We start from the raw sequence: 44,814 nt of genomic DNA, 5'->3' as shown, positions 1-44,814 counted from the left end.
CTCATCGCCATCGACGGCAACTACGACGACGTCAACCGCCTGGCCACCGAGCTCGCCGGCGAGCACCCGACGCGAACCGAGCCACCCCACCGTCGAGCGGCGGTTCAGACGCGCGTGCGAGCCATCCCGGCCAGGCCGAGCAGCGGGAGCACGCCGGCGAACACGACGACCGCCGTCCAGCCGCCGAGGTGGTAGGCGACCGAGCCCGCCTGCGAGCCGATCGCGCCACCGATGAAGAACGTGCCCAGGTAGACGCTGTTGATCCGGGCGCGGGCCGACGGGTCGAGCTGGTAGATCGTGTGCTGCCCGACCACCAGCGTGGTCTGCACGGCCGTGTCGACGGCGATCGCGGCGATCGCCAGCAGGACGACGCTGTGCGCGCCGAACCCGGCGAGGGCGAAGGCGGCGGCGCAGAGCACGAAGGCGCCCGCGGTGAGCGGCCGGCCGTGGCCGTGGTCCGACCACCGCCCGGCCAGCGGCGCCACCGCGGCACCGGCGGCTCCGGCCAGCGCGAAGAGCCCCACGCCCAGCTGGGAGTAGTTGAAGGGCGGCGCGGTCAGGACGAAGGCGATGGTCGTCCAGAACGCGCTGAACGCGCCGAACATCGCCGACTGGTAGAGGGCGCGGTGGCGCAGCGGCGGGTGTTTCCGCGCCATGGCGAAGGTGGAGCGGATCAACCGGCCGTAGCGGACGTCGGTCTTCGGTGCGCGACGGGGCAGGATGAACCGCAGCACGACGGCGAGCCCCGCCATCGCCCCCGCCGAGATCAGGAACACGACGCGCCAGCTGGTCACTTCGGCGAGCAGGCTGGCGACGACGCGGGAGAGCAGGATGCCGAAGAGCAACCCGCTCACGACCCGGCCGACGATCCGCCCGCGGATGTCGTCGGGCGAGATGTCGGCGGCGAACGGGATGAGGATCTGCACGACGACCGACGCCGCGCCGACGGCGAGGGAGGCGATCAGCAGCACGGCGAACCCGGGCGCGACCCCGGTGACGACCAGGCCGGCGCAGGCGACCGCGAGCAGCGTCGCGACGAGGCCGCGGTTCTCGAGCCGGTCGCCGAGCGGCACGAGCAGCAGCATCCCGGCGGCGTACCCGATCTGGGTGGCGGTGACGACCCCGCCGGCGGCGGCCTCCCCGACGCCGAAGGTCTGCCGCAGCTCGGCGAGCAGCGGCTGGGCGTAGTAGAGGTTGGCGACGGTCAGTCCACAAGAGACGGCCAGCAGCAGCACGAGCCACCCCGGCGGCGCCTCTTGCTTGGTCTCGGTCATCGCGCCCCCAGGATCGTGGAACCGGTTTGATCGGTTCCCGACGGTACCAGTCAAACCGGTTCCGGCGTACGGTGACCCGTATGACGGACAGATTCCGCGCGGGCGCGGGTCGGCTGTGCCTCGACTTCATCCGGACGCTGCGGTACCGGGGCACGCCGGCGGAGTCGGAGGAACTCCCGGACGCGGCGGCGTGGGGGGCGTGGATCGACCAGCTGGGACCGTTCTCGTCCCCGGTGCGGCCCGCTTCGGTCCGTGACGCGCAGGCGTTGCGCGAGGCGATCCACGAGCTGCTCACCGGTTCGCTGCGCCCCTTGTCGCGGCAGCGGCTGAACCGCTTCGCGGCGCTGCCGGTGCCTGCGCCTTCGCTGACGCCGTCGGGAGAACTGCGCTGGCAGGCGCCGGATCCGGCGTCGGCGATGCTGGCCCTGCTGGCCCGGGACGCGCTGGAGCTGGTGACGTCGCCGGAGTTCGCGAGGGTCCGGCGGTGTGCGGGGGCTCATTGCGGGGCGTTGTTCCTGGACACGTCCCGGCCGGGGACGCGGCGGTGGTGCTCGATGGAGATCTGCGGCAACCAGGCGAAGAAGTCGACTTATCGAGCCAAGGATGGGGCCCGCGGCTAGCGCCCCAAGGTGGCCTTGGTTGCGTCGGGCGCAACCAAGGCCACCTTGGCGTTCGTGGGTGGGCTCAGGCGAGGGCCGCGTCCATGGTGATCGTCGTCCCGGCCAGCGCCTTCGACACCGGGCACGTCTTCTCCGCCGTCTCCGCGTACTCCGCGAACTGCTCCGCCGACACGCCCGGGATCGAAGCCCGCAGGGTGATCGCGATGCCGCTGATCTCGAAGCCGCCGCCCTTGGCCGGGCCGAGCGTGACTTCGGCGCTCACGTCGATCGAGTCCGCCGTGAGGTTCTGGGACTCCAGCACGCCCGACAGGTTCATCGCCAGGCAGGACGAGTGCGCCGCCGCGATGAGCTCCTCGGGGCTCGTCTGGCCGTCCGGGTTGCCCGCGCGGGTCGGGAACGAGACGGAGAACGTGCCGGCGTTGGACGAGTCGAGCGTGACCTCGCCCTTCCCGTTCTGCAGTCCGCCGGTCCAGTGGGTGGTCGCGTCACGGCTGGGCATCGAAGCCTCCAGATGAGTACGCGGCGGCCGACGCCGTCAGCCGTCGCAGGGTGTCGATCAGTTGCCGCCGCTCGGTTTCGTCGAGGCCCAGTGCGCAGCCGATCGCCGACGGGACGCCCGCGGCGCGCGTGCGCGCCGCCCGGCCCTCGTCGGTCAGGCTGATCACCACCGTGCGTTCGTCCGCGGGCAAGCGCGTCCGCGTCACCAGCCCGTTGGCCTCGAGTCGCTTGAGCAGTGGGGAAAGCGTGCCGTAGTCCAGGTGCAGCGCCTCGCCGATCTCCTTGACCGGCCGGGCGTCGGACTCCCACAGCACCAGCAGCACCAGGTACTGCGGGTAGGTGAGGCCCAGCTCGCCCAGCAGGGGACGGTACGTGTCCGTCACCGCGCGCGACGCCGCGTAGAGCGCGAAGCAGGCTTGCTCGTCCAAGAGGAACTCATCCGGCACGCTCCTGAACCTAGCCCGCAATTACATCGCGCGCAAGGTATTTGTCGGAAATTGTCGGACCCTGCTGGCAGAGTTCCGGCCATGACCCCACGACCGCAGCGCCCGAAGGTCCCGCTCACCGGCGACGAGCGGGAGATCAGCACCAGCCTCCTCGACTACCACCGCGCGACGGTCGCCTGGAAGTGCGGCGGGCTGACCGACGAGCAGGCCCGGCGCGTCCACCTGCCCAGCGAGCTGACCACCGTCGCCGGCCTGGTCGCCCACCTCACGCTCAACGAATGGTTCTGGTTCGGCGTGGTGGTCGACGGTGAGGAGGACACCTGGGAGGAGAAGCTCGAGCAGGACCCGGACGCGGAGTTCCGCGTTCCGCCCGGCACGTCGGTCGAGCAGCTCCTCGCCGGCTACGAAAAGCAGTGCGCCCGCAGCCGCGAAATCACTGCCGCTCACGACCTGTCGGACGAGGTGACGCACAAGGACGAGACCTTCAACGTCCGCTGGGTCCTCACGCACATGATCGAGGAGACCGCGCGGCACGTCGGCCACCTCGACGTGCTGCGCGAGCTGACCGACGGCCTCACCGGAGAGTGACCTTCTTGGGCGGCAACGGGAAGAACCCGCTGGTCCGCTCGACGTAGTGCGCGTACGCCGGGCGCGTTCGTGCCATGCCCTTTTCCAGCATCGGTTTTCCGGTCCCGCGGACGAGGGTGAAAGTCATCGCCACGGGGGAGAGGATGGTCGCCGCGCCCGGCCACATCGAGCAGGCCAGCAGGTAGAGGCCCCACCACACGCACGCGTCGCCGAAGTAGTTCGGGTGCCGCGTGTACCGCCACAGCCCGGTGTCCAGCACGCGACCGCGATGGCCCGGATCGGCCTTGAACCGGCGCAGCTGCTCGTCGCCGACCGTCTCGAACCCGAACCCGATCGCCCAGACGGCGACGCCGAGCCAACCCAGGACGCCGAACCCGGTGCCGTCCACCGCGAACTGCACCGGCAGCGAAACGAAGTACAGCACCACGGCCTGGAACAGGTACACGCGGACGAACATCCGCAGCGGCCCCGAACCCATCCGCGCGTACCTCGGGTCCTCCGGCAGCTTGTGGTTGCGCAGGTGCAGGTGCACGGAGAGCCGCACGCCCCAGACCACCGCCAAGACGACGACCACGAGCCGCAGCGACAGCGGGCCGTCCCCGAGCGGGAACGCCACGAGTGCGACGATCGCGAAGCCGAGCCCCCAGAACGTGTCGATCGTGTCGTACCGCTTGCGCGCCCGCGCGATCGCGAAGGTCACGACCACCGCCACGAGCGTGGCGGCGGCCGTGACGAGCAACTGCGGCATCAGGACCAGTCCCGCGTCGCGGGCATGCCGCTCGAGCCGTCGGCGCGCGGCCGCACGGCCAGGATCTGGTCCACGCCCATCCGGTTCTCCTCGAACGCCAGCGCCCCGCCCACCAGGTACAGCCGCCAGACCCGCGCGCCCGTCTCGCCGATGAGCGCGACGACGTCGGCCCAGTTCTCCTCCAGGGTGTCGGCCCAGGCCCGGACCGTCCACACGTAGTGCTCGCGCAGCGCGTGCACGTCCCGCACCTCGAGCCCGGCCGCCTCCAGGTGCCCGACGGTCCGGCCCACCGGGCGCATGGTCATGTCCGGGGCGATGTAGCGCTCGATGAACGCGCCGCCGCCCGGAGCGACGTTCCCCCGGGCCATCTGCTGGAGCAGCACGCGCCCGCCCGGCTTCACCATGCGGTGCAGCGTCGCCGCGTACGCCGGGTAGTTGAGCTCGCCGACGTGCTCGCCCATCTCGATCGACGCGACCGCGTCGAACGGCGGGTCCGGCAGCTCCCGGTAGTCCTGGCGGCGCACCTCGACGCGGTTGCCCAGGTCGTGCTGCGCGAGCCGGCCGCGGACGTGCTGCAGCTGCTCGGCCGACAGCGTGATGCCGACGGCCTCGACGCCGTGGTGCTTCGCCGCGTGGACGAGCAGGGCGCCCCAGCCGCAGCCGATGTCCAGCAGCCGCATGCCCGGCCGCAGTCCGAGCTTGCGGCAGATGAGCTCCAGCTTGTCGTGCTGGGCCTGCGCGAGGCTCGACGAGCCGGACGTGAAGTACGCGCTGGAGTAGGCCATCGACTCGTCCAGCAGCAGCTGGTAGAAGGCGTTGCCGAGGTCGTAGTGGTGGGCGATGGCGGACCGGTCGCGCCGGAGGCTGTGCAGCTTCCCGGACAACCGGGCCTCTTCGGCCGGCGGCTTCGGCGGGAGCCCGGCGACGCCGAGCCGGGCGGCCAGCTTGACGGCCTCCGCCCACTCGCGCGGCCCCAGTCCGACCCGGTCGGGCGCGCCTGTGCGGGTGAGGGCCCGGATCCGGCGGAAGCCGTCCGCCAGGTCTCCTTCGACGTCGAGGTCCCCGGTGACGTAGGCCCGGGCGAGCCCCAGTTCGCCCGGGGCGTAGAGCAGGCGGCGCAGGGCGCGGCGGTTGCGCAGCACGACGGTGGGCGCGTCCACCGGGCCGGCGCGGGTTCCGTCCCAGGTCCGCAGGCCGACCGGGAGCGGCCCGCCGAGGAGCTTCCCGGCGAACGAGGCGAGACGGTGCGCGGTGCTGTACGGCATGTCCGGGATTCGCGCCGCGCGACGCCGCGGATTGGTCGGCCGCCGCGGCAATCCGGCCGGACCGCGGTCCCGAAGCACCGGTGTGGAGATCACCGGAGAACGCATCGGCGTCATCGGCAGCGGGGTGGCCGGGCTGACCGCGGCTTACCTGCTGCAACGCAAGTACGAAGTGCTGCTGTTCGAGGCCGACGATCGCCTGGGCGGGCACGCGCACACGCACGACGTGCCGAGCTCGCGGGGTGGCACCACCGGTGTGGATTCCGGCTTCATCGTCCACAACGAGCGGACCTATCCGACGCTGCTGAAGCTGTTCGCCGAGCTGGGGGTGCGGACCCGCGACACCGAGATGTCGATGAGCGTCCGCTGTGACGGCTGCGGCCTGCAGTACGCCGGCGCCAAGGGCGTGGCCGGGCTGTTCGCCCAGCGTGGCAACGCCTTCCGTGGCCGGTACCTGCGGATGCTGACCGAGGTGAAGCGGTTCCACCGGCACGCGAAGCGGCTGCTGGCGGCGAAGGACGCCGGGGGCCTCACGCTCGGCGCGTTCCTCGCCGTCGGCGGCTACACCCGCTACTTCGTCGACCACTTCATGCTGCCGCTGGTGTCCACGGTCTGGTCGGCCGACCGCACCGACACCCTGCGGTACCCGGCGCGGTACCTGTTCGAGTTCCTCCGCAACCACGGCATGCTCTCGGTGCGGAACTCGCCGTCCTGGCGGACCGTCGCCGGCGGTTCCCGCGAGTACGTCGAACGCGCCGCGAAGCAGCTCACCGCCGTCCACCTGTCGACGCCGGTGCGGTCGGTGCTGCGGACCGCGGGCGGCGCCGAGATCCGCGACGACGCCGACACGCCGCACCGGGTCGGCAAGGTCGTCCTCGCCACCCACGCCGACCAGGCCCTGTCGCTGCTGGCCGAGCCGACCGCCGCCGAGCGCGAGGTGCTCGGCGCGTTCCGGTATTCGGCCAACGAAGCCTGGCTGCACACCGACACCCGGGTGCTGCCCTCGCTGACCCGCGCCAGGGCCGGGTGGAACTACCGCGCTCCCGCCTGCGGCGCGCCCACCGGCGCGGTGCAGGTCAGCTACGACATGAACCGCCTGATGCGGCTCGACGAGCCGACCGGCTACGTCGTCACGCTCAACCCCGGCGACGGTCCCGGCCCGGAGCACCTGATCGCGCGGATGCGGTACGAGCACCCGGTCTACACGCCGGAATCCGTTGCCGCGCAACGACGGCTGCCCGAACTCAACGACGGCGTGCTCGCCTACGCGGGCGCCTACCACGGCTGGGGCTTCCACGAAGACGGCTGTTCCTCGGGCGCCCGCGCCGCCGGGAGCCTGGGGGTGACGTGGTGACGAACGCGCTCTACGACGCCACGGTCGCGCACGTGCGCCGGATCGATCCGCCGCACGCGTTCGTCCACCGCGTGTACCTGTGGCGGGTCGACCTGGCCGATCTCCCGCGGCTGCCGTGGTGGCTGCGGCCGCTCGCGCGGTTCGACCGGCGCGACCACTTCGCGGCCGGTGACCCGCGCGGCATCCGGCAGAAGCTGGACGCGTGGCTCGCCGAGCGCGGCGTCGACCTGCGCGGCGGCCGGGTCGTGATGCTGGCCGCCGCGCGCGTGCTCGGGTACGCGTTCAACCCCATCAGCGTCTACTGGTGCCACGACCCGGACGGCCGCCTCGCCTGTGTCGTCGCCGAGGTGCACAACACCTACGGCGGCCGCCACGCCTACCTGCTGCACCCGGACGAGGCCGGCCGCGCCCGCGCGGCCAAGGCGTTCTACGTCTCGCCGTTCCAGGAGATGGACGGCGAGTACCGGATGTGCCTGCCGCACCCGGGGGCGCTGCTCGACCTCACGGTGGCGTTGCGCCGGGGGACGGCCACGCCGCTGGTCGCTACGCTGCGGGGAGTTCGCCGCCCGGTGAACCCGCGGTGGCTGGCCCGGCTCGTCCTGGCCCGGCCGCTGCTCCCGCAGCGGGTGTCCGCGCTGATCCGCCGCCACGGCGTCACGCTGTGGCTGCGGAAGGCCGCGGTCGTGCCACGCACCCCGCAGAACGCCGGAGGACAGCTGCATGGATGAGCCGGCCCGCCCGCGCCACATCGCTCCGGTGCCCTCCGAAGACGGACCCGCCGGGCCGTCGTCGGAAGAACTCATGGTGCGCGTCGCCAAGGGGGACGAGCGGGCCTTCGAGCTGCTCTACGACCAGCTCGCCGGGCCGATCTTCGGGCTCGTCCGGCGGATCGTGCGCGACGCGGCCCAGTCCGAAGAGGTCGCCCAAGAGGTGCTCGTCGAGCTGTGGCGGACCGCGACGCGGTACGCGCCGGACAAGGGCTCGGCGCTGAACTGGGCGATGACGCTGGCGCACCGCCGCGCGGTCGACCGCGTCCGCTCGGCGCGCGCCAGCACCGAGCGGGAGCAGAAGGCGACCTTCGAAGCCGCCCGCGGCCGCCCGTTCGACGAGGTCGCCGAGTCCGTCGCGGCGCGGCTCGAACGTTCCCAGGTGCGCCGGTGCCTGTCCTTCCTGACCGATCTGCAGCGCGAGTCCGTGCTGCTCGCCTACTACCAGGGCTATACGTATCGCGAGGTGGCCGAAGTGCTGTCGACGCCGCAAGGCACCATCAAGACGCGGCTGCGGGACGGGCTGATCCGCCTGCGGGACTGCCTGGGGGTGACCGCTTGAGCACGCCGGAGATGCACACCCTGGCCGGCGCCTTCGCCCTCGACGCGGTGTCCGACGTCGAGCGGGCGGAGTTCGCCCGCCACCTCGAGCAGTGCGACTCGTGCGCGCAGGAGGTCGCCGAGCTGCGCGCGACCGCGGCCCGGCTGGGCGCGGCGATGGCCGAGGAGCCGCCGCCGGAGTTCAAGGACCGCGTCATGACCGCCATGCACGCCACCCGCCAGCTGCCGCCGCGGACCCGGCCCGGCGCGCCCGACCGGCACCGCCGCTCGGCGCGGGCCCCGCGCTGGGCGGTCGTCGTGTCGGCCGCGGCCGCCGTCGCCGGGCTCGCCGCGGGCGGGGTGTTCGGCGGGATCGCGCTGAACCAGCAGCAGGAGCTGCGGACCGCGCAGAGCCGGCTCGACCAGGCCAGGCAGCAGTACGCCCCGGTGACGGCGCTGCTCGCCGCCCCGGACGCGAAGACCGTGCACGGCGAGGCGCCGATCGGCGGCGGGGTGACGGTCGTCCTGTCGCGGTCGCAGGACCGCGTGATGGTGATGGACGCCGGGCTGCCGTCGCAGCCGGGCAAGGTGTACGAGGCCTGGCTGATCACCGGCTCGGACGCGCCGCGCCCCGCCGGGGTGATCGCCGCGGCCGGCGGCGGTGGCCTGGTCGTGGCGGACGGCGTGGGCCGCGCCGACAAGCTCGCGGTGAGCGTCGAACCGCCCGGCGGCTCGCCCACCGGGACGCCCACGGAGGTCCTGATGAGCATGCCCGTGCCGGCCTGATCCCGCCCCATAGCAGACCGGTCCGGGGCGGTGTTCCGGGCTCCCTGCTCTTGCGCGCTCGAACGTGTTGTGGCAAAACACCTTTGCGACACACGGCGTGCCTACTGGATTAGAGCGTGCCTGGTGCCTACCGTCCTGCCTAACGTCGGCAGTTGACATAACTCTCAATCTGGGGTTGAGGTTGAGAGTGATCACGGCCGGCGGGCTGTACGGGCACAACGATCAGGAAGGCGGACTTCGATGACGCCCCCGCACAACTACCTTGCGGTGATCAAGGTGGTCGGCATCGGCGGTGGCGGCGTGAACGCCGTGAACCGCATGATCGAGGTCGGCCTCAAGGGCGTCGAGTTCATCGCGGTGAACACCGACGCCCAAGCACTGCTCATGTCCGACGCCGACGTCAAGCTGGACATCGGCCGCGAGCTGACCCGTGGCCTCGGCGCGGGCGCCGCCCCGGAGGTCGGCCAGCGGGCCGCCGAAGACCACCGCGAAGAGATCGAAGAGGTCATCAAGGGCGCCGACATGGTGTTCGTGACCGCGGGCGAGGGTGGCGGTACCGGCACCGGTGGCGCGCCCGTCGTGGCGCAGATCGCCCGCAAGCTGGGCGCGCTGACCATCGGCGTCGTGACCCGCCCGTTCACCTTCGAGGGCAAGCGCCGCGGCAAGCAGGCCGAAGACGGCATCCAAGCGCTGCGCAACGAGTGCGACACGCTGATCGTGATCCCGAACGACCGGCTGCTGCAGCTCGGCGACATCGGCGTGTCGCTGATGGACGCGTTCCGCTCCGCGGACGAGGTGCTGCTGTCCGGTGTCCAGGGCATCACCGACCTGATCACCACCCCGGGCCTGATCAACCTCGACTTCGCCGACGTCAAGAGCGTCATGTCCGGCGCGGGCTCCGCGCTGATGGGCATCGGCTCGGCGCGCGGCGAGGGCCGGGCCATCCAGGCCGCGGAGAAGGCGATCAACTCGCCGCTGCTGGAGGCGTCGATGGACGGCGCCCACGGCGCGCTGCTGTCCATCGCGGGCGGCTCCGACCTGGGCCTGTTCGAGATCAACGAGGCCGCGTCGCTGGTGCAGGAGTCCGCGCACCCGGACGCCAACATCATCTTCGGCACGATCATCGACGACTCGCTCGGCGACGAGGTCCGCGTCACGGTGATCGCCGCCGGGTTCGACGCCGGCGCGCCGACGCACAAGAAGCTGGACCCGTCGATGTTCGGCTCCGGCGCCCGCGCGTCCTCGACCACGGCGTCGGCCTCGGCCGGGCAGGTCTCGAACCAGCAGACGCCGCCGTCGGGTGCCACCCCGGTCCCGTCGGCGGGCAGCTCCGGCTACCCGGTGGCGCCGCCGCGGTCGCACTCGCCGCTGCCGTCGGCCACGGGCAACCAGCCGTCCGGCGGGCTCCCGCAGCCCGGCGGCGGTTCGCGCGGCTACTCGCCGCTCGGCTCCAACGCGACCCAGGGCAGCCTGCCCGGGCGCGCGATGCCGGTGCACGACGACCCGTCGGACGACGAGGTCGACGTTCCGCCGTTCATGCGGCGCTAGCGACTCCCGCGGCTCAAGTCCGTGAATGCCACCTTGAGGGACGTCACGTCCCTCAAGGTGGCATTCACGGCTTTGGAAGGATGGGGCACATGCGGGTTCGGCGAGTGGTCACGACCAGGGCGGGCGGCGCGTCACGGCCGCCCTACGACACCTTCAACCTGGGTGACCACGTCGGCGACGACGAGGGGAACGTCTACGCCAACCGCAAGCGCCTGGCCGCCGAGCTGGGCCTGACCGAGGACAAGCTGGCTTGGATGGAGCAGGTCCACGGCCGCACGGCGACGATCGTCGACGGCTCGGAGATCCGCGCGGCGGAGGCGACCGACGCCCTGGTGACCGCGACCCCGGGGGTCGCGCTCGTGGTGCTCGTCGCCGACTGCGTGCCGATCATGCTGGCCGACGCCGAGGCCGGGGTGGTCTCGGCGGTGCACGCCGGGCGGGTCGGCACGCGGGTCGGCGTCGTCCCGGCCGCCGTCGCCGCCATGCGCGAGGTGGGTGCCGAGCCGCACCGGATCGAAGCCCTGCTCGGCCCGGCCATCTGCGGCGACTGCTACGAGGTCCCGGCCGCGATGGCCGCCGACGTCGAGAAGCACGTCCCGGGCAGCGCCTGCAAGACCCGCTCGGGCACCCCCGGCCTCGACCTGCGCGCCGGGCTCTGGCGGCAGCTCGCCGACCTCGGCGTCGGCAAGATCGGCGTCGACCCGCGGTGCACGAACGAGGACAAAACGCTCTTCAGCTACCGCCGCGACGGGACCACCGGGCGGATCGCGGGCATCACCTGGGTCGAAGCATGAGCGCCGCCGACCGCAAGGCCGAGCTGGCCGAGAACCTGGCCGAGGTCGAGGAGCGGATCGCCGACGCCTGCCGGGCCGCCGGGCGCGCCCGCGAGGAGGTCAAGCTGATCGCGATCACGAAGACCTTCCCCGCGTCCGACGCCGCGCTGCTGGCCGAGCTCGGCGTCACGGATGCCGGCGAGAACCGCGACCAGGAGGCCGGCCCGAAAGCTGCCGAAGTCACCGGGCTGCGGTGGCACATGGTCGGCCGGCTGCAGCGGAACAAGGCGCGGTCCGTGGTCGGGTGGGCACACCAAGTGCAGTCCCTCGACTCCGCGCGGCTGGCCGACGCGCTCGCGAAGGCGGTCGTATCCGCGCGGGACGCCGGCAAACGTGACGAACCCCTCGACGTGCTGATCCAGGTCAGCCTCGACGACGCCCCCGGGCGCGGCGGCTGTCCGCTCGCCGAGCTGGCCGCCCTCGCCGACCGCGTCGCGCACGCGGAAGAGCTGCGGCTTCGCGGCCTGATGGCCGTCGCCCCGCTGGGCGCCGATCCCGCCGCCGCCTTCGAGCGGCTCGCCCGGGCAGCGGAGGGACTCCGAAAAGATCACCCGAATGCCACGGAAGTCTCCGCCGGGATGAGCCATGATCTCGAGCAGGCGATCACGCACGGCTCGACGTGTGTGCGTGTCGGAACCGCGCTGCTCGGTGGACGCGGTTTAGCCTCGCCGTAGGGAGCTCGCGCGGTCGTCACGTTTCGTATCCGCCCGCGCGGGGCACTGACGGCGTGGACATGCGTTGGTGCGGGAGCGGCTAGGGCTAGGGAGAGGCATGAGCGCGCTGCAGAAGCTGAAGGCCTACTTCGGGATGGTGCCCGCTGACGATGACGGCTACGACGTCGAGGACGACTACCGGCGCGGCTACGACGACGACTACGACTCCTACGAGGAGCCGGCTCCTCGGCCGCCGCGCTCACGGTACCGCGACGTCGACGACACGTACGACGAGCCCGTCACCCGCAGCCGGTCACGCTCCGTGGCCGGCTCGGAGCCTGCAGTCCACGGCGCGCTCGCGATGGACCGGCAGCCGGAGCCCGTGGCGCGCCTGCGACCGGTCACCGAGCCGGTCGTGCGCCAGCCGGTGCGTGACCCGTTGAGCCGGATCACCACTCTGCACCCGACCAGTTACGCGGAGGCGCGCGCGATCGGGGAGCACTACCGCGAGGGCATCCCGGTGATCATGAACCTCACCGAGATGGAGAACGCGGACGCGAAGCGGCTCGTCGACTTCGCCGCCGGGCTGGCGTTCGCGCTCCGCGGGTCGATGGACAAGGTCACCAACAAGGTGTTCCTTCTCTCACCGCCCGATGTGGACGTCACGGCGGAAGACCGCCGGCGGATTGCCGAGGGCGGATTGTTTTTGCGGGGCTGAAGTCGCTCGGACCGCTGAGCGCAAGCAGACGTGACTTTGTCGACCCGATCAGGGGTCGACCCCCTCAACTGCGTCTTCCGAGAGGACGCCCGGTTAGAGTAGGCATGTGGAAGCTGTGTGGCTGGTCGTCTGGTACGTGCTGTTCGCCTTCTGGCTGCTGCTCACGGCGCGGATCGTGGTCGAACTCGTCCGGACCTTCGCCCGTGAGTGGCATCCGGCCGGAGGGGTTGCGGTCACGCTCGAGACCATCTACACAGTGACGGACCCGCCGGTTCGGTTGTTCAGACGGATCATTCCGATGGTTCGAATCGGCGGCGTCGGACTGGACTTGTCGATTATGGTGCTGCTGTTGGTTGTGTTCTTCGCGATGCAACTGGCGACTCCAAGTTGATCGGGGAAACTTGGGTGGACCCTGCAGGCCATGGAGTGCGTGAGGTGATCTGATGTCGTTGACCCCCGCTGACGTGCATAACGTTGCGTTCAGCAAGCCGCCCATCGGCAAGAGGGGCTACAACGAGGACGAGGTGGACGCGTTCCTCGACCTGGTGGAGACCGAGCTTGCCCGGTTGATCGAGGACAACAACGAGCTGCGCCAGCAGATGGAGCAGCTCGACGCCGAGCTCGAGTCGACTCGTAGCGAGCTCGAAAACGCCAAGGCGAACGTCGGTGCGCCCCCGATGCGTGAAGAGCCGTCCCGGCGCTTGGCGCCGGTGCCGCCGCCGCAGTCCGCCATGGAGCAGACCCAGGCGCACTCGATGGTCGCCGACAGCACCGAGCCGAACGTGCAGGCCGCCAAGGTCCTGGGCCTGGCCCAGGAGATGGCGGACCGGCTGACCGCCGAGGCGAAGACCGAGTCCGACGGGATGCTGGCCGAGGCCCGCACCAAGTCCGAGCAGCTGCTCTCGGACGCCCGGGCGAAGTCCGACTCGATGGTCAACGAGGCCCGCACCCGGGTCGACACGATGCTGAACGACGCGCGGACCCGGGCGGAGACGCTGGAGCGCCAGGCGCGCGACAAGGCGACGACGCTGGAGCGCGAGTCGCAGCGGAAGTACACCGAGACGATGAACAGCCTCAACTCCGAGAAGAGCGGGCTGGGCAAGAAGATCGAAGAGCTGCGCACGATCGAGCGGGAGTACCGCACGAGGCTGCGCGGGTTCCTCGAATCCCAGCTGCGCGAGCTCGACGACCGCGGTTCCGCGGCCCCCGCGTCGGCCTCTTCGAACTCCGGGCAGTCGTCCGGTTCGACGAGCGGCGGCCAGGGCTACTCGTTCGGCCCGCGGGCCGAAGCAGGCTGAGTTTCCGCTCCGGGTTCACCCCACCGACGTCCGCCGGTGGGGTGAACCACGGTTCGGAGTCGATCCGGTACCACCCGTGGGCGGGTCGTGGTCCGCTCCCGGGTGGTTCGTGTTGTAATTCAGCGTGCTCTACATCGTGCTGGTCCTGGTACTGGCGGCTCTGGGGTTGCTCGTCACGGCGCTGATCACCGCTTCTTCGCTGTGGGCGTGGGTTTCCATCGGCCTTTCGGTGCTGGCCGGGTTGATCCTGGTCGCGGACTGGCTGCGCCGCCGTCGCCGGCCCACCGATCGGGTGAATCCCGAGGCTTCTGTCGCTCCTGTCACATCTGATGCTCCCGTTGCGCCGGACGGCTCCGCCCCGGAGCCGGAAAAACCGGCCGAAGAAGAACAGACCACCCTGATCCCGGCCTCCGGTGACCTGGGTGACCCGGCCGACACCCCCGAGCCCGCCCCCGCCGATGCTCCGGCCGACGCTTCAGCCGAGGCCGAAACGACGGACGACGCCGACCCGGGGGAGGAAGAGACCCCGGAGGCCGACGCCGCCGTCCTGGCCGACCTCGAGGACGAGGTCGTGGTGGTCGACGAGCACCCGCGCTACCACCTGCGGACGTGCGGCTGGGTCGGCACCCGCGACACGATCCCGATCGGCGTGGGCGAGGCCCGCCAGCTCGGCTTCACCCCCTGCGACCGCTGCCGCCCCAACGCGACCCTGGTGGCCGCCCACCGCTGACACGGCGTCAAGGGGCGAGATCGGCCCGGCCGAGGTGGGTGTCCAGGGTGCCCCTCGTGACAACCCGGTTGCGCGGGCCGGTTAACCTGGTGGGCAACACGGCGTCGATCCGGCCATCACCGGGGAGCCTCCGGAAGAACCGAGCGTGAGCTCGCAGTAGAACCGGACGGGTGCGGCCCGTGACAGCCGTCGAACGAGCGGCCCGGAGAGCACGACGCCGGGCAAGCGGGGTGGTACCGCGGTGCGCCGCCAGGCGTTTCGTCCCCGTGTGGGTGACCGGTGCGGGAGCCGGTCGTCCGTACGTGAGCGACGAACCGAGGAGCACCCGGATGTACCCCCAGGCCCAGCTCGACGACGGCGCAGGAGTTCCGTCCCAGCCGTCGTTCCCCGCACTGGAGAAGCAGGTCCTCGCCTACTGGGAGACGGACCGGACGTTCCAGGCGAGCATCGACGCGCGCCCCACGGGCGAACACGGCGACAACGAGTACGTCTTCTACGACGGCCCGCCGTTCGCCAACGGCCTGCCGCACTACGGCCACCTGCTCACCGGGTACGTCAAGGACCTGGTGCCGCGCTACCAGACGATGAAGGGCCGCAAGGTCGAGCGCCGGTTCGGCTGGGACACCCACGGCCTGCCCGCCGAGCTCGAGGCCATGCGCCAGCTCGGCATCACCGAGACGTCCGAGATCGAAGAGATGGGCATCGCGAAGTTCAACGCGGCTTCGCAGGAGTCCGTCCTCCGCTACACCGACGAGTGGCGCGAGTACGTCACCCGCCAGGCTCGCTGGGTCGACTTCGACAACGACTACAAGACCCTCGACGTCACCTACATGGAGTCGGTGCTCTGGGCGTTCAAACGCCTGTGGGACAAGGGACTCGTCTACGAGGGCTACCGCGTCCTGCCGTACTGCTGGCGCGACGCGACGCCGCTGTCCAACCACGAGCTGGGCATGGACTCCGACGTCTACCGCAACCGCCAGGACCCGGCCGTCACGGTCGGTTTCCGCTTGCAGGGCAACGGGAACGAGCTCGACGGCACCTACCTGCTGATCTGGACGACGACGCCGTGGACGCTGCCGTCCAACCTCGCCACCGCCGTGCACCCCGAAGTGCAGTACGTCGTCGTGGAGAGCGAAGGCAAGCGGTTCTTGCTCGCCGAAGCGCGGGTGGCCGCGTACGCACGTGAACTCGGCGAAGAGCCGGCGATCGTCGCGCACTACACCGGCGCGCAGCTGCTCGGAACCCGTTACGCGCCCCCGTTCCCGTACTTCACCGGCACCGAGAACGCGCACCAGGTGCTGGCCGCCGACTACGTCACCACCGACGACGGCACCGGGATCGTCCACATCGCACCCGCGTACGGCGCCGACGACAAGCTCGTCACCGACGCCGCCGGCATCCCGCCGGTGACGCCGGTCGACGCGCACGGCAAGTTCGACGCGACCGTGCCGGACTACGAGGGTCAGCAGGTCTTCGACGCCAACCCGAACATCGTGCGGGACCTCAAGAACGGCACGGGTTCCGCGGCGCAGCAGGGTGCTTTGCTGCTGCGGCACGAAACCTACGACCACTCGTACCCGCACTGCTGGCGCTGCCGCAACCCGCTGATCTACCGCGCGGTGTCGTCGTGGTTCGTCGCGGTGACGCAGTTCAAGGACCGGATGGTCGAGCTGAACCAGCAGATCACCTGGTACCCGGAGAACGTCAAGGACGGCCAGTTCGGGAAGTGGCTGGAGAACGCCATCGACTGGTCGATCTCCCGCAACCGGTACTTCGGCACGCCGATCCCGGTGTGGCAGTCCGACGACCCGGCCTACCCGCGCACCGACGTCTACGGCTCGCTCGACGAGCTGGAGGCCGACTTCGGCGTGCGGCTGGACAACCTGCACCGGCCCTACATCGACGAGCTGACCCGGCCGAACCCGGACGACCCGTCGGGTGAGTCCACGATGCGCCGCGTCCCGGACGTCCTCGACGTCTGGTTCGACTCGGGTTCGATGCCGTACGCCCAGGTGCACTACCCGTTCGAGAACGCCGAGTGGTTCGAGCACCACTACCCGAGCGACTTCATCGTCGAGTACATCGGGCAGACCCGCGGCTGGTTCTACCTGCTGCACGTGCTCGCGACGGCGCTGTTCGACCGGCCGGCGTTCCGCACCTGCGTCTCGCACGGCATCGTGCTGGGCTCGGACGGCGCGAAGATGTCCAAGTCGCTGCGCAACTACCCGGACGTCAACGAGGTCTTCGAGCGCGACGGCTCCGACGCCATGCGCTGGTACCTGATGGCGAGCCCGATCCTGCGCGGCGGCAACCTCGTCGTCACCGACAAGGGCATCCGCGACGCCGTCCGCCAGGCCGTGCTGCCGCTGTGGAACTCGTACTACTTCCTCGCGCTGTACGCGAACGCCGAGGGCGTGGACGGCCGGTGGCGCACGGACTCGCCGAACGTGCTCGACCGGTACGTCCTGGCGAAGACGCACGAACTGGTCACCGACGTCGAGTACGCGATGGACAGCTACGACGTCGCCGGCGCGTGCCAGACCGTGCGGGACTTCCTCGAGGTCCTGACGAACTGGTACGTGCGCCGCTCGCGGGACCGCTTCTGGGCGGGCGACAAGGACGCGATCGACACGCTGCACACCGTGCTCGAGGTGACGTCGCGGGTGGCCGCGCCGCTGCTGCCGCTGACCACCGAGGTGGTCTGGCGCGGCCTCACCGGCGGCCGCTCGGTGCACCTGACCGACTGGCCGAACGCGAACGACCTGCCCGCGGACGCGGCGCTGGTCACCGCGATGGACCGGGTGCGGCAGGTGGCGTCGTCGGCGCTGTCGCTGCGGAAGTCGAACAAGCTGCGCGTGCGGCTGCCGCTGTCTTCGCTGGTCGTGGCGGCCGCCGACGCCGACTCGATGGCGCCGTTCGCCGACATCCTGCGGGACGAGGTGAACGTCAAGGAGGTCGAGCTGACCACCGACGTCGCCGCGCACGGCGGGTTCGAGGTCGCGGTGAACGCCCGCGCCGCCGGCCCGCGCCTGGGCAAGGACGTCCAGACGGTGATCAAGGCGGTCAAGGCGGGCGACTGGTCGTTCCGGGGCGGCGCCGTCGTCGCGGCCGGCATCGCGCTGCACGAGGGCGAATTCGAGCGGCGGCTGGTCGCCAAGGGCGGTGGCGCGGCGGCGGAGCTGCCCGGCGGGTCCGGGCTGGTCCTGATCGACACCGAGGTGACGCCGGAGCTGGCGGCCGAGGGCCTGGTCCGCGACCTGGTCCGCGTCGTGCAGCAGGCCCGCCGGGACGCCGGGCTCGACGTCGCCGACCGGATCGCGCTGACGGTCGACGCGCCTGCCGATGTCGTGGCGGCGGCGCAGCGGCACGAGGAGTTCCTCGCGTCGGAGACGCTGGCGACGTCGGTGACCTACGGCCCGGCGGGCGACGGCTTCGCGGGCACGGTCGGCGACGGTACGAAGGTGACCGCGGCGGTGGTGAAGGCCTGATTGCCGGGGGTGGCCGGTAGGGTGCAGACTCGACCGGCCACCCCCGTTCCGGGGGCGGCACCTTGGGGGAGGGGTACGCGGAATGAGTCCGGCCAAAAGACGGGGCATCCTGATCGGCGGCGCCCTGCTGGTCGTCGTGGTGCTGGTGGCCGCGTTCTTCCTGCTGAACGGCGGGAGTTCGGCACCCGAAGCGGCCACCGGGGCGACCGCGGTGGAGAGCCCCGGCGCACACGACCCGAACTCGGCGATCACCGAGTACCTGCAGGACCTGTCCGAGAACAACCCCGACGCGGCCGCCCGGCTGACCGACGACAACGCGGCTGCCGCGGTGGCCCTGCGGAGCACGCGGAACACGCTGAGCCCGGCGTCGGTGGCCGCCAAGCTCGCCGTCCTGCAGCCGACCGCGGCCGGGGCGAAGCAGACGAGCGGCACGTTCAGCCTGTCGTGGACGCTGAAGCCGGGCCAGGTCTGGACCTACGACGTGCCGTTCGAGCTCGCCCAGGCCGGCGGCAAGTGGCTCGTGCACTGGGCGCCGTCGCTGCTGCACCCGAAGCTGGAGGCGGGCCAGCGGCTGGTGATCAGCACCGCCGCGCAGGACACCACCGCGGTCGCCGACCGCGACGGCAAGCCGCTGCTCATCAGCGGCGCCGGCGGCGTGCGGCCGGTGGACGGCAACCCGGCCCCGCTGCTGCGCTCGGCGCTCACCGGGCAGGTCACGGCCGCGGCCGGCGGGGGCTTCGCCGTCGAGCGCGTCGACACCGGCGGGAAGAGCGTCGAGACGCTGTTCGGGAAGACGTCGGCCGAAGGGGCGAAGCCGCTCGTGTCGAGCCTGAGCCTGGCTGCGCAGAGCGCGGCCCAGGCCGCGGTGGACGGCTACCAGGGGTCGGCGATGCTCGTCGCCCTCGACACGGGTTCGGGCGACATCCTCGCCGTCGCGCAGAACGCCGCCGCCGGGAACGCCCCGAAGGCGCTCAACGGCCTGTACGAGCCGGGTTCGTCGTTCAAGATCGCCACGGCGGTGGCGGCGGTCCAGCAGAGCGGCCTCACCGCGGCTTCGCCGGTCGACTGCCCCGGCGTCGCGACGATCGGCACGCGGACGGTCAAGAACGAGGGCTTCGAGCTGGGCGCGACGAACCTGCAGACGGCGTTCGCGCGCTCCTGCAACACGACGTTCGGGCAGCTCGCGCTCGGGCTGCCCGCGGACGGGCTGAAGAAGGCGGCTGACGAACTCGGCCTCAACGCCGACTACGAGATCCCCGGGCTGAAGACCGAACTGGGGAAGGTCGAACCCGCCGCGAGCAAGGACGAGCAGGTCGAGGACGGGTTCGGCCAGGGGCGGATCCAGGCCAGCGCCCTCGGCGGCGCGCTGATGGCCGCCACGGTCGCCACCGGCAAGGCGATCACGCCGAGGCTGTGGCACGACCTCGAGACCACGGTGGTCAAGGGCTACTCGCCGCCGCCGGCGTCGGCGCTCGGCGAGGTGCGGAAGCTGATGCGCGCGGTGGTGACCAGCGGCACCGGCCACGCGGCCGCCTCCGCCGGGAACGTCTTCGGCAAGACCGGCACCGCCCAGTTCGGCGACGGCAAGCAGGCCACCGGCTGGTTCGTCGGCTACCGCGGGAACGTGGCCTTCGCGGTGGTCCTGGAGGACTCGAACGACTCGGGCCCGGCCGTCCAGCTGGCGGCCAAGTTCCTCAAGGCCCGCTGACGCCCCGAACCGGACGACACGCGCACTCACCCGGACGACACGCGTACGCAGCCGGACGACACACCGACGCCCGCAGCGCGGTCATCGTGTCGTCCGCCTGGGTACGCGTGTCGTCCGTCCAGGTACGCGTGTCGTCCGGCTGGGTGCGAAGGTTCGGCCGCGGGCGAAGGGTGCGGGCCGTAGCGTGGGGGCATGGAGACGATCGCGCTGGCCGAGGTGGCCGCGGTGCTCGCCGACCCGAGCCGGGCCACCATGTGCCTCGTGCTGCTGGACGGGCGGGCTTGGACGGTCGGTGAGCTCGCGAAGGCAGCCGGGATCGCGCTCTCGACGGCCAGCGAGCACGTCACCCGGCTGGCCGGTGCCGGTTTCGTCGCCCGCGTCAAGCAGGGCCGCGCCAGCTACGTCCGGATCGCCGACCCGCGCGTGGCCGAGCTGATCGAGCACCTGGCCCAGCACGCCGTGACATTCGGGGCTCCGCCCCGGGCCGGGGACTCCGCCACCCGGAGCCCCCGAAAAACTTCCGGGCACCGGCCGGTGACGGGGCTGAAGTCGTCGCTGCGGGCGCGGCGGCTCGGGTTCGCGCGGACCTGCTACGACCACCTCGCCGGCGAACTCGGGGTCGCCCTCCGCGACGGCATGCTCGCCGCCGGCCTGCTCGACGTGGCCGGTGGGCTGGCGCTGACCCCGCGTGGCCGCGAGGTGCTGGCGGATCTCGGTGTGCCGGTCGCCGCCGGGCGGCGGGCGCTGCTGCGCGACTGTCTGGATTGGACGGAGCGCCGCGACCACCTCGCCGGGGCCCTGCCCGCGGCGCTGCTCGATCGGGCGGTCGACGCCGGCTGGGTGGCCCGCGACGGGCACCGCGCGGTCAAGGTGCTGCCGGCGGCGGGGGAGCCGTTCGCCGCCCTCGGTGTCGATCTGGACGCGCTCGGTGGCGTTGCGGGGCCTTAACACACCGGCTGTCCGGCGCCGGGCAGCGGGACACGAACGAGTTAACCTCGTCGCCTCACTATTCTGAGGGCCCCACGGCACTCGGGAGGGAGGCGGCATGGACCAGCTTCCCGTGCTGCTCGGCGTCGGCGGCGTCGTGCTCCTCGCCTCCGTGCTGGCCGTGCGCGTGTCGATCCGGCTCGGCCTGCCCTCGCTGCTGCTGTACCTGGGGATCGGCGTGCTGCTGGGCGAAGCCGGCTTCGGCGTCCGGTTCGACAACCCCGAGCTGACCCAGTCGCTCGGCCTCGCCGCGCTCGTCATGATCCTCGCCGAAGGCGGCCTGACCACCCGGTGGTCGGCCGTGAAACCCGCGCTGGGCAGCGGAATCGCACTGTCCACAGTGGCCGTCGTGGTGAGCGTGGCAGTCACCGGCGCGGCCCTGCACTGGCTGTTGGGCCTCGACTGGCGGCTGGCGCTGCTGTGGGGCGCGGTGCTCGCCTCCACCGACGCGGCCGCGGTGTTTTCGGTGCTGCGCACGGCGGGGATCGGCCAACGGCTCACCGGAACGCTCGAGCTCGAGTCGGGCATCAACGACGCGCCGGCCTACATCGCCGTCGTGGTGCTGGCCGAAGGCACCACTGTGGACTGGACGTTGCCCCTGCTGGTGGTCTACGAGCTGACGGCGGGCCTGGTCATCGGGCTGGCCTTCGGCTGGCTCGGCGGGTTCGCGCTGCGCCGGGCCGCGCTGCCGGCGACCGGGCTCTACCCGCTCGCCACGGTCGCGGTGTGCGTCGTGGCGTACTCGTCCGGGCAGCTGCTGCACGCGTCCGGGCTGCTCGCCACCTACGTCGCCGCGCTGGTGCTCGGCAATTCGCGGCTGCCGCACCGGTCGGACACGCTTTCGTTCGCCGAAGGACTGGGCTGGCTGGCGCAGATCGGGCTGTTCGTGCTGCTCGGCCTGTTCGCTTCGCCGGGCCGCCTGCTCGACGCGATCGTGCCGGGCCTGGTCGCGGGCGCGGTCGTGCTGCTGCTGGCGCGGCCGGTGTCGGTCGTGCTGTCGATGCTGCCGTTCCGGCTGCCGTGGCGGGAACAGGCGTTCCTGTCGTGGGCCGGGCTGCGCGGCGCCGTGCCGATCGTGCTCGCCATGATCCCGCTGTCGCAGGGCCTGCCGGGCGCGCAGCGGCTGGTCGACGCGGTGTTCGTGCTGGTCGTCGTGCTGACGTTGGTGCAGGGGGCGACGCTCGGCCCGCTCGCGCGCCGGCTCGGGCTGGCCAAGAAGTCCGAGGCGTACGAGATCGACGTCGACTCCGCACCGCTGGACGAGCTGGGGGCCGAACTGCTGCAGGTCCGCATCCAGCCCGGCTCGAAGCTGCACGGCGTCTACCTCTCCGAGCTGCGGCTGCCCGTCGGGGCGACGATCAGCCTGGTCGTGCGCGAAGGCACGGGCTTCACCCCGGAGAAGACCAGCCGGCTGCAGGAGCACGACCAGTTGCTGGTCGTCACGACGAGCGCCGTCCGCGACGCCGCCGAACGCCGGCTCCGCGCCGTCGACCGGGCCGGGCGCCTGGCTCGCTGGAGGGGCGAGTCCGGCCGGTAGCGGATCTTCGTGCCGCGAAGCCGGGCACTGTCGGCGGCTCCCTTCGGCGGCCACTGCCTGTGAGCGGCGTCTCAGAATGTGGGGCGGGGTTGGCCGCCGGGCGCACTCTCGGTTACCTTCTGGACCAGGTCATGAGTGCCAGCGCGAAGCCCCGGCTTGCTGGCCGGCAACCCTCCTACCGCGGTGGGGTGCCCCGGGTGAAGACCAGGCCGGTCGCGTCGTGCGACGGGCAAGCGCGGGCCCCTCGCCGGGGGTCCCCCGGACTGCCGAGGAGGCACCGATGACTCTCGCCATCGACCGCACCCAGCTCGAAACCGTGGTCTCGTCCAGCATCCCCGCCGTCGCCGGCGCGTCGCTGCGGGTGCCGCTGGTGACCGGCGGGGACATCGGCTACGCCAACCTCGACCACGCCGCCAGCGCCCCGTGTCTCGACGCGGTCCGCAGCGCCGTCGACGAGTTCCTGCCCTGGTACGCCAGCGTCCACCGCGGCGCGGGCTTCGCCTCGCAGGTCTCCACGCGGCTCTACGAGCGCACCCGCGACGTCCTGCGCCGGTTCGCCGGCGCCCGGCGGACCGACACCGTCGTCTTCACCCGCAACACCACCGACTCCTTCAACCTCCTCGCCCGCAGCCTGCCGCGGCACACCACGGTGATCGTGTTCGACACCGAGCACCACGCCGCGCTGCTGCCGTGGACGGGCCCGAACGTCCGGCGGCTGCCGACCCCGCGCACCCGGCTGGCCGCGGTGTCCGCTGTGGACGAAGCGCTCGCGGATGCCCCGCAGGGACCGCGTCTGGTCGTCGTCACCGGAGCGTCCAATGTGACCGGTGAGCTGCTCCCGGTGGCGGAGATCGCGGCCGTGGCGCGCAAGCACGGCGCGCGCATCGCGCTCGACGCCGCCCAGCTGGCCCCCCACCGCCGGATCTCGATCAAGGAACTGGACGTCGACTACGTCGCGCTGTCCGGCCACAAGCTATATGCGCCCTTCGGCGCGGGCGCGCTGATCGGCCGCGCCGACTGGCTGCGCGCGGCCCGGCCGTACCTGGCCGGAGGGGGCGCGACCAAGCTCGTCACCGAAGACGCCGTCGTCTGGAACACCGGCCCGGAGCGCCACGAAGCCGGCTCGCCCAACACCGTCGGCGTGTACGCGCTCGGCGTCGCGTGCGAAACCCTCAGCCGGAACTGGGACGCCGTCGAGGCGCACGAACAGGCCCTGCTCGCGCGGCTCCGCAAGGGCCTCGAGGGCATCCCGGGCTGCGCCGAATTGAGGCTGTTCGACTCGCCGGTCGACCGGGTCGGCACGGTCAGCTTCGTCGTCGACGGCTTCGACCCGGGCTGGCTCGCGGCGGTGCTGTCGGCCGAGTACGGCATCGGCGTGCGCGACGGCGCCTTCTGCGCGCACATCGCGGCCAAGCGGCTGATCGGCGTCACCGGCGGCGACGGGCAGCAGGCGGTCCGCGTCAGCCTCGGCCTCGGCAGCACGGAGGAACACGTCGACCGCGTGGTGCTGGCGCTGCGGCAGATCGTCGCGCGCGGAGCCCGCTGGGAGTACGCGAAGGTGGACGGCCGCTGGGCCCCGGTGGGCGACCCGCGGGAGCTGCCGCCCTTCTGCTGAGCGCTAGCCTGGGCCGATGGGGAGAGGGCCACGTTTCTGGTTTCCGCTGGCACTGCTGGGCTTCGCCGAGATCGGCCTGGCCGCGGCGCAGCTGCTGGCGCGCCGGAGCCGGGCCGAAGCCGGGGCCGCGAACTTCCTCCTCGGACCGGCGCACTCCGCGGGGCCGACCTATGGCCGCCTCCAGTGGATGGCCCTGGACGATTTCCACGCCCTGGGCGGCAGCCTGCCGGGCGGACCCGCCTGGCTGGTCGCGCTCGGCGTGGTGGTCGCCGGCACGGCCGTCTGGTACGCGGTAACCCTGCGGCCCGTCCGCACCGGGCGGTTCGTCCTCGGCACGGTCGGCGCGGTGCTCGCCGTCCCGCTGCTCGACCTGGTCGGGTCCTGGCAGTTCGGGCTCGGCGACGGCCTGCGTGGCCCGCTGCTGGCCACGCTCGGCCTGCTGCTGCTCGCCGCGTACGAGCGCAGCCGGTTCGTCCTGCTCACCGCGGTCGCGTTCGCCCTGGTCGTTTTGGTGCTTTCGGCGGACATGGCAGGCGTGCTGGTCTCGGCCCTGATCCTGCTCGCCGCCGCCTTCGTCGCCCTGCTGCGGGGAAACCCGCGCCCGCTACCCTGAGGCGATGGGGAGTTCGCGGCGGTACTGGTTCCCGTTGGCCGCGCTGGGATTCGCGCAGCTCGTGATGGTGGCCGTCGACCTGGTGCCGGACGAGCCCGCGCCGCTCGCGCCGTTCGCGACGGGCTACCAGGTGTCCCAGGATCTCCACGGCCTCGGCACCGGCGGGACCACCGTCGGCGAGCGGGTTTCGATCACCGCCGTCGCGGCGGACGTGGTGCCGTCGGCGACGCTCGGCTGGCTCGCCGCCCTCGCCTGTGTGGTGCTCGCGGTGGCCGTCTGGTATTGGCGGGAGCTGCGGCCGCCACGCCCCGGCCGGTTCCTGCTCGGCACGCTCGGGGCGCTGGCCGCCGTCCCGCTGCTCGACCTGGTCGGCGCCCTCCAGTTCCGGCTGGGCGGCGACCTGCGCGGCGCGCTGCTGGCGACGTTGGGCCTCCTGCTGCTGGCCGGCTACGAGCGCAGCCGGTTCCTGCTGGCCGTCACCGGGGTGTTCGCGCTGGTCACGGTGGTGTTCCAGCCGTCGTCGGCGGGGGCGCTCGCCGCGGCGGGCCTGCTGTTCGCGGCCGCGTTCGCCGTGCTCCTGCGCCCGCGGCCGGACGGGCCCGCCGCGGCCTGACCAGCGCCGTGGACAATGGACCGGTGAGCACCGAGCCCAGCCACTCCGAACCCGACACCGCCACCCCCGCCGACGCGGTGCCCGATCCGGCCGCCGACGCGCCCGAGAACCCGGAGGTCCCGGCGAAGCCGCTGCTGCCGAAGCGGCGGGTCGGCTGGGTGTTCGCCGTCGCCGTCGTCTTCTGGGCGATCGACCTGGTGACGAAGAACCTGGTCACCGCCAACCTGGAGGGCAAGGAGCCGCTCCGGATCCTCGGCGGGCTGATCTACCTGCAGGTGATCCGCAACCCCGGTGCCGCCTTCTCGATGGCCACCGGCATGACGTGGGTGCTCGCCCTGGTCGCGCTGGCCGTGGTCATCGCGATCATCTGGCTGTCGCGGCGGCTGCGTTCGATCGGCTGGGCGATCGGCCTCGGTCTCGTGCTCGCCGGCGCCACCGGCAACCTGACCGACCGCATCTTCCGCGCGCCCGGCGGGCTGCAGGGCCACGTCGTCGACTTCATCTCGGCGTTCGCCCCCAACGGCAAGGGCTTCGCGATCTTCAACATCGCCGACTCGGCGATCTGCGTCGGCGGCGCCCTGATCGTGCTGCTGTCGCTGCTGGGCAAGGACTACGACGGCACGTCGACCAAGGACAAGAAGAAGCAGGAGGACCAGGCGTGACGTCGCGGATGCTCCCGGTGCCCGACGGGCTCGACGGGATGCGGGTCGACGCCGGCCTCGCCAAGCTGCTCGGGCTGTCCCGCACGGTCGTCGCCGAGCTCGCCGAGTCCGGGGACGTGCTGCTCGACGGCCGCCCGGCGGGCAAGTCCGACCGGCTTTCCGGCGGCGGCCTCCTGGAGATCACGCTGCCGGAACCGGCGAACCCGGTCGAGGTCGTCGCCGAGCCGGTCGAGGGCATGCGCATCCTCCACGACGACGACGACATCATCGTGATCTCGAAGCCGGTCGGCGTCGCGGTCCACCCGAGCCCGGGCTGGACCGGCCCGACCGTCGTCGGCGGCCTCGCCGCGGCCGGCCTGCGCATCTCGACGTCGGGCGCGGCCGAGCGCCAGGGCGTGGTCCACCGGCTCGACGCGGGCACCACGGGCGTGATGGTGGTGGCCAAGAGCGAGCACGCCTACACCGTGCTGAAGCGCGCGTTCAAGGAACGCACGGTCGACAAGGGCTACCACGCGATCGTCCAGGGCCACCCGGACCCGATGCGCGGCACGATCGACGCCCCCATCGATCGCCACCCGCGCCACGACTACAAGTTCGCGGTGGTCCAGGGCGGCCGCCCGAGCGTGACGCACTACGAAGTGGTCGAGGCGTTCCGCGCGGCCTCGCTCGCGCACATCAAGCTCGAAACCGGGCGGACGCACCAGATCCGCGTCCACTTCTCGGCCCTGCGGCACCCCTGCGTCGGCGACCTGACCTACGGCGCCGACCCGGTGCTGGCCCGCCACCTCGGGCTCAACCGGCAGTGGCTGCACGCGAAGACCCTGGGTTTCGCGCACCCCGCGGACGGCCGGTGGGTCGAGTTCGAGTCGGAGTACCCGGACGACCTGGCGAAGGCCCTGGAAATCCTGCGCGACGAGAGCTACTAGTCCTCGATCGACCAGATCAGTGTTCGCTCGTCCGGCTCGGGGCGCGGGCTCCAGCGGACCGAGACCACGCGCGTGGCGTCCGGGAGGACGTACACCGTGTGCCCACCCAGTGTCTCGCCCGGTTTGACGCCGATCTTGTGCGGCGGCCGGGACGTCAGCGACACCGGTGCTTTGCCGATCGCCGTGCCGTCGGCGGCGATCAGCTCGAGGTAGTTGTCCGGCAGCGAGGCGAACGGGATCGATCCGCGGTTGGTGATCTCGGTGTGCACCACCACCGCGCGTTCGCCGTCCTCCAGGCGGTACCCGGCCGCGCTGAACAGGTAGTCGGCCGGGTCCTGCACCTCCAGCAGCTGCACCGACAGCTGCTCGCCCTCCAGGCCGTGGGTCGCCATGACCTCGCCGAGCCTGCCTCGCCTGCCGGCCGCGGCGGTGGGCTTGGCCGGCTCGTCGCCACGAGCCCACTTCGCCGTCTGCGGCAGGCCCCACGTGCTCACGACGGGATCGAGCGGTACCTGCGGCGGCGGGAACTGCTGAGGCGGGCGCGGGGGCTGCGGTGGCCGGGGCGGCGGACCCGGGTACCGCCCGGACGGCGTGCCCTGGACGTTGTACGGCCCCGAAGGTGCGCCCTGCACGGTGTACGGCCCCGAGGGTGCGCCCTGCACGGTGTACGGGCCGGAGGGGGCGCCTTGGACGGTGTACGGCCCCGAAGGCGCTCCCTGGACGTTGTACGGGCCTGACGGCGTGCCCTGGACCGGCGGCGGCATCGGCGGCGCGGGCTGGGAGGGCACCGGCTGTGAGGGCGGCGGGAACTGCTGCGGCGGCCGGTTCGCCCACGACGGCGGCGCGCCGGCGATCGCCGCGCGCAGGCCGTTCGGGTCGCTCTCGACGCCGACGAGCAGGGGGAGCCCGCTGCCGGAAAGGGCGACCAGCCGGTAGGCGACCTCGCGGGGATCCATGCCGACCTTCGCCGCGAGCTCGTGCACGGCTGCCTTGCCGAGGTCGGCGAGCGCGGCGAGCAGGCGGATGTCCACGGGATCGGTCACGGCCACTCCGGCAACGCTACCGCCTCGCCGATCCGCGGCACCGAAGGCCGTCCGCCCCCGGCGAACGACCCGCCGTTCCTGTCGGTGATCTCCGTTAGGGTCGGCCGGGAGCACATCAGCCGAAGCTGGGGGTCCTGCCATGACCGCGGTCACCGAACTCGCCGACGAGTTCGTCGAAGCGCTGTTCGCCGCCGATCCGCTGACGGCCGCGCTGCTCGGCGTGCGCCCGGCGGAGCCCGGCCTGCCGGATCTGTCCGCCGAGGCCGAGCAGGCGTTCCGGGCCCGGCTCGCGGGGTTCCTCGAGCGGGCCCGTGCGCTGGACGCCGGGGGCCTCGCGGCCGAGGAGCGGGTCACGCGCGAAGTCCTGATCACCACGGCCGAAAACCGCATCGCGGCGATCGACAGCCGGCTGGCCGAGTTCACGGTCACCGACCTGTCCATCGGGCCCGCGGCCGGTCTGCTGATCGCGCTGCCGATGACGACGGTGACGGCGGGCGAGGCCGCCGAGGCCCAGCTCGGCCGGCTGGCCGCGATCCCGGCGTACCTGCGCCAGGCCGCGCGGCGGCACGCCGAGGGCATCGCCGCGGGGCTCGTCCCGGTGGCCCACCTGGTCGACGCCGCGGTCGCGCACCTCGACCGCTACCTCGCCGAACCCGCCGCCGACCCGCTGCGCCGCCAGCCGGCGCCGGACGGGGAGTTCGAGCGGCGGCGTGACGAGCTCCTCGCCGACGTCGTCCGCCCGGCTTTCGCCGAGTACCGGGAATTCCTCGTCACCGAGGTGAAGCCGCACGGGCGGCCCGCGGACCGGCCCGGTGTGTCGTGGCTGCCCGGCGGCGGCGAGGCGTACGCGCGGCTCGCGCGGATGCACACGACCACCGAGCTCACCCCGAAGGAGCTGCACCGGATCGGCCTCGACGTCATCGACTCGCTCGCCGTCGAGTACCGCGAGCTGGGGCTGAAGGTGTTCGGCACCGACGACCTCGCCGAGATCTTCGAGCGGCTGCGCACCGACCCCGCCCTGCGCTGGACCAGCGGTGAGGAGATCCTGGAGACCGCCCGCACCGCCGTCGGCCGGGCGGCTGCCGAGGCCCCGAAGTGGTTCGGCCGGGTCCCGGAGCAGCAGTGCACGGTCGAGGCGGTGCCGCCCGAGGCCGCGCCGGGCGCGCCCGCGGCGTACTACCTGCGGCCGGCCGCCGACGGTTCCCGGCCCGGCATCTACTTCGCGAACACCCACGAGGCCGGCGAGCGGTTCCGGCACATGGCCGAGACGACCGCGTTCCACGAAGCCGTGCCGGGGCACCACTTCCAGCTCACCATCGCGCAAGGCCTCACCGGGCTGCCGCTGCTGCGGCGGATCGGCATGTTCACCGCGTACACCGAGGGCTGGGGGCTCTACAGCGAGCGCCTCGCCGACGAGATGGGCCTGTACTCCGACGACGTCGCGCGGCTCGGCATGCTGACCGGCGACTCGCTGCGGGCGGGCCGGCTGGTCGTCGACACCGGGCTGCACGCGCTCGGCTGGAGCCGTCAGCAGGCCGTGGACTACCTGCTCGAGCACACGCCGGAGGCGCGCGCCGAGGTCGAGTCCGAAGTCGACCGGTACATCGCGTGGCCGGGCCAGGCGCTGGCGTACATGGTGGGGCGGCTGGAGATCCAGCGGATCCGCGCCCGCGCCGAGCAGCGGCTCGGCTCCCGGTTCGACCTCCGCGCGTTCCACGACCTCGTGCTGGCCGGCGGCGCGCTGCCGCTCTCGGTGCTGGCCACCGTCGTCGACGAATGGGTGGCCGGCCACGGCGACACCGTCGACGGCTTGGCGAGCGAGCTGGTCGAGCTGTCGTTCGAGCAGGAGCCGCTGCACCCGTCGGTCCTCGGCCTGCCCGGCGGCCACGACCGGCTCGCCGACCAGACCCGGGAAGCCCAGGAGCGCTACCGCGCCGCGTACACGGCCATCGCCCCCCGCGCCCGGGCGCTGGCCACCGGAGACCTGACGCCGGAAGAAGCCGTCACGCGCGAGGTCGTGATCGCCGCCGCCGAAGTCGAGGCCGACCGGCTCGGCGCGCGGGCAGCCGATTTCGCGGTCAGCGACGGGCTCACCTCGCCCGCGCTCGGGCTGCTGATGTACCTGCCGTACTACCGGCTGGACGACGAGAAGAAGGCGCGCGGGTACCTGGCCCGGCTCGGCGCGATCGAGCCGTTCCTCGCCGACCTGGCCGAGCGGCAGCGCGAGAGCCTGGCCGAAGGCCTGGTGCCGCCGGCGTACCTTGCCCGCGCCGGCATCGAGTACATCGACCGCTACCTCGCCGCCCCGGACACCGACCCGCTGAAGGTCGGCACGACGGCGGCCGTCGAGGGCTTCGAGGCCGAGCGCGACCGGCTGCTCGCGGAGGTGGTCCACCCGGCGTACGCGCGGTACCGGGACTTCCTCCGCACGGAGGTCGAGCCGGCCGGGCGGCCCGACACCGCCCCGGGGATCTCCCACGTGCCCGGCGGGGCGGAGCGGTACGCCGCGTTGATCCGCGCGGAGACGACCACCGAGCGCACGGCGCAGGAGCTGCACGAGACCGGGCTGGCGCTGATCGGGAAACTCGGTGAGGAGTACCGCGAGCTGGGCGCGAAGGTGTTCGGCACCACCGAGCTCGCCGAGATCTTCGAGCGCCTGCGCACCGACCCGGCGCTGCGCTGGCGGGACGGCGAGGAACTGCTGGCCGCGGCCCGGGACGCCATCGCCCGCGCCGAATCCGTGGCGCCGCAGTGGTTCTCGCGCATTCCGGCGGAGAAGTGCGAGGTCGCGCCGGTGCCCGAGGCCGACGCGGCGAGCGGCACGATCGCGTACTACCTGCAGCCGTCGCTCGACGGCACGCGCCCGGGCGTCTACTACGCGAACACCCACGAAGCGGACCAGCGCCCGCGGTTCACCAGCGAGGCGATCGCGTTCCACGAAGCCGTGCCGGGCCACCACTTCCAGCTCAGCCTGACCCAGGAGCTGCGGGACCTGCCGCTGCTGCGGCGGATCGGCATGTTCAACGCCTACGGCGAAGGCTGGGGGCTCTACGCCGAGCGGCTCGCGGACGAGATGGGCCTGTACTCCGACGACGTGTCGCGGCTGGGCATGCTCACGCAGGATTCGATGCGGGCGGGCCGGCTGGTCGTCGACACCGGGCTGCACGCGCTGGGCTGGAGCCGGCAGCAGGCGGTCGACTTCCTGGTGGAGCACACGCCGATGGCGCGGCTGGAGATCGAGGCGGAGATCGACCGGTACGTCGGCTGGCCGGGGCAGGCGCTCGGCTACATGGTGGGACGGCTGGAGATCCAGCGGCTGCGCGCCGAGGCCGAGCAAGCGCTGGGCGAGCGGTTCGACATCCGCGGGTTCCACGACGTCGTGCTCGGCCACGGCATGCTGCCGCTGTCCGCGCTGGCCAAGGTGGTCACCGACTGGGTGGCGGACCAAGCGGACACGCCCGATCGGCTGGCCGACGAGCTGGTCGCGCTCAACTTCGAGCGGCAGCCGCTGTACCCGTCGGTGTTCGGCCTGCCCGGCGACCACGACCGATTGCCCGAGCCGAGCGCGGAAGCCGAAGCCCGGTTCCGCGCCCGTTACGCGGCGATCGCCGTGCGCGCCGAAGCGCTCGACCCCGCCGGGTTGCCGGCCGCCGAGCGGGTCACCCGGGAAGTCGTGCTCTCCCAGGCGAAGGCGGCGATCGACGAGATCGACTCGCGCCGCGCCGACATCTCGGTCAGCGACGGGCTCGGCGCGCCCGCGCTGCAGCTGCTGCTCTACCTGCCGCAGACAGTGCTGGACGACGAGCCGAAGGTCCGCGGCTACCTCAGCCGGCTCGCGGGCGTCGGCGACTACCTCGACGCGCTGATCGGCCGCCAGCGCGCGGCCGTGGCCGAAGGGCTGGTGCCGCCGGGCTTCCTGGTGCGCATCGGCGTCGATTACGTCGACCGCTACCTCGGCGCGCCCGAGAGCGACCCGCTGCGGGTGACACCGTCGTACGCACTCGAAGGCTTCGAAGCCGAACGCGACCGCTTGCTCGCGGAGGTCGTCCGGCCCGCGTACGCGCGTTATCGCGCCTTCCTGGCCGACGAGGTCGCGCCGGTGGCCCGGCCCGAGACGTCACCGGGGATCGGGGCACTTCCGGGCGGGCCGGAGCGGTACGCCGCGCTGATCCGCGTCGAAACGACCACCGAGCGCACGGCGCAGGAGCTGCACGAAACCGGACTGGCGCTGATCGGAAACCTCGCCGAGGAGTACCGCGAGCTGGGCGGAAAGCTGTTCGGCACCACGGACCTCGGGGAGATCTTCGACCGGATCCGGACCGACCCGGCGCTGCGCTGGCGAGACGGCGAGGAACTGCTGGCCGGAGCCCGGGCCGCCATCACCCGTGCGGAAGCCGTTGCCGCCCAGTGGTTCTCGCGGGTGCCGGAGCAGAAGTGCGAGGTCAGGCCGGTGCCCGCGGCCGAGGCTTCCAGCGGCACGATCGCGTACTACCTGCAGCCGTCACTCGACGGCACGCGTCCGGGCGTCTACTACGCGAACACCCACGAAGCGGACCAGCGGCCGCGGTTCACCAGCGAGGCCGTCGCGTTCCACGAAGCCGTGCCGGGGCACCACTTCCAGCTGTGCCTCGCCCAAGACCTCACCGGTCTGCCGCTGCTGCGCCGGATCGCGCACGTCAACGCCTACGCCGAAGGCTGGGGGCTCTACGCCGAGCGGCTGGCCGACGAGATGGGCCTGTACTCCGACGACGTGTCGCGGCTGGGCATGCTGACCCAGGATTCGATGCGAGCCGGCCGGCTGGTCGTCGACACCGGGCTGCACGCGCTCGGGTGGAGCCGGCAGCAGGCGGTCGACTACCTCGCCGAGCACACGCCGATGGCGCGGCTGGAGATCGAGGCGGAGATCGACCGGTACGCGGCCGATCCGGGCCAGGCGCTCGGCTACATGGTGGGACGGCTGGAGATCCAGCGGCTGCGCGCCGAGGCCGAGCAAGCACTGGGCGAGGCGTTCGACATCCGCGAGTTCCACGACGTCGTGCTCGGCAGCGGGACCCTGCCGTTGCCGGTGCTGTCCGGCGTCGTCGCCGACTGGGTGGCGCAGCGCCGTGATACGCCCGACCGGCTCGCCGACGAGTGCCTGGAGCTGATGTTCGAGGCACAGCCGCTGCTCCCGTCGCTGTACGGCCTGCCGGGCACGCACGACAAGCTCGCCGACCAGACCGCCGAAGCCGCCGCCCGGCACCGCGCCGGGCTGGCCGGGATCATCACGCGAGCGGAGGCGATCGACGCGGCGGCGCTGGAGCCGGCCGACCGCGTCACCCGGGACGTCGTCATCTGGCAGGCGCGCACCCAGATCGACGTGCTCGACTCCGGCCGGACCGACATCGCGGTGAGCGACGGGCTGGCCGCGCCGGCCCTCGAGCTGCTGATGGAACTGCCGCAGACGATCCTCGACGACGAGGCCAAGGCCCGCGGCTACCTGAGCAGGCTGGCCGCGGTCGGCCCGTACCTGGACCAGCTGATCGAGCGGCAGCGGGCCGCGCTCGCGGCCGGCCTGACGCCACCGGAGTTCCTGGCGCGCATCGGCGTCGGCTACGTCGAGCGGTACCTCGCCGCCCCGGAGAACGACCCGCTGAAGGTGCCGGTCCACGGCCTCGAAGCCGAGCGTGACCGGTTGCTCGCGGAGGTGGTCCACCCGGCGTACGCGCGGTACCGGGACTTCCTGGCCGACGAAGTCGTCCCGGTGGGCCGGCCCGAAACGTCGCCGGGGCTCGGCGACCTGCCGCGTGGTCCGGAGCGGTACGCGGCGCTCATCCGGGCCGAGACGACGACCGAGCGCACGGCGCAGGACCTGCACGACACCGGCTTGGCGATCATCGAGCGGCTGGCGGAGGAGTACCGCGAGCTGGGCGCCGAGCTGTTCGGCACGACCGACCTCGCGGAGATCTTCGACCGGATCCGCACGGACCCGGCGCTGCGCTGGCGCGACGGCGACGAGCTGCTCGAAGCCGCCCGCGCGACGATCAGCCGGGCGGAAGCCGTGGCGCCCCAATGGTTCTCGCGCGTGCCGGAGCAGCGGTGCCAGGTCGCCCCGGTGCCCGACGCGGAGGCCGAAAGCGGCTCGATCGCCTACTACATCGAGCCGTCGCTCGACGGTTCGCGGCCGGGCACGTACTACGCCAACACGCGCGAGGCGAACCAGCGGCAGCGGACCCTGGGCGAGGCGGTCGCGTTCCACGAAGCCGTGCCGGGGCACCACTTCCAGCTGGCGCTGGCCCAGCAGCTGACCGGGGTGCCGCTGCTGCGCCGGATCGCCATGTTCAACGCCTACGCCGAGGGCTGGGGCCTGTACGCCGAGCGCCTCGCCGACGAGATGGGGTTGTACTCGGACAACACCGCGCGGCTCGGCCTGCTGACGCAGGATTCGATGCGGGCGGCGCGGCTGGTGGTCGACACGGGGCTGCACGCGCTGGGCTGGAGCCGCCAACGGGCCGTCGACTACCTGCAGGACCACACGCCGATGGCCCCGATCGAGATCGAGGCGGAGATCGACCGCTACGCGGGCCACCCGGGCCAGGCGCTCAGCTACATGGTGGGCCGCCTGGAGATCGAACGGCTGCGCGCCGAGGCGGAGCGCGCATTGGGCGAGCGGTTCGACATCCGCGAGTTCCACGACACGGTGCTGGGCAGCGGCACCCTGCCACTGCCGGTCCTGGCGGGCGTGGTGGCCGACTGGGTGGCAGCGCGGGCTGTGGTGGCCGGGGAGTGACGGTGGCTTGGTCGGGTGGCGGCGCGGGCTGCGGTGGCCGGGGAGTGACGGTGGCCGGGCGGGGTTTCGCCGGCGGCGCCGGGGTGGCGTGGGCGGCTCGAGGTGGGGAGTGACGGTGGCTCGGCGGGATTTCGCCGGCGCCGCGGTGGCCGGTTGGGTGGCGGCGCGGGCCGCCCGGGACGAGGAGTGCATGTGACCTGGCTGGAGCTTGCCGACGACACGCCGTTCGGCTTGGACAACCTGCCCTACGGGGTCTTCTCGGTCGGCGGGGCGCCCGAGCGGCGGATCGGGGTGCCGGTCGGCGATCGGGTGCTCGACCTGACCGCCGCGGCCGCGGAAACCGCCGCTTCCTTCGCCCCGCTGCTCACCGCCGGAGTCCTCAACCCGCTGCTGGCCGCCGGGCCCGCCACCTGGCGGGAGGTCCGCGAAAGCGTCACGGAGTGGCTGACCGAGCCCCGCTACGCCGATCAGCTCCGGCCGCACCTCGTGCCGGCCACCGAGGTCACGACGCACCTGGCGATCGAGGTCGCCGACTACGTCGACTTCTACTCCAGCGAGCACCACGCCCTCAACGCCGGCAAGATCTTCCGGCCGGACGCGACCGAGCTCCCGCCCAACTGGAAGCACCTCCCGATCGGTTACCACGGCCGGGCCGGCACCGTCGTGGCGTCCGGCACGCCGATCGTCCGGCCGCACGGGCAGCGCAAGCCCCGCAATGCCGATGCGCCCTCGTTCGGCCCGTCGCAGCGGCTGGACATCGAGGCCGAAGTCGGGTTCGTCGTCGGCACCCCGTCCGCTTTGGGCACCCGGGTGTCCACAGCGGACTTCGCGGACCACGTGTTCGGCGTCTGCCTGGTCAACGACTGGTCGGCGCGGGACATCCAGGCCTGGGAGTACCAGCCGCTGGGGCCGTTCCTCGGCAAGTCGTTCGCGACGTCGGTGTCGCCGTGGATCGTCCCGCTGGCCGCGCTGGAGCACGCGCGCGTCGACGGCCCGCCGCAGGACCCGGAGCCGTTCGAGTACCTCCGGACCGGCGAGAAGCAGGGGCTGGACCTCGCCCTGGAGATCCGGCTGAACGGCCACCTCGTGTCGAGCCCGCCGTTCGCGACCCAGTACTGGACGGCCCCACAGCAGCTGGCGCACATGACGGTCAACGGCGCGAGCCTGCGCACGGGCGACCTGTTCGCCTCCGGCACGGTGACCGGCCCGGAGCGCGACCAGCGCGGCTCGTTCCTGGAGCTGTCCTGGGGCGGCCGGGAGCCGCTGGAGCTGCCGGGTGGCGGCACGCGGACGTTCCTGGAGGACGGCGACGAGGTGGTGATCAGCGCGACCGCGCCCGGCCCGGGCGGGACGCGGATCGGCTTCGGCGACGTGCGGGGGACGGTGGTTCCCGGCTGAACCGGGTGGAAGTGGCGGTGCGCACACCGATCGGCGCCGGATGTCCTCCATAATGACGGACGACTAAGCGCTTGCTCAGCACGGGAGGACGTCCATGAGGATCGGGACCGCGATCAGCTACGCCGGAGGCTTCGCCGAAAGCGTCGCCGACATCGTCGAACTGGAGAAGGCGGGCCTCGACGTCGTCTTCGTGCCGGAGGCGTACTCGTTCGACGCGGTCAGCCAGCTCGGCTACCTCGCGGCGAAGACCGAGCGCGTCCAGCTGGCCTCCGGGATCTTCCAGATCTACACCCGCACGCCGACGCTGACCGCGATGACCGCGGCCGGCCTCGACTTCGTCTCCGACGGGCGGTTCATCCTCGGGCTCGGCGCGTCCGGCCCGCAGGTCATCGAGGGGTTCCACGGCGTGAAGTACGACGCGCCGCTGGGCCGGACCCGCGAGATCGTCGAGGTGTGCCGCCAGGTGTGGCGCCGTGAGCGCGTGGTGCACGAGGGCAAGCACTACACGATCCCGCTGCCGCCCGAGCAGGGCACCGGCCTGGGCAAGCCGCTCAAGCTGATCAACCACCCGGTGCGGGAGCGGATCCCGGTGCTGCTGGCCTCGATCGGGCCGAAGAACGTCGCGCTGACGGCCGAGATCGCCGAGGGCTGGCAGCCGATCTTCTTCCACCCGGAGAAGGTCGCCGACGTCTGGGGCGCGTCCCTGGCCGAGGGCCAGGCCAAGCGCGACGCGGCGCTGGGTGAGCTGGACACGTTCGTCACCGTGGCCCTGGCCATCGGCGACGACGTCGAGCCGCTGCTCGACCACCTGCGGCCGGTCCTGGCCCTGTACATCGGCGGGATGGGCGCGCGGGGCAAGAACTTCTACAACGACCTGGCCCGCCGCTACGGCTATGAGGCCGAGGCGAAACTGATCCAGGACCTGTACCTCGACGGCAAGAAGGAAGAAGCGGCGGCGGCGGTCCCGCTCGAGCTGCTGCGCGCGATCTCCCTGGTCGGCCCGGCGGGGTACGTGAAGGAGCGGCTGGCGGCCTTCGCCGAGGCGGGCGCGACGACGCTGGTGGTGAACCCGCTGCAGCCGGGCCGCGAAGCCCGCGTCGCGGCGGTGTCGCACCTGCGCGAGCTGATCGGCTGACGGCCGGCACGCCTGGGTCGCCCACCGCAGTGCCGCGAGTGGCTCATTCGGAACGTCGGAAGCCGCGAATGAGTCACTCGCGTCAGGCCGGGGTGGCGTAGACCGCGACCCGCGTGTCACTCAGCCCGGCGCTGTCGTAGGTCCCGTCGCTGGTGATCAGCCGCAGCTGAGGGCCCGGGCCCTCCGGGGCCACCAGCGTGCTGTCCGGTTCGTTCGCCGGGAACACCGCCGTCTTGCGGACCGTGAACCGGGATTCCCGGCCCTGAGCGTCCCGGACCGTGATGGTCGCGCCCGGCTTCAGCTTGTCCAGGCGGGCGAACGCGCCGGCGGAATAGCCGAAGCCCGAGTGCGCCGACAGCACCGCGACGCCGGGGGCACCCGGAACCGGGCCGTCGGCGAACCAGCCGACGCCGCGGGCCGTGCCGGGCTGCTCGCGGCGGCCGCCGATGTGGCCGAGGCCGACCAGGTGGTCCTGGGTCAGGCCGAGGTCGGGAACCAGCAGCGTCAGCGGCGGGGCACCGGCCGTCACGGGCCGGTCCGCGGCCGGGGCGATCGCCGGGGCCGGCGCGAGCACCGAGGTGACGCCGAGCAGGACGCAGCCGAGCCCGGCCACGACCGCGAGCACGACGGCGGCCGGCCGCACGAGCTCGGATCGCTGCATCTCTTTCCCCTGCTCCACGCCGGTTCCGATGTCCGATTAATCGGACATCGAGCCGCGGGCGTTACCGAATTGTGTCCGGTGGCACCATGGTTCACTCAATCGGGTTATCTCACTGTGACCCTTCGCGGCAGATCGGCACGTCCGGAGGGTCGCAAAACCGGAAATGCCCGGCAGCCCGCGGTGAGATCGGACATCATTGCTGGTTTCGAGCCGTCGAACCGAGGATATTCAGCAAGCGGAGGTGCGCCGAGCTGTGCGAAAACGGAAAGAGCCCGCGGTGGGCGTGCTGGACGTCGGTTCGTTCAGCGCCCGGCTCGTGGTGGTGCCGGTGGACGGCTCACCGCGGGAGCCGGTGGTCAACCACCAGACGCGGCTGCGCCTGGACCGCGAGCTCGACGTCCGCGGCCGGCTCAGCACCCGCGGCATCGACGCCGTCACGGCCGCCGTCGCGGCGGGCATGACCATGGCTTACCGCCACGGCGTCAGCGACGTCTACCCGCTTGCGACGTCCTCGATCCGCGACGCGGCCAACGCGGCGGACGTCGTCCGGCACGTCGCCGGGGAAACCGGCGTCGAGCTGCGGTTCCTCTCCGGCCGCTGCGAGGCCGAGCTGACCTACCTGGCCGCCCGCCGCTGGTACGACGCGGAGCCCGGGCCGATGCTGGTGCTCGACATCGGCGGCGGGACGCTCGAACTGGCCGCCGGCCACGGTGAAAAAGCCACCTTCGCGCGCTCGCTGCCGCTGGGTGCCCGATCGATGACCCGGGACTGGCTGCCCTCCGAGCGCGTGTCGAACAAGCAGGTCAAGGCCCTGCGGACGCACGCGCTCGACGTCGTGACCACCACGCTGGGTGCCGCCGACGTCGACGATCCGCAGGTCGTCGGCTGCTCCAAGGTGCTGCAGCAGCTCGCGCGGCTGGCCGGCGCCCGCCCGGGGAAGTGCAAGGAACTGCGGCTCGAGGACCTGCGGGCCTGGATCCCGCGGCTCGCCGCGCTGCCGCCGTCGAAGCGGGCGGAGCTGCCGGGCATCTCCCGCAGCCGCGCCCACCAGGCCCTCGCGGGCGCGATCGTGGCGGAAGCCCTGCTGACGGTCGCCGGTGGCAAGGTGACGATCTGCCCCTGGTCGACCCGCGACGGCCTGCTGCTCACCCTGCAGGACAAGGCGAGAGCCGCAGCGGCGAAGCGGGCGGCCTGATCCGCTGGCCCTGACCGGGAAAAGCGGGTATCCCGGAAAGCATGAGCGAGCAGCAGCGCATCCACCCCCACCCCCACGACGACGACGAAGAGCTCCCGAAGCTCCCGACCCCCAGCGGGCTGACCCACGACGTGCCCACCGCCCCGGACCCGGACGTCAACCCGGGTGGGACCGAGGAAGTCCCGGCCCCACCCGGACGCGACGCCGTCAGCGACCTTCCTCGGTGATGGGGTTGGCCGGCTCCGCGTACTGACGCACCACTTCCGAGTCACGCCGCATCGGGGCGCGGCCGGCCGGCTGCTTCGGCGGGGTGCCCGCGTCGATCTTCGGGATCGCGAACCGCTGCGGTTCCGCGGTGACCGTGATGCGCTCCCCGTGGTGCAGCACTTCCAGGGGCGCCCCGGCGACCACGTGGTAGGTGGCCTGGTCGGGATCGATCTCGACCTGGAACCGGGTGCCGCGGAACATCAGGCGGAAGGTGATCCGTTCCAGCTGCGGCGGCAGCCGCGGCGCGAACGCCAACGTCCCGCCGTGGTCGCGCAGGCCGCCGAACCCGGCCACGGCGCCCTGCCACGCTCCGGCCAGCGACGCCATGTGCAGGCCGTTGCGCACGTTGTTGTGCACGTCGTGCAGGTCCGTCAACGCCGCTTCGGCGAGGTAGTCGTAGGCCAGCTTCAGGTGGCCCACCTCGGCGGCGACGACCGCCTGCGTCCCCGCCGACAGCGAGGAGTCGCGCACGGTCCTCGCCTCGTAGTACGCGAAGTCGCGGGCCTTCTCCTCCGGGCTGAACGAGTCGCCGCACAGGTGCAGCGCCAGCACCAGGTCGGCCTGCTTCACGACCTGCTTGCGGTAGAGGTCGAAGTACGGGAAGTGCAGCAGCAGCGGGTACTGGGCCGGATCGGTGCCCGCGTAGTCCCACTCGTCGTGGTCGAGGAACCCCTCCGACTGGGGATGCACCCCCAATTCTTCGTCGTAGGGCAGGTACATCGCCGCGGCGGCCGCGCGCCAGGAGTCCAGCTCGACGGTGTCGACGCCGAACCGCGCCGCCACGTCCGGGTGCCGCTCGCACGATTCCGCCGCGGCCTGGAGGTTCCGCCGCGCCATCAGGTTCGTGTAGACGTTGTTGTCCGCCACCGCCGAGTACTCGTCCGGGCCGGTGACGCCGTCGATGCGGAACGCGCCGTGCCGGTCGTGGTGGCCCAGCGACGCCCACAACCGCGCGGTTTCCAGGAGCAGTTCGGTGCCGTAGGCGCGTTCGAACTGCTCGTCGCCGGTCGCGTTGAGGTAGCGCAGGACGGCGTCGGCGATGTCCGCGCTGACGTGGAACGCCGCCGTGCCCGCCGGCCAGTACGCCGAGCACTCGGCGCCGTTGATCGACCGCCACGGGAACGCCGCGCCGCGCAACCCCAGCTGGTGGGCGCGTTCCCGGGCTTTGTCCATTGTGGAGTGCCGCCAGCGGAGGGCGTCGCGCGCCGCGTCCGGGATGGTGTAGGTCAGCACCGGCAGGACGAAGGATTCGGTGTCCCAGAAGGCGTGCCCGTCGTAGCCGGGCCCGGTCAGCCCCTTGCCGGCGATCGCGCGGCTCTCGCCGCGGGCCCCGGCCTGCAGGATGTGGAACAGGGCGAAGCGGACGGCCTGCTGCAGTTCGGGATCGCCCTCGATCTCGATGTCGGAAGTGGCCCAGTAGTCGTCGAGGAACTCGCGCTGCTCGGCGAGCAGGCCCTTCCAGCCCGTCTGGCGGGCCCCGGCCAGCGCCGCCTCGACCTGCGACCGCAGCGCGGGCACCGAGCGCTGCGCGGACCAGCCGTAGGCGAGGAACTTGGTGATCCGCAGCCGGCCGCCCTTGGGCACGTCGACCGCGACGGTCAGCCGCGCGAGGTCTTCCTCGGAGTGGATGCGGGCGCGGATCCCGTCGTCCACCTCGATCTTGTGGTCCATCGCCGCGGCCATCCGCAGCCCGGACCGGTGGGTCCGGTGCACCAGCACGGCGTTGTACTCCGACGCGCGGTGGAACTCGCCGACCAGCGGGGACTCCAGCGCGGCGGCCACCCGCGGATCATTGGTGTCGGACTCGATCGGTTCGTTGGCCAGCAGGTCGGACTGGACGACCAGCTGCAGGTCCTCGTCGAGCGGCTCGACCTCGTACCGGATCGCGGCGATCGCGCGCTGGGTGAACGACACGAGCCGTTCGGTGCGCACGCGAACCCGCCGCCCGGTCGGCGACGACCACTCCGTGGTCCGGCACAGCGTGCCCGTGCGGAAGTCGAGCACCCGGTCGTGCGCGGTGGCCGCGCCGTAGCGCATGTCGAGCGGTTCGTCCTCGACGAGCAGGCGGATGATCTTGCCGTCGGTCACGTTGACGACGGTCTGGCCCTCTTCGGGGTAGCCGTAGCCCGCTTCGGCGTAGGGGAGTTCGTGCTGCTCGTAGAACCCGTTGAGGTACGTGCCGGGCAGCCCGCGCGGCTCGGCCTCCTCGAGGGTGCCGCGCAGCCCGATGTGGCCGTTGGACACCGCGAACGCCGATTCGGTGCGCTGCAGGGCGTCGACGTCCATGCCGCGCCAGCGCAGTTCCCACGGCGCGCATTCGTAGCCGTGCCGTTCGGTCATCGGTCCTCCAGGAGGTCGGCGAGGTCGTCGACGACGATGTCGGCCCCGTGGGCCCGCAGTTCTTCGGCCTGGTCGGCCCGGTTCACGCCCACGACGTACCCGAAGCCGCCGGCCTTCCCGGCCTGGACGCCGGACTGGGCGTCCTCGAAGACGGCCGCGTGCGCGGGCTCGACCCCGAGCGCCGCGGCGCCGGCCAGGAAGGAGTCGGGCGCCGGCTTGCCCTTCAGGTGCTGTTCGCGGATCACGATGCCGTCGATGCGCGCCTCGACGTACTTGCTCAGATCGGCGCCGTCGAGCACCTTGGCGCCGTTGGCCGACGACGTCACGACCGCGATCCGCAGGCCGGCCGCCTTCGCCGCTTCGAGGTAGCGCACCGAACCCGGGTAGGGGTTGACGCCGCGTTCGTCGATGATCTTGAGGACCAGTTCGTTCTTGCGGTTGCCCACGCCGTTGACGGTCGGGGCGTCCACCGGGTCGTCCGGCTCGCCCTCGGGGAGCACGATCCCCCGTGACCGCAGGAACTCCCGCACGCCGTCGGCGCGCGGGCGGCCGTCCACAAAGGCCGCGTAGTCGTGGTCGGTGAACTCCGCGAACCCGGCGCCGTCACGGGCGCGGAGGAACTCGTCGAACGTCCGTTTCCAGGCCTCGCGGTGGAGGATCGCCGTGCCGGTCAAGACTCCGTCGAGGTCGAACAGGCAGGCTGTGATGGTCTCGGGCAATCCCGTCATGCCCGCACGCTACCGGTCTTCGGCTTCCTCCGCGGGTTGTTCGGGGGTCCGGGTGGCGGAGCCCCCGGCTCGGGGCGAAGCCCCGGTGGTCACAGCTTGTCGGGGGTGCGGGCGCACCCGGTGGATCAGCTCGTGCACCGTCGCGTCCGCGAGCCGGTACCGCACCACCCGGCCGGCGCGGTGCGACGTGACCAGTCCGTGGGCCCGCAGCAGCCGCAGGGCCTGCGACACCGCGGTGTCGGTCATGCCGGTGGCCGCGGCGAGGTCGGTGACGCTGATCTCGCGGGCGTAGTGGATGGAGACCAGCAGGGCCAGCCGGGAGGGGTCGGCGACCACGGAGAAGCGCCGGGCCCACTCGTCGATGACGGCGCGGTCCCCGAGGCCTTCGATCGCCGCGGCCACCCGTTCCGGGTCGATCAGCTTGCGGCCGGGGTCGATGTCCACTCCCGGATGATTCCACCCGGGCTCCCGTCCGACCACCGGTGGCCTGGGTCACGCCGCGCTTGACGGCGCCGGGTCCGCGGGGCGAAGCTGCCCATTAAGACAGCTGTCATAATCGAGGAGTCCGGATGACCGACGTCGAAGCGCAGGTCCGCTCGAAGACCATCACCTGGCAGGACCCGCTGGCGACCGCCCGGCTCGGTGCCACGATGTCCGGCCTGGAGTACATGACGGCGATCGCCGACGGTCGCGTCCCGCCGGCGCCGATCGCCGAGCACTTCGGCATGCGCTGGGAGCGGATCGAAGCCGGCGAGGTCGTCGCGGTCGCCGAGCCGGACGAGTCGCTGTACAACCCGATCGGCATGGTCCACGGCGGCGTGGCGGCGACGATGCTGGATTCGGTGATCGGCTGCGCGGTGCACACGACGCTCCCGGCCGGCGTCGGCTACGCGTCGGTGGAGCTGAAGGTGAGCTACCTGCGCGCGATCCACGCGGGCCGCGGCGAGATCCGCGCCACGGGCCGCGTCGTGAAGGAGGGCTCGCGGATCGCCTTCGCGGAGGGGGAGATCCGCGACGCCGAGGGCAGGCTGCTGGCCACGGCGTCGGGGACCTGCGTGATCACCCGCTAGCGGGCTGCTTGACGTCCCAGTGCTCGGTGAGCAGGCCGTCCTCGACGCGCAGGATGTCGACGACGGCGAGTCCGGCCACGTGCAGGTGCGCGACGACGAGGTCGTCCTCCGCGACGACGTGCTTGATCACCGCGGTCGCGCCGGCCAGTGGCGAGTTCTTCACGGCTTCGGTGAACGCCTCGCGGCCGGAGGGCAGCCCGGGGCTGTGGGTGACGAAATCGGGGTGCAGCGCGGCCTTCGCGGCGTCGAAGTCCTTGTGGACGAACAGGTTCTCCAGGCAGTCGACGACGATCATGCGGTTCTTCGCGGATTCGCTCATGCCGCCGATCGTGGGCCTATCCGGCGGCGGCGTCGATTACGTCGGGGGTAATCAGCGCGGGGGCCGGACGCGGCGGGCGCGGATCGCGTCGTCGCCACCGCAACGGCCGATAATCGAGGCCAGCAGGGCCCGCGCGTCGCCGACGCGTTCGGTGCCGTACTCCTTTTCGAGTTCGTCCTGGAGCTCGTGCCGCAAGGCGCGGGTGGCTTCGACGGCGTTCTGCGCGTGTTCGGTGAGGTGCAGGAGCTTGGTCCGCGCGTCGGACGGGCCGGGCTCGCGGCGCAGCAGTCCCCGGCGTTCGAGGTCGGCGACCGCCTTCGAGGCCGCCTGCTGGGTCACGCCCATCCGCTCGGCCAGCGCGGTGATGGACAGCGGTGCGGCCAGGACGTGCTGGAGCACGACGCCGTCGTTGAACCGCAGGTCGCCGAAGCCCTGCCCGGCGAGCCGCCGCTGGACCTCGTCGGTCATCGCCCAGCCCGCGAAGAGCGCGGTCAGCGACAGGTCGAGGGTGTTAGGATGCACAACCATGGTTGTGGAATCTAGCAGAGTACCGGCGGAGCTGGCCGAAGCGTTCGTTCGCGTGGCCCACCGGATCGTCTGGTGCACGCTGGTGACGGTCGACCGGCGGGGCCGGCCACGCTCCCGGGTCGTCCACCCGATCTGGGAGCAGGGGCCCGACGGCCTGACCGGTTGGCTGTTCACCCGGCCGACGCCGCTCAAGCTGGCTCATCTGGCGGCGTCGCCGTACGTGTCCTGCTCGTATTGGGACCCGCAGCACGAAGTGGCGGTCGCGGAGTGCCGGGCCGAGTTCGCCGACGACGAGCAGACGCGCGAGTACCTGTGGGACCTGTTCGCGTCGGCACCGGAACCGCTGGGCTACGACCCGAAAATCCTCGGCGGCGAGGATCACCGCGACCCGAAGATCACCGTGCTGCGCCTGACGCCCTGGCGGGTGTCGGCCGGCGGCGCGGCCTGGCGAGCGGCTTAGACCACGTCTCATTTGGGGTTGTTGTGGGTGAGCAGGTCCAGCTTGATAGCCCGGCGGTAGCAGATCACCGCGCAGGCGAGCTGGGTGAA

40 protein-coding genes, 1 pseudogene and 1 riboswitch are annotated in these 44,814 nt (G+C 72.3%); of the genes and pseudogenes, 29 read left to right on the top strand and 12 right to left on the bottom strand.

Annotated features, from left to right (window positions below):
* Window positions 1-104: 104 nt before the first annotated feature.
* Window positions 105-1,274, bottom strand: coding sequence for an MFS transporter (locus tag AB0M80_RS42245; RefSeq protein WP_364576177.1), 1,170 nt, complete (start codon window positions 1,272-1,274; stop codon window positions 105-107).
* Window positions 1,275-1,354: 80 nt separating this feature from the next.
* Here AB0M80_RS42245 and AB0M80_RS42240 point away from each other — a divergent pair, with 80 nt between their 5' ends.
* Window positions 1,355-1,894 (top strand): ABATE domain-containing protein, encoded by a 540-nt coding sequence (locus tag AB0M80_RS42240; protein WP_364576176.1) that lies wholly within the window; start codon window positions 1,355-1,357, stop codon window positions 1,892-1,894.
* Window positions 1,895-1,958: 64 nt separating this feature from the next.
* Here the strand turns inward: AB0M80_RS42240 and AB0M80_RS42235 are convergent, their stop codons facing one another.
* Complete coding sequence (locus AB0M80_RS42235; RefSeq protein ID WP_364576175.1) at window positions 1,959-2,393, bottom strand: OsmC family peroxiredoxin; 435 nt, start codon at window positions 2,391-2,393, stop codon at window positions 1,959-1,961.
* Window positions 2,380-2,838, bottom strand: a complete 459-nt coding sequence (locus AB0M80_RS42230) for a MarR family transcriptional regulator (protein ID WP_364576174.1) — start codon at window positions 2,836-2,838, stop codon at window positions 2,380-2,382. The genes AB0M80_RS42235 and AB0M80_RS42230 overlap by 14 nt, the downstream gene beginning before the upstream one ends.
* 81 nt (window positions 2,839-2,919) lie before the next feature.
* Here AB0M80_RS42230 and AB0M80_RS42225 point away from each other — a divergent pair, with 81 nt between their 5' ends.
* Window positions 2,920-3,426 carry a DinB family protein gene (locus AB0M80_RS42225; protein WP_364576173.1) on the top strand — a complete coding sequence of 169 codons (507 nt, stop codon included), beginning with the start codon at window positions 2,920-2,922 and terminating at the stop codon, window positions 3,424-3,426.
* Here AB0M80_RS42225 and AB0M80_RS42220 read toward each other — a convergent pair.
* Together AB0M80_RS42220 and AB0M80_RS42215 are read right to left on the bottom strand one after the other, a co-directional pair.
* The gene (locus AB0M80_RS42220) at window positions 3,413-4,174 is read right to left on the bottom strand and encodes a DUF1295 domain-containing protein (protein ID WP_364576172.1); all 762 of its coding nucleotides are present in this window, start codon (window positions 4,172-4,174) and stop codon (window positions 3,413-3,415) included. The two genes, AB0M80_RS42225 and AB0M80_RS42220, sit on opposite strands and share 14 nt — an antisense overlap.
* Entirely contained in the window at window positions 4,174-5,439 is a 1,266-nt protein-coding gene (locus AB0M80_RS42215) for a cyclopropane-fatty-acyl-phospholipid synthase family protein (protein ID WP_364576171.1), read from the bottom strand. Before AB0M80_RS42215 ends, AB0M80_RS42220 begins: the two co-directional genes overlap by 1 nt.
* Window positions 5,440-5,521: 82 nt before the next feature.
* Between AB0M80_RS42215 and AB0M80_RS42210 the strand changes: the two genes are divergently transcribed.
* From AB0M80_RS42210 to AB0M80_RS42115, 20 genes are all read left to right on the top strand, one after another.
* Entirely contained in the window at window positions 5,522-6,790 is a 1,269-nt protein-coding gene (locus AB0M80_RS42210; RefSeq protein ID WP_364576170.1) for an FAD-dependent oxidoreductase, read from the top strand.
* Window positions 6,784-7,518, top strand: a complete 735-nt coding sequence (locus AB0M80_RS42205) for a DUF1365 domain-containing protein (RefSeq protein ID WP_364576169.1) — start codon at window positions 6,784-6,786, stop codon at window positions 7,516-7,518. The genes AB0M80_RS42210 and AB0M80_RS42205 overlap by 7 nt, the downstream gene beginning before the upstream one ends.
* Entirely contained in the window at window positions 7,511-8,119 is a 609-nt protein-coding gene (sigK, locus tag AB0M80_RS42200; RefSeq protein ID WP_364576168.1) for an ECF RNA polymerase sigma factor SigK, read from the top strand. Before AB0M80_RS42205 ends, sigK begins: the two co-directional genes overlap by 8 nt.
* An 11-nt stretch (window positions 8,120-8,130) precedes the next feature.
* Window positions 8,131-8,883: an anti-sigma factor gene (locus tag AB0M80_RS42195; RefSeq protein WP_364576178.1), complete on the top strand. Its 753-nt coding sequence runs from the start codon at window positions 8,131-8,133 to the stop codon at window positions 8,881-8,883.
* Window positions 8,884-9,123: 240 nt separating this feature from the next.
* On the top strand, window positions 9,124-10,431 hold the full coding sequence (gene ftsZ / locus AB0M80_RS42190) for a cell division protein FtsZ (protein ID WP_364576167.1): 1,308 nt from the start codon (window positions 9,124-9,126) through the stop codon (window positions 10,429-10,431).
* An 89-nt stretch (window positions 10,432-10,520) separates the two neighbouring features.
* Window positions 10,521-11,225 carry a peptidoglycan editing factor PgeF gene (gene pgeF, locus AB0M80_RS42185; RefSeq protein WP_364576166.1) on the top strand — a complete coding sequence of 235 codons (705 nt, stop codon included), beginning with the start codon at window positions 10,521-10,523 and terminating at the stop codon, window positions 11,223-11,225.
* Window positions 11,222-11,938, top strand: a complete 717-nt coding sequence (locus AB0M80_RS42180) for a YggS family pyridoxal phosphate-dependent enzyme (RefSeq protein WP_364576165.1) — start codon at window positions 11,222-11,224, stop codon at window positions 11,936-11,938. The genes pgeF and AB0M80_RS42180 overlap by 4 nt, the downstream gene beginning before the upstream one ends.
* Before the next feature lie 97 nt (window positions 11,939-12,035).
* Window positions 12,036-12,635: a cell division protein SepF gene (gene sepF / locus AB0M80_RS42175; RefSeq protein ID WP_364576164.1), complete on the top strand. Its 600-nt coding sequence runs from the start codon at window positions 12,036-12,038 to the stop codon at window positions 12,633-12,635.
* Between the two features lie 115 nt (window positions 12,636-12,750).
* On the top strand, window positions 12,751-13,026 hold the full coding sequence (locus AB0M80_RS42170) for a YggT family protein (protein ID WP_013224824.1): 276 nt from the start codon (window positions 12,751-12,753) through the stop codon (window positions 13,024-13,026).
* Window positions 13,027-13,078: 52 nt separating this feature from the next.
* Window positions 13,079-13,933 (top strand): DivIVA domain-containing protein, encoded by an 855-nt coding sequence (locus AB0M80_RS42165; protein WP_364576163.1) that lies wholly within the window; start codon window positions 13,079-13,081, stop codon window positions 13,931-13,933.
* A gap of 124 nt (window positions 13,934-14,057) precedes the next feature.
* Window positions 14,058-14,663: a hypothetical protein gene (locus AB0M80_RS42160; protein ID WP_364576162.1), complete on the top strand. Its 606-nt coding sequence runs from the start codon at window positions 14,058-14,060 to the stop codon at window positions 14,661-14,663.
* Window positions 14,664-14,992: 329 nt separating this feature from the next.
* Window positions 14,993-18,151, top strand: coding sequence for an isoleucine--tRNA ligase (gene ileS / locus AB0M80_RS42155; protein ID WP_364576161.1), 3,159 nt, complete (start codon window positions 14,993-14,995; stop codon window positions 18,149-18,151).
* 82 nt (window positions 18,152-18,233) lie between these two features.
* The gene (locus tag AB0M80_RS42150) at window positions 18,234-19,859 is read left to right on the top strand and encodes a penicillin-binding transpeptidase domain-containing protein (RefSeq protein WP_364576160.1); all 1,626 of its coding nucleotides are present in this window, start codon (window positions 18,234-18,236) and stop codon (window positions 19,857-19,859) included.
* Between the two features lie 192 nt (window positions 19,860-20,051).
* Complete coding sequence (locus AB0M80_RS42145; protein WP_364576159.1) at window positions 20,052-20,807, top strand: metalloregulator ArsR/SmtB family transcription factor; 756 nt, start codon at window positions 20,052-20,054, stop codon at window positions 20,805-20,807.
* Window positions 20,808-20,904: 97 nt separating this feature from the next.
* A complete protein-coding gene (locus AB0M80_RS42140) occupies window positions 20,905-22,383 on the top strand; it encodes a potassium/proton antiporter (RefSeq protein WP_364576158.1) in 1,479 nt (492 codons plus the stop codon).
* Between the two features lie 127 nt (window positions 22,384-22,510).
* A riboswitch (SAM riboswitch) is annotated at window positions 22,511-22,625 on the top strand.
* A 38-nt stretch (window positions 22,626-22,663) separates the two neighbouring features.
* Window positions 22,664-23,998 carry an aminotransferase class V-fold PLP-dependent enzyme gene (locus AB0M80_RS42135; RefSeq protein ID WP_364576157.1) on the top strand — a complete coding sequence of 445 codons (1,335 nt, stop codon included), beginning with the start codon at window positions 22,664-22,666 and terminating at the stop codon, window positions 23,996-23,998.
* A 16-nt stretch (window positions 23,999-24,014) separates the two neighbouring features.
* Window positions 24,015-24,611 (top strand): hypothetical protein, encoded by a 597-nt coding sequence (locus tag AB0M80_RS42130; protein WP_364576156.1) that lies wholly within the window; start codon window positions 24,015-24,017, stop codon window positions 24,609-24,611.
* Between the two features lie 4 nt (window positions 24,612-24,615).
* Window positions 24,616-25,224 carry a hypothetical protein gene (locus AB0M80_RS42125; RefSeq protein ID WP_364576155.1) on the top strand — a complete coding sequence of 203 codons (609 nt, stop codon included), beginning with the start codon at window positions 24,616-24,618 and terminating at the stop codon, window positions 25,222-25,224.
* Window positions 25,225-25,247: 23 nt separating this feature from the next.
* Complete coding sequence (lspA, locus tag AB0M80_RS42120; protein WP_364576154.1) at window positions 25,248-25,886, top strand: signal peptidase II; 639 nt, start codon at window positions 25,248-25,250, stop codon at window positions 25,884-25,886.
* A complete protein-coding gene (locus AB0M80_RS42115) occupies window positions 25,883-26,812 on the top strand; it encodes an RluA family pseudouridine synthase (protein ID WP_364576152.1) in 930 nt (309 codons plus the stop codon). Before lspA ends, AB0M80_RS42115 begins: the two co-directional genes overlap by 4 nt.
* Here the strand turns inward: AB0M80_RS42115 and AB0M80_RS42110 are convergent.
* On the bottom strand, window positions 26,809-27,861 hold the full coding sequence (locus AB0M80_RS42110; protein WP_364576150.1) for an AsnC family protein: 1,053 nt from the start codon (window positions 27,859-27,861) through the stop codon (window positions 26,809-26,811). The genes AB0M80_RS42115 and AB0M80_RS42110 overlap by 4 nt on opposite strands.
* 133 nt (window positions 27,862-27,994) lie before the next feature.
* On the opposite strand from AB0M80_RS42110, the gene AB0M80_RS42105 reads away from it, so the two are divergent.
* The 3 genes from AB0M80_RS42105 (at window position 27,995) to AB0M80_RS42095 (ending at window position 37,157) form a co-directional block, all read left to right on the top strand.
* Window positions 27,995-34,624 (top strand): DUF885 domain-containing protein, encoded by a 6,630-nt coding sequence (locus AB0M80_RS42105; protein ID WP_364576148.1) that lies wholly within the window; start codon window positions 27,995-27,997, stop codon window positions 34,622-34,624.
* A 186-nt stretch (window positions 34,625-34,810) separates the two neighbouring features.
* The gene (gene fahA / locus AB0M80_RS42100; protein WP_364576146.1) at window positions 34,811-36,022 is read left to right on the top strand and encodes a fumarylacetoacetase; all 1,212 of its coding nucleotides are present in this window, start codon (window positions 34,811-34,813) and stop codon (window positions 36,020-36,022) included.
* A 94-nt stretch (window positions 36,023-36,116) separates the two neighbouring features.
* The gene (locus AB0M80_RS42095; RefSeq protein WP_364576145.1) at window positions 36,117-37,157 is read left to right on the top strand and encodes an LLM class F420-dependent oxidoreductase; all 1,041 of its coding nucleotides are present in this window, start codon (window positions 36,117-36,119) and stop codon (window positions 37,155-37,157) included.
* Window positions 37,158-37,239: 82 nt separating this feature from the next.
* Here AB0M80_RS42095 and AB0M80_RS42090 read toward each other — a convergent pair whose 3' ends face one another.
* Window positions 37,240-37,818 (bottom strand): class F sortase, encoded by a 579-nt coding sequence (locus tag AB0M80_RS42090; RefSeq protein WP_364576143.1) that lies wholly within the window; start codon window positions 37,816-37,818, stop codon window positions 37,240-37,242.
* Window positions 37,819-38,071: 253 nt separating this feature from the next.
* Here AB0M80_RS42090 and AB0M80_RS42085 point away from each other — a divergent pair, with 253 nt between their 5' ends.
* Together AB0M80_RS42085 and AB0M80_RS42080 are read left to right on the top strand one after the other, a co-directional pair.
* Window positions 38,072-39,013 carry an exopolyphosphatase gene (locus AB0M80_RS42085; RefSeq protein WP_364576141.1) on the top strand — a complete coding sequence of 314 codons (942 nt, stop codon included), beginning with the start codon at window positions 38,072-38,074 and terminating at the stop codon, window positions 39,011-39,013.
* 41 nt (window positions 39,014-39,054) lie between these two features.
* Window positions 39,055-39,240, top strand: coding sequence for a hypothetical protein (locus tag AB0M80_RS42080; RefSeq protein ID WP_364576139.1), 186 nt, complete (start codon window positions 39,055-39,057; stop codon window positions 39,238-39,240).
* On the opposite strand, the gene AB0M80_RS42075 is transcribed toward AB0M80_RS42080, so the two are convergent.
* The 3 genes and pseudogenes from AB0M80_RS42075 to AB0M80_RS42065 all read right to left on the bottom strand — a co-directional run.
* Window positions 39,221-41,620, bottom strand: a complete 2,400-nt coding sequence (locus AB0M80_RS42075; protein WP_364576137.1) for a glycosyl hydrolase family 65 protein — start codon at window positions 41,618-41,620, stop codon at window positions 39,221-39,223. The two genes, AB0M80_RS42080 and AB0M80_RS42075, sit on opposite strands and share 20 nt — an antisense overlap.
* Window positions 41,617-42,348 carry a beta-phosphoglucomutase family hydrolase gene (locus tag AB0M80_RS42070; protein WP_364576135.1) on the bottom strand — a complete coding sequence of 244 codons (732 nt, stop codon included), beginning with the start codon at window positions 42,346-42,348 and terminating at the stop codon, window positions 41,617-41,619. Before AB0M80_RS42070 ends, AB0M80_RS42075 begins: the two co-directional genes overlap by 4 nt.
* Window positions 42,349-42,453: 105 nt before the next feature.
* Window positions 42,454-42,786: pseudogene (locus AB0M80_RS42065) on the bottom strand (metalloregulator ArsR/SmtB family transcription factor); the annotation flags it as partial.
* Between the two features lie 131 nt (window positions 42,787-42,917).
* Here AB0M80_RS42065 and AB0M80_RS42060 point away from each other — a divergent pair.
* Window positions 42,918-43,418 carry a PaaI family thioesterase gene (locus tag AB0M80_RS42060; RefSeq protein WP_364576133.1) on the top strand — a complete coding sequence of 167 codons (501 nt, stop codon included), beginning with the start codon at window positions 42,918-42,920 and terminating at the stop codon, window positions 43,416-43,418.
* On the opposite strand, the gene AB0M80_RS42055 is transcribed toward AB0M80_RS42060, so the two are convergent.
* Both AB0M80_RS42055 and AB0M80_RS42050 read right to left on the bottom strand, forming a co-directional pair.
* Window positions 43,408-43,737: a nuclear transport factor 2 family protein gene (locus tag AB0M80_RS42055; protein WP_364576131.1), complete on the bottom strand. Its 330-nt coding sequence runs from the start codon at window positions 43,735-43,737 to the stop codon at window positions 43,408-43,410. The two genes, AB0M80_RS42060 and AB0M80_RS42055, sit on opposite strands and share 11 nt — an antisense overlap.
* A gap of 51 nt (window positions 43,738-43,788) precedes the next feature.
* Window positions 43,789-44,265: a MarR family transcriptional regulator gene (locus AB0M80_RS42050; protein ID WP_364576129.1), complete on the bottom strand. Its 477-nt coding sequence runs from the start codon at window positions 44,263-44,265 to the stop codon at window positions 43,789-43,791.
* Here AB0M80_RS42050 and AB0M80_RS42045 point away from each other — a divergent pair.
* Window positions 44,264-44,725 (top strand): pyridoxamine 5'-phosphate oxidase family protein, encoded by a 462-nt coding sequence (locus AB0M80_RS42045; protein ID WP_364576127.1) that lies wholly within the window; start codon window positions 44,264-44,266, stop codon window positions 44,723-44,725. The genes AB0M80_RS42050 and AB0M80_RS42045 overlap by 2 nt on opposite strands.
* Window positions 44,726-44,814: the final 89 nt, after the last annotated feature.

Source organism: Amycolatopsis sp. NPDC051045, from assembly GCF_040682955.1.
In the GTDB taxonomy this organism is placed as follows: domain Bacteria; phylum Actinomycetota; class Actinomycetes; order Mycobacteriales; family Pseudonocardiaceae; genus Amycolatopsis.
This window is presented reverse-complemented; position numbering and strand designations above follow the sequence as displayed.

Coding starts and splice junctions, on each gene's coding strand:
- AB0M80_RS42245 (WP_364576177.1), bottom strand. CDS start 1,274: ATGACCGAGACCAAGCAAGAGGCGCCGCCGGGGTGGCTCGTGCTGCTG.
- AB0M80_RS42240 (WP_364576176.1), top strand. CDS start 1,355: ATGACGGACAGATTCCGCGCGGGCGCGGGTCGGCTGTGCCTCGACTTC.
- AB0M80_RS42235 (WP_364576175.1), bottom strand. CDS start 2,393: ATGCCCAGCCGTGACGCGACCACCCACTGGACCGGCGGACTGCAGAAC.
- AB0M80_RS42225 (WP_364576173.1), top strand. CDS start 2,920: ATGACCCCACGACCGCAGCGCCCGAAGGTCCCGCTCACCGGCGACGAG.
- AB0M80_RS42220 (WP_364576172.1), bottom strand. CDS start 4,174: ATGCCGCAGTTGCTCGTCACGGCCGCCGCCACGCTCGTGGCGGTGGTC.
- AB0M80_RS42215 (WP_364576171.1), bottom strand. CDS start 5,439: ATGCCGTACAGCACCGCGCACCGTCTCGCCTCGTTCGCCGGGAAGCTC.
- sigK (WP_364576168.1), top strand. CDS start 7,511: ATGGATGAGCCGGCCCGCCCGCGCCACATCGCTCCGGTGCCCTCCGAA.
- AB0M80_RS42195 (WP_364576178.1), top strand. CDS start 8,131: ATGCACACCCTGGCCGGCGCCTTCGCCCTCGACGCGGTGTCCGACGTC.
- ftsZ (WP_364576167.1), top strand. CDS start 9,124: ATGACGCCCCCGCACAACTACCTTGCGGTGATCAAGGTGGTCGGCATC.
- pgeF (WP_364576166.1), top strand. CDS start 10,521: ATGCGGGTTCGGCGAGTGGTCACGACCAGGGCGGGCGGCGCGTCACGG.
- AB0M80_RS42180 (WP_364576165.1), top strand. CDS start 11,222: ATGAGCGCCGCCGACCGCAAGGCCGAGCTGGCCGAGAACCTGGCCGAG.
- sepF (WP_364576164.1), top strand. CDS start 12,036: ATGAGCGCGCTGCAGAAGCTGAAGGCCTACTTCGGGATGGTGCCCGCT.
- AB0M80_RS42165 (WP_364576163.1), top strand. CDS start 13,079: ATGTCGTTGACCCCCGCTGACGTGCATAACGTTGCGTTCAGCAAGCCG.
- ileS (WP_364576161.1), top strand. CDS start 14,993: ATGTACCCCCAGGCCCAGCTCGACGACGGCGCAGGAGTTCCGTCCCAG.
- AB0M80_RS42150 (WP_364576160.1), top strand. CDS start 18,234: ATGAGTCCGGCCAAAAGACGGGGCATCCTGATCGGCGGCGCCCTGCTG.
- AB0M80_RS42145 (WP_364576159.1), top strand. CDS start 20,052: ATGGAGACGATCGCGCTGGCCGAGGTGGCCGCGGTGCTCGCCGACCCG.
- AB0M80_RS42140 (WP_364576158.1), top strand. CDS start 20,905: ATGGACCAGCTTCCCGTGCTGCTCGGCGTCGGCGGCGTCGTGCTCCTC.
- AB0M80_RS42135 (WP_364576157.1), top strand. CDS start 22,664: ATGACTCTCGCCATCGACCGCACCCAGCTCGAAACCGTGGTCTCGTCC.
- AB0M80_RS42130 (WP_364576156.1), top strand. CDS start 24,015: ATGGGGAGAGGGCCACGTTTCTGGTTTCCGCTGGCACTGCTGGGCTTC.
- AB0M80_RS42125 (WP_364576155.1), top strand. CDS start 24,616: ATGGGGAGTTCGCGGCGGTACTGGTTCCCGTTGGCCGCGCTGGGATTC.
- AB0M80_RS42105 (WP_364576148.1), top strand. CDS start 27,995: ATGACCGCGGTCACCGAACTCGCCGACGAGTTCGTCGAAGCGCTGTTC.
- AB0M80_RS42095 (WP_364576145.1), top strand. CDS start 36,117: ATGAGGATCGGGACCGCGATCAGCTACGCCGGAGGCTTCGCCGAAAGC.
- AB0M80_RS42090 (WP_364576143.1), bottom strand. CDS start 37,818: ATGCAGCGATCCGAGCTCGTGCGGCCGGCCGCCGTCGTGCTCGCGGTC.
- AB0M80_RS42080 (WP_364576139.1), top strand. CDS start 39,055: ATGAGCGAGCAGCAGCGCATCCACCCCCACCCCCACGACGACGACGAA.
- AB0M80_RS42075 (WP_364576137.1), bottom strand. CDS start 41,620: ATGACCGAACGGCACGGCTACGAATGCGCGCCGTGGGAACTGCGCTGG.
- AB0M80_RS42070 (WP_364576135.1), bottom strand. CDS start 42,348: ATGACGGGATTGCCCGAGACCATCACAGCCTGCCTGTTCGACCTCGAC.
- AB0M80_RS42060 (WP_364576133.1), top strand. CDS start 42,918: ATGACCGACGTCGAAGCGCAGGTCCGCTCGAAGACCATCACCTGGCAG.
- AB0M80_RS42055 (WP_364576131.1), bottom strand. CDS start 43,737: ATGAGCGAATCCGCGAAGAACCGCATGATCGTCGTCGACTGCCTGGAG.
- AB0M80_RS42045 (WP_364576127.1), top strand. CDS start 44,264: ATGGTTGTGGAATCTAGCAGAGTACCGGCGGAGCTGGCCGAAGCGTTC.
- AB0M80_RS42050 (WP_364576129.1), bottom strand. CDS start 44,265: ATGGTTGTGCATCCTAACACCCTCGACCTGTCGCTGACCGCGCTCTTC.